Annotated in this window: 36 protein-coding genes (1 of these 36 running past the window's edge); 23 read left to right on the forward strand and 13 right to left on the reverse strand. The window is 73.2% G+C overall.

The genetic code is table 11. The features are described from left to right. Window positions 1-136: 136 nt before the first annotated feature. Window positions 137-922: an FHA domain-containing protein gene (locus tag HFV08_RS29430; protein ID WP_168543631.1), complete on the reverse strand. Its 786-nt coding sequence runs from the start codon at window positions 920-922 to the stop codon at window positions 137-139. Between the two features lie 345 nt (window positions 923-1,267). Between HFV08_RS29430 and HFV08_RS29435 the strand changes: the two genes are divergently transcribed. From HFV08_RS29435 to HFV08_RS29450, 4 genes are all read left to right on the forward strand, one after another. Further along, the gene (locus HFV08_RS29435; RefSeq protein WP_312885881.1) at window positions 1,268-3,166 is read left to right on the forward strand and encodes a serine/threonine-protein kinase; all 1,899 of its coding nucleotides are present in this window, start codon (window positions 1,268-1,270) and stop codon (window positions 3,164-3,166) included. Between the two features lie 100 nt (window positions 3,167-3,266). Further along, complete coding sequence (locus HFV08_RS29440; protein WP_168543633.1) at window positions 3,267-4,553, forward strand: low temperature requirement protein A; 1,287 nt, start codon at window positions 3,267-3,269, stop codon at window positions 4,551-4,553. 227 nt (window positions 4,554-4,780) lie between these two features. Then, window positions 4,781-7,042, forward strand: a complete 2,262-nt coding sequence (locus tag HFV08_RS29445) for an RICIN domain-containing protein (RefSeq protein WP_312885882.1) — start codon at window positions 4,781-4,783, stop codon at window positions 7,040-7,042. 222 nt (window positions 7,043-7,264) lie between these two features. Next, the gene (locus tag HFV08_RS29450; protein WP_168543635.1) at window positions 7,265-7,957 is read left to right on the forward strand and encodes a GntR family transcriptional regulator; all 693 of its coding nucleotides are present in this window, start codon (window positions 7,265-7,267) and stop codon (window positions 7,955-7,957) included. 43 nt (window positions 7,958-8,000) lie between these two features. On the opposite strand, the gene HFV08_RS29455 is transcribed toward HFV08_RS29450, so the two are convergent. Together HFV08_RS29455 and HFV08_RS29460 are read right to left on the reverse strand one after the other, a co-directional pair. After that, window positions 8,001-9,476 (reverse strand): aminopeptidase P family protein, encoded by a 1,476-nt coding sequence (locus tag HFV08_RS29455; RefSeq protein WP_312885883.1) that lies wholly within the window; start codon window positions 9,474-9,476, stop codon window positions 8,001-8,003. A gap of 215 nt (window positions 9,477-9,691) precedes the next feature. Then, entirely contained in the window at window positions 9,692-9,994 is a 303-nt protein-coding gene (locus HFV08_RS29460; protein ID WP_168543636.1) for a hypothetical protein, read from the reverse strand. Between the two features lie 327 nt (window positions 9,995-10,321). Here HFV08_RS29460 and HFV08_RS29465 point away from each other — a divergent pair, with 327 nt between their 5' ends. Continuing rightward, complete coding sequence (locus tag HFV08_RS29465) at window positions 10,322-10,876, forward strand: GH25 family lysozyme (protein WP_168543637.1); 555 nt, start codon at window positions 10,322-10,324, stop codon at window positions 10,874-10,876. A gap of 126 nt (window positions 10,877-11,002) precedes the next feature. On the opposite strand, the gene HFV08_RS29470 is transcribed toward HFV08_RS29465, so the two are convergent. The 7 genes from HFV08_RS29470 to HFV08_RS29500 all read right to left on the reverse strand — a co-directional run bounded on the left by HFV08_RS29470 (window position 11,003) and on the right by HFV08_RS29500 (window position 17,637). Next, entirely contained in the window at window positions 11,003-11,218 is a 216-nt protein-coding gene (locus HFV08_RS29470) for an EF-hand domain-containing protein (RefSeq protein ID WP_107071284.1), read from the reverse strand. 152 nt (window positions 11,219-11,370) lie between these two features. Then, the gene (locus HFV08_RS29475; RefSeq protein ID WP_168543638.1) at window positions 11,371-11,964 is read right to left on the reverse strand and encodes an ADP-ribosyltransferase; all 594 of its coding nucleotides are present in this window, start codon (window positions 11,962-11,964) and stop codon (window positions 11,371-11,373) included. A 183-nt stretch (window positions 11,965-12,147) separates the two neighbouring features. Further along, on the reverse strand, window positions 12,148-13,356 hold the full coding sequence (locus HFV08_RS29480; protein ID WP_168543639.1) for a YVTN family beta-propeller repeat protein: 1,209 nt from the start codon (window positions 13,354-13,356) through the stop codon (window positions 12,148-12,150). Continuing rightward, window positions 13,356-14,183 carry a polysaccharide deacetylase family protein gene (locus tag HFV08_RS29485; RefSeq protein ID WP_210430940.1) on the reverse strand — a complete coding sequence of 276 codons (828 nt, stop codon included), beginning with the start codon at window positions 14,181-14,183 and terminating at the stop codon, window positions 13,356-13,358. The genes HFV08_RS29480 and HFV08_RS29485 overlap by 1 nt, the downstream gene beginning before the upstream one ends. A gap of 397 nt (window positions 14,184-14,580) precedes the next feature. Next, the gene (locus tag HFV08_RS29490) at window positions 14,581-15,072 is read right to left on the reverse strand and encodes an ATP-binding protein (RefSeq protein ID WP_168543641.1); all 492 of its coding nucleotides are present in this window, start codon (window positions 15,070-15,072) and stop codon (window positions 14,581-14,583) included. Between the two features lie 348 nt (window positions 15,073-15,420). After that, entirely contained in the window at window positions 15,421-16,188 is a 768-nt protein-coding gene (locus tag HFV08_RS29495; RefSeq protein WP_168543642.1) for an enoyl-CoA hydratase/isomerase family protein, read from the reverse strand. Window positions 16,189-16,389: 201 nt separating this feature from the next. Beyond that, the gene (locus HFV08_RS29500) at window positions 16,390-17,637 is read right to left on the reverse strand and encodes a L,D-transpeptidase (protein WP_168543643.1); all 1,248 of its coding nucleotides are present in this window, start codon (window positions 17,635-17,637) and stop codon (window positions 16,390-16,392) included. 353 nt (window positions 17,638-17,990) lie between these two features. Between HFV08_RS29500 and glgX the strand changes: the two genes are divergently transcribed. From glgX to HFV08_RS29565, 12 genes are all read left to right on the forward strand, one after another. After that, window positions 17,991-20,261 carry a glycogen debranching protein GlgX gene (glgX, locus tag HFV08_RS29505; protein WP_168543644.1) on the forward strand — a complete coding sequence of 757 codons (2,271 nt, stop codon included), beginning with the start codon at window positions 17,991-17,993 and terminating at the stop codon, window positions 20,259-20,261. Between the two features lie 436 nt (window positions 20,262-20,697). Further along, on the forward strand, window positions 20,698-22,116 hold the full coding sequence (locus HFV08_RS29510) for an alpha/beta fold hydrolase (RefSeq protein ID WP_168543645.1): 1,419 nt from the start codon (window positions 20,698-20,700) through the stop codon (window positions 22,114-22,116). A gap of 338 nt (window positions 22,117-22,454) precedes the next feature. Beyond that, window positions 22,455-24,497, forward strand: a complete 2,043-nt coding sequence (locus HFV08_RS29515) for an ABC transporter ATP-binding protein (RefSeq protein WP_168543646.1) — start codon at window positions 22,455-22,457, stop codon at window positions 24,495-24,497. Continuing rightward, the gene (locus HFV08_RS29520; protein WP_246342179.1) at window positions 24,494-26,536 is read left to right on the forward strand and encodes an ABC transporter ATP-binding protein; all 2,043 of its coding nucleotides are present in this window, start codon (window positions 24,494-24,496) and stop codon (window positions 26,534-26,536) included. The genes HFV08_RS29515 and HFV08_RS29520 overlap by 4 nt, the downstream gene beginning before the upstream one ends. Before the next feature lie 278 nt (window positions 26,537-26,814). Beyond that, complete coding sequence (locus tag HFV08_RS29530) at window positions 26,815-27,543, forward strand: hypothetical protein (RefSeq protein ID WP_168543647.1); 729 nt, start codon at window positions 26,815-26,817, stop codon at window positions 27,541-27,543. Between the two features lie 113 nt (window positions 27,544-27,656). After that, window positions 27,657-28,403 (forward strand): GntR family transcriptional regulator, encoded by a 747-nt coding sequence (locus HFV08_RS29535; protein ID WP_168543648.1) that lies wholly within the window; start codon window positions 27,657-27,659, stop codon window positions 28,401-28,403. A 235-nt stretch (window positions 28,404-28,638) separates the two neighbouring features. Then, window positions 28,639-30,348 (forward strand): purine-cytosine permease family protein, encoded by a 1,710-nt coding sequence (locus tag HFV08_RS29540; RefSeq protein ID WP_168543649.1) that lies wholly within the window; start codon window positions 28,639-28,641, stop codon window positions 30,346-30,348. 137 nt (window positions 30,349-30,485) lie between these two features. Further along, window positions 30,486-34,082: an urea carboxylase gene (uca, locus tag HFV08_RS29545; RefSeq protein WP_168543650.1), complete on the forward strand. Its 3,597-nt coding sequence runs from the start codon at window positions 30,486-30,488 to the stop codon at window positions 34,080-34,082. After that, window positions 34,079-35,881: an allophanate hydrolase gene (gene atzF, locus HFV08_RS29550; protein WP_168543651.1), complete on the forward strand. Its 1,803-nt coding sequence runs from the start codon at window positions 34,079-34,081 to the stop codon at window positions 35,879-35,881. The genes uca and atzF overlap by 4 nt, the downstream gene beginning before the upstream one ends. Before the next feature lie 927 nt (window positions 35,882-36,808). Next, a complete protein-coding gene (locus tag HFV08_RS29555) occupies window positions 36,809-38,848 on the forward strand; it encodes a M4 family metallopeptidase (protein ID WP_168543652.1) in 2,040 nt (679 codons plus the stop codon). 296 nt (window positions 38,849-39,144) lie between these two features. Beyond that, window positions 39,145-40,743: a M4 family metallopeptidase gene (locus HFV08_RS29560; RefSeq protein WP_376770760.1), complete on the forward strand. Its 1,599-nt coding sequence runs from the start codon at window positions 39,145-39,147 to the stop codon at window positions 40,741-40,743. A gap of 219 nt (window positions 40,744-40,962) precedes the next feature. Then, window positions 40,963-41,628: a peptidoglycan recognition protein family protein gene (locus HFV08_RS29565; RefSeq protein ID WP_168543653.1), complete on the forward strand. Its 666-nt coding sequence runs from the start codon at window positions 40,963-40,965 to the stop codon at window positions 41,626-41,628. 122 nt (window positions 41,629-41,750) lie between these two features. Here HFV08_RS29565 and glgP read toward each other — a convergent pair whose 3' ends face one another. Beyond that, complete coding sequence (gene glgP / locus HFV08_RS29570) at window positions 41,751-44,381, reverse strand: alpha-glucan family phosphorylase (protein ID WP_168543654.1); 2,631 nt, start codon at window positions 44,379-44,381, stop codon at window positions 41,751-41,753. A 467-nt stretch (window positions 44,382-44,848) separates the two neighbouring features. Between glgP and HFV08_RS29575 the strand changes: the two genes are divergently transcribed. The 4 genes from HFV08_RS29575 to glgB all read left to right on the forward strand — a co-directional run bounded on the left by HFV08_RS29575 (window position 44,849) and on the right by glgB (window position 53,164). After that, window positions 44,849-46,900: an alpha-1,4-glucan--maltose-1-phosphate maltosyltransferase gene (locus HFV08_RS29575; protein ID WP_168543655.1), complete on the forward strand. Its 2,052-nt coding sequence runs from the start codon at window positions 44,849-44,851 to the stop codon at window positions 46,898-46,900. Next, on the forward strand, window positions 46,897-48,621 hold the full coding sequence (treS, locus tag HFV08_RS29580) for a maltose alpha-D-glucosyltransferase (RefSeq protein WP_168543656.1): 1,725 nt from the start codon (window positions 46,897-46,899) through the stop codon (window positions 48,619-48,621). The genes HFV08_RS29575 and treS overlap by 4 nt, the downstream gene beginning before the upstream one ends. A gap of 335 nt (window positions 48,622-48,956) precedes the next feature. Further along, window positions 48,957-50,483, forward strand: coding sequence for a maltokinase N-terminal cap-like domain-containing protein (locus tag HFV08_RS29585; protein ID WP_168543657.1), 1,527 nt, complete (start codon window positions 48,957-48,959; stop codon window positions 50,481-50,483). Window positions 50,484-50,512: 29 nt separating this feature from the next. Continuing rightward, complete coding sequence (gene glgB / locus HFV08_RS29590) at window positions 50,513-53,164, forward strand: 1,4-alpha-glucan branching enzyme (protein WP_312885884.1); 2,652 nt, start codon at window positions 50,513-50,515, stop codon at window positions 53,162-53,164. Between the two features lie 155 nt (window positions 53,165-53,319). Here glgB and HFV08_RS29595 read toward each other — a convergent pair whose 3' ends face one another. Then, window positions 53,320-53,967 (reverse strand): TetR/AcrR family transcriptional regulator, encoded by a 648-nt coding sequence (locus tag HFV08_RS29595; RefSeq protein ID WP_168543658.1) that lies wholly within the window; start codon window positions 53,965-53,967, stop codon window positions 53,320-53,322. Window positions 53,968-54,151: 184 nt separating this feature from the next. On the opposite strand from HFV08_RS29595, the gene HFV08_RS29600 reads away from it, so the two are divergent. Continuing rightward, window positions 54,152-55,549 (forward strand): MFS transporter, encoded by a 1,398-nt coding sequence (locus HFV08_RS29600; RefSeq protein ID WP_168543659.1) that lies wholly within the window; start codon window positions 54,152-54,154, stop codon window positions 55,547-55,549. Next, window positions 55,546-56,760 (forward strand): FAD-dependent monooxygenase, encoded by a 1,215-nt coding sequence (locus HFV08_RS29605; RefSeq protein WP_168543660.1) that lies wholly within the window; start codon window positions 55,546-55,548, stop codon window positions 56,758-56,760. Before HFV08_RS29600 ends, HFV08_RS29605 begins: the two co-directional genes overlap by 4 nt. Here HFV08_RS29605 and HFV08_RS29610 read toward each other — a convergent pair. Further along, window positions 56,744-57,671, reverse strand: partial view of a HelD family protein gene (locus tag HFV08_RS29610; RefSeq protein ID WP_168543665.1) — the 3' end only. The gene runs 1,328 nt beyond the window's last position; only the last 928 of its 2,256 coding nucleotides appear in the window; the start codon falls outside the window, past its right edge; it ends in the stop codon at window positions 56,744-56,746. The genes HFV08_RS29605 and HFV08_RS29610 overlap by 17 nt on opposite strands.

Genomic DNA, 57,671 nt, shown 5'->3' on the forward strand with positions numbered 1-57,671 from the left:
GCCACCCAGAGGTGGCAGATGCGGCTCCAGCAACGACCACTCACGGTTCGTCAGATCCCCCCGACCCATGCCCAAACCAACGAGCGACCGGTCAGAAGGTCACATGATCCGCCGGACACCCCCTAGGGGCCCGCGGTCAGTGCGTCTCCGGCCAGTCGAGGTCGTCGTCGAGGAGGTTCAGGTCCGGCGGCACCAGGGTGGTGGACTCCACCAGGCCCTTGAGCAGGTTGTGCAGGAGGCTGTTGTCGGAGGGGCGCTCCTCGGGCCGGTCGTGGATCAGGGGGTACTTGAAGCCGGTGCCGTGCAACCGGCGGCGGACGGCCTCCACCCGGTACTCGATCCGGCGGACGGTCCAGCCCGACTCCGGGCGCAGATAGGCGAGTTGCTCGACGGCGCGGCCGTAGGTCAGGGGCCGCGGGTCGGGCTCGTACTCCAGGTAGTGGCGGCCGAGGACGACGAGCAGGAGCCGCTCGTCCTCGCCCAGCGCCCAGCGCTGCGGCCGGACGGTCTCGGCGCGGCGGCTGGCCACCGGACCCCGGTCGTCGTGGTCGGCCACGTACAGCTCGACCAGGTGCTCCCGGTGGCCCGAGCCCTTCACGAACAGGGGGGTGTAGCCGGTGGGGAGCGGGATCGGCGCGGAGCTGCCGTGCATCATGCGCCCGCGCGGCAGCCGGACGAGCTGCTGCCCGGTGTTGCGCAGCCACCAGCTCCCGGCGCGGTACGTCAGTTCGCCGTGCTGCCGGCTCACCCACCGGTCGTCCACGCCGACGCCGAGGTCGGTGTCCGGTTTCTCACCGCGCCCGAAGCGGACGGTCCGCCCGGGGGTGGGCGGGGCGGTGAGATCACCGCTGAGCGTGCGGGCGTGCAGGGTGCCGGGCTCCCCCGGCGGGACCCCGCGCGCCAGGCTGTCCGAGCTGCTCATCGCCGTCTCCTCGCGCTCGTCGTACCGCCCGGGGGCGCTTTGGCCATGGTCGGGCCCGGGGCGCGTGACCCCTCCCGGAGGTCCGGGTGCAGGGGCCCGGGGATGCCGGTCTCGGGGCCGGGTCCGCCGGGTCCGGCGCAGGATCATGCCACCGGTTCCGGACAGGCTTCCCCACGATTTCGGCCAGGTACTCGGTGGATTGAGACGTTGTCCCGGGAGCCGCCGCCGAGCACGGCGGCAAATGGGCGGGATACGGGGAGTGCGCTCGGCGGTACGCAGTACATTCGGTCCGCGTTCCGGGGGTGCCGAGGCGGGTTCCGGTCTTTCGTCGAGGGGAGTGCGGCTGTGCGTCGGGGGGAGAGGGTCGGCAAGTACCGGCTCACCGGCGGGCCGGTCGAAGGCGGCCAGGGAGCCGTCTGGTTCGCCGTCGACACGGAGCTCGGCCGCCCCGTCGTCCTCAAGCGCGCCCGGGTGGGGGACACCGGCCCCGGCAGCTTCGACCAGGTGCTCGCCGAGGCCCGCGCACTGGCGAAGTTCAGCCATCCGCACGTGGTGACGCTCTACGACGCGGTACGCACCGGCAAGGACGAGCGGGCCGCGTTCTGGCTGGTCCTGGAGCATGTGCAGGGCGGCAGTCTGGACGTCCCGCTGAAGCTGACCCCGCAGCTCGCCGGGGGCGTCGGCGCGCAGATCGCGGGCGCGCTGGCCGCCCTGCACGCCAAGGGCCTGGTGCACTGCGACGTCAAGCCCGGCAACATCGTGATCACCGAGGACCGTACGGCGAAGCTGGCGGACTTCGGCGCCGCGCTCCGGGTGGACTCGCACACCACGATCACCCCCAACGGGCCGCTCAGCCTCACCCCCGCCTTCGCCGCCCCCGAGGCGATACGCGGCGCCCCGGAGCGCGCCTCCGACGTGTTCTCGCTCGGCGTCACCCTGTACCAGCTGGTCACCGGGACCCCGCCGCTGCGCGGCCCCGGGCACGCGGTGCGCCTGGAGACGCTCAGCCCCCGGCTCGGGCCGCTCACGGAGGTGCTCACCGCGATGTTGCAGCGCGACCCGGGGGCCCGGCCCTCCGCCGCCGCGGCACAGGGCTCGCTCACGGAGCTCACGGGCGGGCCCCGGGCGCTCGCCGAGGACCACAGGCGCGAGCTCGACACCCTCCAACTCGCCCCGGCCACAGGGCGGTTCACCGAGGCCTCGTTACCGGGCCCGGCCCGGCCGACCGTGGCCTGGGACCGGACCGCCCCCCTCCGGCGGCGGCCGCTCCTCGCCGCCGGTGCCGCCGTGGCCGCGGCGCTCGCCGTCGCCGTACCGCTGCTGCTGATGAACGGTGACGGCAAGGAGGCGAAGGAGGACGGGGCCGCCCCGGCCACCGGCAGGCCGCCCGGCGCCGCCGCCTTCCTCGGCGACCACCGGACGGCCGACCCCTGCGGACTGTTGGAAGTGCGGGGCTTCGACGCGTACGAGGAGGCTCTCCCGGACCGCGATCAGGGCAACTTCAACCGCTGCGACCTGCGGCTCCAGGCGGACGGGGAGGATGTCGTGGACGTCCGGGTGGAGTTCGACGAGGAGGGGCTGCCGGAGCAGGAGCGGCGGCGGACCGAGGGCGGGGTGACCGTGGTGGAACTCGCCGAGAAGAGCAGCGAGTGCGAGCGGGTCCTGCGGGTGACCGAGTCTCCCGAGGAGGGCAGCGTGCGGGTCACCGCGGTGGCGCGCGAGCCCGGCGAGCTCAGGCAGGAACTGTGCCAGACCGCCGGTATCGCCACCGCCTTCGCGGCCGGGGTGCTCGACGGCGGCGGGGTCCCGCGGCGGAAGGCGGACTTCGACGACCGCTCGCTGGCCTTGATGGACGCCTGCTCGCTGCTCGACCAGAAGGTGCTGGAGAAGGATCCCGGGGTCAGCGTCGGGGAGCCGGAGGCCGGGTTCGGGGACTGGGCCTGCCAGTGGAAGTCCACCAGCGACATGGAGGTGGACCTCCAGTTCGACCAGGGCAAGTCGCCGCGGGGCCCGGGCGTCGGCGAGGTCACGTACAGCGGCCACGGGGGCTTCGTGATGCCGGACCACGAGGGCCCCCGGTCCTGCCGGGTCGAGTTGGTCCACCGCACCTATCTGGGCGAGGGCCAGCGGCGCGGCACCGAGCGGGTGGCGTTCACCGTCCAGCGGGCCCCCGGGAAGGTCGACCCCTGCAAGGTCGGCAAGGACCTGGCCAAGTCGGCCGCCGAGTCGCTCTCCTCCGCCTGAAGCGGTCCGGGCGCGTTCCGCCTTCCGCTGTGCCCCGCCTGCCCGACAGGCCCCGCGCCGCCGGGCGGAGCCTCCGCTTCCATCCGGCATCATGCTCCGCATGAGCCATAGGGAACACGCCGGTGCCGGGCACCGGGGCAAGCTGTCACACCGGCTGGTGCCGATGACCGGGCGGGACCCGGACGAACCCGGGCGCTCCGCCTCGCCCCTGGAACTCCTCTTCGACCTGACCTTCGTGGTCGCGGTCGGCACCGCGGCCGCCCAGTTCGCGGATCTGGTGGCCGAGAAGCACACCGGGCAGGCGATCGCCGCCTTCGTGCTCGCCATGTTCGCGATCAGTGTGGCGTGGATCAGCTTCAGCTGGTTCTCCTCCGCCTTCGGCACCGACGACTGGCTCTACCGCGCCCTGACGATGCTGCAGATGATCGGCGTCGTCGTCTTCTCGCTCGGCATCCCGGCGATGTTCCACTCGGTGGCCGAGGGCGAACACCTGGAACTGCGGGCCATGGTGATCGGCTATGTGGTGATGCGGATCGCGATGGTGCTCCAGTGGTGGCGGGCCGCCCGGGAGTCGCCCGGCTTCCACGACGTGGGGATGGCCTCGATCCGCTGGACCGTGCTCGCCCAGGCAGGCTGGGTGGTGGTCGGCTTCGTGCACCTGCCCTGGGCCGCCGTCTTCGCCGCCGTCGGCGCGCTCGGGCTCCTGGAACTGGGGCTGCCGGTGCTCACCCAGGGCGGCGCGGGCGGGACGCCCTGGCATCCGCACCATGTCGCCGAGCGGTACGGCCTGTTCGCCCTCATCACCCTCGGCGAGGGCGTGGTCGGCACCGTCGCCTCCTCCGGCGATCTGCTCGGCGGCGGCGACGGGACGCACTGGACGCGGAACGCCGTCGCGGTCGTCGTCGCCGGGGTCGGGCTGACCTTCGGCATGTGGTGGGTGTACTTCAGCACCCCCTTCGGCGACATCCTGGTCCACCGCCGCGCCCGCGGCTACCTCTTCGGGTACGGGCACATCCCGCTGTTCATCGGAGTGGCCGGGGCCGGGGCGGGACTGCATGTGGCCGGCCTGTACCTGGAGCACCACACGGAGATCGGCGAGAGCGCGGTCGTCCTCGCGCTCGCCCTCCCGGTCGGCCTCTACCTGCTGATGATCTACCTCCTGCACACCCTGCTGCTCTCCGCGGCGGACCGCTACCACCTGCTGCTGATCTCGCTCACCCTCGCGGTCCTCGCCGCGGCGGTGCTCCTCGCCGCCGCCGGGGTGGCGCTCGCGGTCTGCCTGCTCGTGGTGATGCTCGCCCCGTTCGTCACCGTGATCGGCTACGAGACGGTCGGCCACCGGCACCAGCGGCAGATGCTCGACGACCTGGCCTCGGGCGCCCGCTGACGGCGACGGGACAGCTCCTCGTCCGCCCCCGCTTCCGCACCGCCCCGGCACTCCCGCGTCACCCAAAGTCCAAGTGTTGCCGCCGCTGCGTCCATGTCCGCGGCCGGGCGGCGGGTGCACGCTGCCGTAGAGATCCGGACAGCGGGCCGGGCCGGCCAGGACGGCCCGCGGCAGCCGCGGCGTGGGCCCCGAGGCCCCCGAAGCCCCCGATGACGAGGAGTCCCCCCGTGTCAGCTCCCCGAAGAAGATGGGCCGGCGTCCTCACCGCCGCGGCCCTCGCGGTGACCGCGGGCGGCGCCGCGGTGACGGCCCCGGCCGCCGCGGCGCCGCCCGCGCCCGCCGACCCCGCGGCCACCGCCCCCGCCGCGAAGGCCTCGTACACCGTGTCCGTCGGGGCGAAGGGCACCTGGACCCATCCCGACGACACCCCGGCCGGTACCTATATCGACAAGGACGGCACCTTCTACTACCAGCAGGCCCACGCGCTCTACTCGGCCTCGGACTCCCGCACCTGGGACTTCTTCACCGGCACCGACTTCGACAGCGCCACCCGCTCCGCCGCGATCAGCGACGCGGTGGACCCCGCCAACTCCGCGGACCGCAACAACGACACCACCTGGCGCTGCGACAACAGCCCGACCGGCAAGGAGTCCACCAAGGCCCCCGCCGGCTCGCACTACTCCCAGCGCAACTACTGCGACCTGGCCGGGGTGTGGGTGGACCCGGACACCGGTCACTGGTACGGCCTGGTGCACAACGAGTTCACCCCGCAGCCCTTCGGCGACGGACTCCACTACGACGCGATCGACTACGCCGTCTCGAAGGACCAGGGCAGGACCTGGAAGATCGAGGACCACGTGCTGACCTCGCCGTACAGCACCGAGCGCGGCGACGAGGCGGCCTTCCCCCAGCAGACCTACCACTACGGCGACGGCGACCCGCGGCTGTACGTGGACGCCGCCTCCGGCTACTTCTACGTCTACTACGGCTCCCGGATCGTGGAGAAGGGCGGCGGCTGGAAGGCCTTCCACGCCCATGTGGCCCGCGCCCCCCTCGCGCAGAAGATGCGGCCCGACTCCTGGCAGAAGTGGTACGACGGGGCCTGGCAGGAGCCCGGAACGGGCGGCCGGGAGAGCAATATGGTGCCGGTCGGCTCCGGGAGCAGGACCGGGTACACGCCCCCGTCCGGCGAGTGGGACCCGGCGACCGAGGGCACGGTCGACGAGCAGGTCGCGGCGGGCGAGATGCCGGGCACCTCTCCGCTGTTCGTCATGGACATCACGTACAACGCGCATCTGGGCCTGTACCTCGGTGAGCCGCAGGCCGTCGACCAGAGCGGCAAGGCGCCGCAGCAGCTCTACGCCACCCGGGACCTCGCCACCCAGAAGTGGGAGCTGATCGGCGACACCGGGAGCCACACCAACGCCTCCTGGTACCGGTGGTTCCTCGACGGGGCGAACCGGACGAGTTCCTCGATCGTCGGCCGGGACTTCCGCTCGTACTGCTCCTTCGGCTGCTCGGGCGACTCCTCCGGCGAGTACGTCAACCTGCGCGTCGACTCCGCGCGGACCGCCTCGCCGGTGGAGTCCGGCGGTACCTACCGCATCGCGGGCGCGGGCGGCCGCGTCCTCGCCCAGGAGTCCGGCGGGAGCGCCACCACCTCGCTGGCCGCGGCCGGCGGATCCGGCCTGGACGCCTGGGAGTTCACCGCCAACGGCGACGGCTCGTACCGCATCGCCAACTCCTCGACCGGGCAGCTGCTCGGCGTCGCCTCCTCCTCGCCGGGCACCCGGGCCTGGGGCACCAGACCCACCGCCACGGCGGCCGGGCCGGGCGGTCCCGCCGTCGGCCAGCAGTGGTTCGTGCTCCCCGGGACCTCCGCCGAGGGCGGCGGCACCGGGACGTACCGCCTGGTGAACCGCTACAGCGGGCTGGCCCTCGGCCTCTCCGGCAAGGCGGGACGGCTCGCCGAGACCACCCCGGTACGCACCTGGACCGACACCTCGGGCAGCGGCGTCGGCGGGGCGCGTACCGCCGCCGAGCAGACCCTTCGGCTCAGCCCGGTGCCGGGGTCCGGCTCGCTGAACGGCACCCGCACCCTGGCCGTCGGCGGCAAGGCCCTGGACGTCCCCGGGCACAGCAAGTCGCCCGGCACCCAGCTCACCACCTACGCGGCGGGCGGCGGCGAGAACCAGAAGTGGAAGTTCACCCGGCAGTCCGACGGCGCGTACACGCTCACCGGCGCCGAGTCCGGGCTCTGCGCCGATGTGGACGGCGGTTCCGCCGCCGCGGGCGCCAAGGTGATCCAGTGGACCTGCACCGGCGGCGCCAACCAGCGCTGGCGGGCCGCGCGCCAGGCGGACGGCGGCTACACGCTGACCTCGGTGCACAGCGGGCTGCTGCTCACCACGGCCTCCGGGGCGGACGGCGCCCTGGTGACCCAGCGCGCCGGCAGCGGCTCCGCACTCCAGCGGTGGAAGCTCGACTGAGCTGCTGAGCACGGGGGTTCATCGCAAGGGGCTCCTTCCTGATCCGGCTGAGCGCCGGGCCGCCGGAGGAGGTTCCGGGGGCCCGGCGCCTTCGCGGGGTGGGGCGGGACCGGGGCGTACCGGTCCCGCCCTGCTCCGGTCCACCGGCGGGACGGCCGGGCGCCGAAGACCGGGCGATATCCTGGGGCACCCGCGGACGGGCACGAAGGGAACGCCACGGCGATGGGCCACCTGAAGCAGCAGCACGACCTCGGCTCCGGCAGGGAGCGGCTGCGCGACCAGGTCGCCCATGTGCTCCGGGCCGCGCTGATCTCCGGCGAACTGCGGCCCGGCCAGGTGTACTCCGCGCCGGTGCTCGCCGAGGACTTCGGGATCTCCGCCACCCCGGTCCGCGAGGCCATGCTCGACCTGGCGCGCGAGGGCCTGGTCGAACCGGTGCGCAACAAGGGCTTCCGGGTCACCGAGGTCGACGAGCGCGACCTGGACCAGTACACCGAGATCCGCGCCCTGATCGAGATCCCCACGGTCTGCGCGATCGCCGCCTCCGCCACCCGCGAGCAGCTGGAGGCGCTGCGCCCGGTCGCCGAGGAGATCGTGGCGGCGGCCCGCGAGCACGACCTGATCCGGTACCTGGAGGCGGACCGCCGCTTCCACCTCTCGCTGCTCGCCCTCGGCGGCAACGACCGCCTGGTGGAGACCGTCGGCGAACTGCGCAAGCGCTCCCGCCTGTACGGGCTCCGCGTGCTCGACGAGCGCGGCGAACTGCTCCCCTCGGCCGAGGAGCACCGCGAACTCCTCGACCTGATGCTGGCCCGCGACCTCGACGGCACCCGGGAGTGCGTGACCCGCCACCTCGGCCATGTGCGCTCCCTGTGGGCGGACGAGCGGGGCCCCCGGGACCGGACGGGCGTCTGAGCCGCCGCCCCGGTGCCCCGACTCCCGCCGCGGGAAGGCCACTTCAGCCCCTCAGCGCCGCCATCCAGGCCTCGACCTCCGCGGCCCGGCGGGGCAGGGCGCCCGAGAGGTTCCGGTTGCCGTCCTCGGTGACCAGGATGTCGTCCTCGATACGGATCCCGATGCCCCGGTACTCCTCGGGCACCGTCAGGTCGTCCGCCTGGAAGTAGAGGCCGGGCTCCACGGTGAGCACCATGCCGGGCTCCAGGGTGCAGTCCACATAAGCCTCGGTCCGCGCCTCGGCGCAGTCGTGGACGTCGAGGCCGAGCATGTGACCGGTGCCGGCGAGCGTCCAGCGGCGCTGGAGCCCGAGCCGGTACACCCGCTCCACGGGGCCCTCGACGATCCCCCACTCCACCAGCTTCCCGGCGAGGAGGCGCTGGGCCGCCTCGTGGAAGTCGCGGTAGGCGGCACCGGGCCGCACGGCGTCGATACCGGCCTGCTGCGCCTCGTACACCGCCTCGTAGAGGGTGCGCTGGAGCGGGGTGAAGCGGCCGCCGACCGGGAGGGTGCGGGTGACGTCGGCGGTGTAGAGGGTGCGGGTCTCCACCCCGGCGTCGAGGAGCAGCAGCTCGCCCTCGCGGACCGGGCCGTCGTTGCGGACCCAGTGCATGATCGTGGCGTGCGGTCCTGCGGCGCAGATGGAGCCGTAGCCGACGTCGTTGCCCTCGACCCGGGCGCGCAGGAAGAAGGTGCCTTCGAGGTAGCGCTCCGAGGTGGCCTGCGCCTGGTCGAGCACCCGCACCACGTCCTCGAAGCCGCGGACGGTGGAGTCGCAGGCCTTCTGGAGTTCGCCGATCTCGAAGTCGTCCTTGACCAGGCGCAGTTCGGAGAGGAACTCCCGCAGCTCCTCGTCCCGTTCGGCGGTGGTCCGGCCGTCGAGGGCCGCCTCCACCCCGGCGTCGTGGCCGCGGACCACGCGCACCGGGCCCTCCCCGCGGGCGAGTTCCTCGCCGAGGGTGCCGACGTCCCGGCAGGGCAGGCCGTACAGCATCGCGGCCTCCGCCAGGCTGTGCCGGCGGCCGGTCCAGAGTTCGCCCCGGGCGGAGTCGAGCCAGAACTCGCCGTTCTCGCGGCTGGAGCGCGGCGGCAGATAGAGGTGGGCCCGGTGGCCGCCGTCCTCGGCGGGCTCCAGGACGAGGACGCCGTCGAAGGTCTGGTCGCCGGTCAGATGCACATACGCGGTGGCGGCCCGGAACGGGTAATCGCTGTCGTTGGAGCGGACCTTGAGGTTTCCGGCCGGGACGACGAGCCGCTCACCGGGGTAGCGGGCGGACAGCGCCGCGCGGCGGCGGGCGGTGTGCCCGGCCTGGGGCAGCGGGGCGAGATCGCGCAGTGCGGTGTCGGCCCAGCCGGAGGCCATCAGCTCGGCCAACTCCGGTGAGACCTGCGGGTAGAGCCGGTTCTTGCGGTTTCCGGCGACCGGCGCCCGGCCGGCCGCTGCACTCGCGGATCCGGCGGGGGTGCGCTCGTCCGTCACGTCATGCCTCCTCGGGGGCCGCCGCTCCCGGTGGGCGCGGCGCAACAGCGGTAACAGTGCAATGTCACATGCTATAGACCGCCGCCGAGACGGGACAGAGACGGGCGGCCTGGGGCCGATGAGCGCTGCTGCTCCTCGGCCCCAGGCCGCCCGCGGTCGTACGGGAGGGGTCGCCTTACGGCGCCTGACGCGGCCGGACCGGTCCCGGACGGGGCCTAGTGGTCGTCCCAGTGGCCGTCGTGGGCCGCGTGCCGGTGGCCGTCGTGCACATAGTCGACGTGGTCGCCGTGCGGGACCGCGACATGGCCGCAGCCCTCGCCGTGCGCGTGCTCGTGGCCGCGGTGCTCCTGGTGGGCGCCGCGCTTGCACTCGTCCACATGACCGTCGTGGCCGCGGTGCAGGTGCCCGTCGTGGGCGTAGTCGACATGGCCGTCGTGCGGCACGGCGACATGGCCGCAGCCCTCGCCGTGGGTGTGCTCGTGCCCGGGGTGGGTCGGGTGTTCCGCTGCTGTGGTCACCGTGGGTCAACTCCATGGGTCCGAAACTTCTGCTTTGTCACCTCTTGTCGAGGCTGGCACAGGCGGCCCGTACCGGCAAAGCAGGGCCCGGCCGCCGCGCCGGAGGGCGGCCGTACGGGCGCGGGGCAGCGGTCCGGGGACTGCGAAGTGTGTTCGGTATGTGACCGGAAGGCGTGCCCGCTCCCCCGGTCCGCCGTGGTCCGGGCGGGGTCCCGCGGGGCGCGGCGCCCCTGTGACGGCACGGTTACGGCTCGCCGGGGGTGGGCCCCCGCGTCACTGGGAACACCCCAAGTAACGGGGAAACAAGCCGAGTTCGCGGAGGGCCGGATGATCTACGGGGTCGATGTCAGCAGCCATCAGCCGACCGACTACAGCACCAAGGGACTCTCGTTCGTCTTCATCAAGTCGACCGAGGGCCGTTCCTACATCAATCCCAGGCTGGCCGGACAGACGAAGACCGCCCGGGACGCGGGCTGCCTCCTCGGCTTCTACCACTTCCTGTGGCCCGGCAACATCAAGGCGCAGGCCGAGTACTTCGTCGGCAAGACCCCGGAGAAGGCGGGGGACTTCCTCGCCTGCGACTGGGAGATGAACGGCAGCGGGACCTACGCGAGCAACGCGGAGAAGGACCAGTTCATCAAGGAGGTCCGCAGGCTGCGCCCGCACAACAAGGTGCTCCTGTACTGCAACCGGGAGTTCTGGCTCAACCGGGACACCACCTCGTACGCGGGCGACGGGCTGTGGATCGCCGACTACGTGACGGCGGGCAAGCCGCGGATCAAGGCCGACTGGGCCTTCCACCAGTACACGGACACCCCGCTCGACAAGAACGCCGGCGACTTCCGCAGCAAGGAGACGCTGCGGGAGTGGGCCCAGCGCTGAGCCGGGGCGTCCGGACGGGGCGCCGGGCCCGGGGGCGCTTGCCCGCCCGCCGGGCGCCGGACGCGGCCCCGGAACGCCGAGCGGCCCGGCACCCTCGCGGGGCCGGGCCACTGGGCGGACGGCGGGTCAGGCCTTGTTGAGGCTCGCCCAGAACTCGTCGAAGGACAGCACCTTGTCCCCGTTGGCGTCCTTGGAGGCGATGATGCTCTCCGCCACGGACTCGGTGACGCGGAAGTCCCCGAGCTGCGCCATGGCGCTCTTGTACTCGGCCGCGGTGATGTAGCCGTCGCCGTCCGCGTCGTAGCGCTCGAACGCCTTGCGTGCTTCCTCGATGCTCGTCACCGAATCCGCCCCTTCTTGCTGCATGGATGACGGGGTCAGATTATCCGTACGCGAACGGAGCCCGCCGGGCGCCCGTCGCGGCTGTGTCCCAAGTGGTACCCGGGGCGCGGCGGATGCCCGGCGGATTCACCGGATCCGCCGGCACACAGCGCTCAGCGCCAGGAGGCGTAGTGCGGGTTGCTGCGGCACTCGTCCATGATCTCGGTCTTGGTCTGCCGGTCGACCGGGCAGACACCGAGGATGTACTCGCGGGCGATGCCGCCGGGGAAGGCCACCTCGCGCTGGTTCGCCCAGCGGTGCGTGTCGCCGATGGTCTTGTTGACGTCGATGCCGCCGGGGGCGTCGATGTAGTAGTTGAAGCCGCTCTTCCACTGCTTGTACAGGTCGTGGTCGTAGGTCGTGGAGACGTACGGCGAGGGCTGGTTGACGAGGACGTACTTCTCGACGTCGTACTGGCCGTCCAGCGGCGCCTTGGGCTGGAAGCCCTCCTCGAAGACGGTCTCCGGGGCGCGGCCGTCGGCGCGGTAGAGGGTCTCGCAGCTGGTGCGCCAGGTGGGCTCCGGGGTGATGCGCCCGACGTCCACGCGGCGGTCGGCGGCCGGGGTCAGCGGGTCGTAGACCTGGGGGCAGGCCGGGGCGGCGGCGGCCGCGGGGGAGGTCGAGGTGGCGATCGCCGGTCCCGCGAGGAGCGCGGCGAAGGCGAGCGCGACGGCGGCTGCGCGCCGCCGGATACGAGGTGTGATCATGCCGGAAGGATCGGGGCGCCCGGGCGCCGGAGGCGGGACCTTCACCCTCCGGTCGGCGTGTCCCCGAGTTCCGCCCCCTGGACGCCCGTTGACGCCGGGGAGATGAGGAGATGAGACGACGAGCGGGCCCCCGCGCCCCGTTCCGGCCGCGGCAGGCCCGCCCGTGACCTCAGCTGCCGGCCGTCAGCGGAAGACGCCGGTGTGGCCGAGCGAGTAGCGCCCCGGCTGCGGGTAGACGGCGAGTCCGTGCGGGCCGCTGCCGACCGGGATGCGGGCGAGCTGCCTGCCGGTGCGGGTGTCGATCGCGTAGACCTCCTCGTCGTAGCGGCCGGAGAGCCAGAGGACCTTGCCGTCGGCCGAGACGCCGCCCATGTCGGGGCTGCCGCCGTCCGGCAGGCGCCACTTGGCGGCCACCTTGCCCTTGGCGAACTCGAAGACGGAGATGGTGCCCTCGCCGCGGTTGGAGACGTACATCTGCCGCGAGTCCCTGCTGACGTACAGCCCGTGCGCGCCCTTGCCGGTCTTGAGCAGCTCGGGCTGGCTGAACTTCGCGCCGTCGAGGACCCACACCCCGTCGGCCATCATGTCGGCGATGTAGAAGGTCGTGCCGTCCGGCGAGATCTTCACGTCCTGCGGCATGGCGCCCTCGAAGGGGAGCTTCTGCCGGGCGACCACCTTCATCCGGGCGGTGTCGACCTTGAGGAGTTCGCCGGAGAACTCGCAGGAGACGATGAAGTAGCGGCCGTCGCGGGAGAAGTCGGCGTGGTTGACGCCGTAGCAGCTGACCGGCTCGGTCCGCTTGCGCTCCATGGTGTGCGCGTCGCGGAAGACGAGTTCCCGGTCCAGCGAGGCCATCACGATCGCGTACTTGCCGTCCGGGGTGAAGTACAGGTTGTACGGGTCGTGCACGTCCACCGGCTTGCCCGCCTTGCCGGTGCGGGGGTCGATCGGGGTCAGGCTGTTGCCCTTGTCGTTGTTGACCCAGAGCGTCTTGAGGTCCCAGGAGGGCACCACGTGCTGGGGCTGCGCGCCGACCCGGATGGTCCTGATCACCTTGTACGTCTTCGGGTCGATCACGGAGACCGTGTCGGAGTTGGTGTTGGGCACGTACACCCGGGAGGGGAAGTCCTTGACCACCGGCGAGAGCCTGCCGGGGCGGTCGGCGGCGTACAGGTCGCGCGGATCGGTCACCGGCGGCATGCCGGGCAGCGCCCGCTCGGGCCGCGACTTAGCGGCCCGGGCGGCGCCGGGGCTGCCGGAGTCCTTCTTCGCGGGCTCACCGGCGCCGGAGCCGCCGCCGCATCCGGCGAGGACGGCGAGGGCGGCACAGGCGAGCAGGGCGCCGGTGCGCCGGGTCAGGGGGCGCCGGGTGGCGGCGGGGCGAGGGGGCATCAGCTCAGCAGCTCCGTGGTGGTCACGGCCTTGAGGCCGCGGCGGGCGAGTTCGTCGAGGAGGGCGGGCAGGGCGGCGACCGTGCCGGGGTAGCCGAAGTGCAGGCTCACCACCGCGCCGGGGGCCGCGCGGGCGGCGACGGTGCGGACCACCGCGGCCGGGCCCGGCGAGGTGTGGTCGAGCGAGTCCACGCCGTAGGACAGGACGTGCGGGTACCCCTCGGCGCGGGCGAGCGCGGCCACCAGGGGCGAGGCGCGGCGGGTGCGGGAGGGGCGGAACCAGGTGCCGGGTGCGCCGGTGAGCCGCCGCAGCCGCCGGGCACAGTCCGCGATCTCGGCGCGGGCCTCGTCCCGGGGCAGGGCGTTGATGTCGAGATGGCGCTGGGTGTGGTTGCCCAGCTCATGGCCGCCGTCGAGGACGCGGCGGGCGAGCGCGGGGTACTCGTCCAGCCAGGTCCCGACGGCCAGGACGGTGATCCGGGCGTCGGCGCGCTCGGCCTCGGCGAGCAGGGCGCGGGCCGTCGCGGGCGTCCCCCGCCCGTGGAAGGTGAGCGCGATCCGCGGACGCCCGGCGGGGCCGCGCTCGATCTGCTCGGGGAGCCCGGGGAAGCGGCGGGGCCCCGGCGCCGGGGCGTGGTGCCGGGCACGCGCGGAGGCACCGGGCGAGGGGGTCGCGGAGACGCCGCCGGTTCCGGGCGGGGCCGTACGGGCGGACGCGCCGGGGCCGTCCGCTTTGGTGCTCGCGCATCCGGCGGCGAGCGGGGCGAGGACACCCGCGGCGCTCATCCGCAGGGCGGTACGGCGATCGGTCGTGGTCACTCGCCCCATTTAAGGGGGGTTGGGCGCAGAAGCCGATGATTTGACCGGTCACCTGCCCGCCGGGTCGCCGCCGCCGACCCTTCCGAATCCGGAAGCGACACCTGTCAAAGCTCTGCGGAAGCTCAAATTCATCCACCCTATTGCAGGGCCGTGGCTCACATCACCATGGATTCACCTTCCGTATGCCGCATTAGTTGAACTATGTCGCTTTCGCGGCTTTGAATTGTGCGGCGACCCCTGCCATAGTCGTAGCCAACGACCCCCATTGACCCGGGCCAGGTCGTCGACAGCCGCCGGGGATCTCACCCCCCGAGGATCCCCGGCGCTCCGCAGAAGCCCCCGTGAGCCGATTCGCTCGGCACCGGGGGCCTCTGTGTTTCCGCTCCAGGGACGGGAAGTACGGAGTTCAGCGTTCGAGGACGCGGATCTCGAACCAGGTGGTCTTGCCGCGGGGCAGCAGATCGACACCCCAGCGGTCCGAGAGCCGGTCGACGAGGAAGAGGCCGCGGCCGGAGAGGTCGAGGCTCTGCACCGGCATCAGACAGGGCAGCCCGCGCGAGGGGTCGCGGACCTCGACGCGCAGCCAGCCCCGGCGGCGCACCATGCGCAGCCCGAAGCCGCGGGCGCCGGTGTGGCGGACGGCGTTGCCGACGAGTTCCGAGACGAGGTGCACGGTGTCCTCGGCATGCCGGGGGGTGAGCGCCCACTGCCGCAGGACGACGAGCTGGGCGAGGCGGCGGGCGACGGCGGCGGACTGCGGGCGCGAGGGCAGCAAGACCTCCGCCTCGGCCGGATTCCCGTAGGTTTCGAGGGCCTTCAGCGCGCGTTCGTCCTCGACGGCAGGCGACCATCGCGCCGCGGTCTCCCGCGGCTGCTCGACACCCTCCAGGCCCGCCATGGAGCCCATCATGGCCGCCGAATTGGCCGCCCGGAGGCGTTATCCGGTATTCACTCCGCCACCCTCCGCGATCGGCGGCTTTCCCTGAGTCATATGACTCTGGCACTAATCACCGGCGCACAACCCCTCTGAGCTGCACGGATGACCGGACGGGAAGTTGAACGGTAGTCAGGGACCAAGAACGTGAACCCTCCTCAAAGAGTTCAATCCGCCCCCAGGGGGGAACTCCCGCGAGCGCATCGAACGAGCCGCGCGAGGGCGCTTTCCGGCCCCTCGCGCCGACCCGGTATCCCCGCCCGGGAAGCCCGGCCGCCGTCCGATGGCGGCGGCGGCCGAACCCCCGCCGCCTCAGCGGAACTTGGCCTTGCCGGGGCCCTCCTCGACAAAGCTGCGCATGCCGCGCTCGCGGTCCTCGGTGGCGAACAGACCGGCGAACCAGGTGCGTTCGACGGCGAGCCCGGTGTCGATGTCGCTCTCCAGGCCGACGTCCACGGACTCCTTCGCGGCCCGCAGCGCCAGCGCCGGACCCTGGGCGAGCCGGGCGGCCCAGGCGTGCGCCTGCTCGTAGACCTCGGTGTCCGGGACGACGCGGTCGACGAGGCCGAGGGTGAGGGCCTCCTCGGCCTTCACCTGGCGGCCGGTGAAGATCAGGTCCTTGGCCCTGGAGGGGCCGATCAGGCGGGAGAGCCGCTGGGTGCCGCCCGCGCCGGGGATGAGGCCGAGCAGGATCTCGGGCTGGCCGAGCTTGGCCCGCTCCCCCGCGATGCGGTAGTCGGCGCAGAGGGCCAGCTCGCAGCCGCCGCCCAGCGCGTATCCGGTGACCGCGGCGACGACCGGCTTGGGGATGCGCGCGACGGCGGTGAAGGAGTCCTGCAGGGCACGGGAGCGCTCGACCATGGCCGGGTGGTCCATGTTCTGCATCTCCTTGATGTCCGCGCCCGCCGCGAACACCTTCTCCCCGCCGTAGAGGACCACCGCGCGCACGTCGTCGCGCCCGGTGGCCTCCTCGGCCAGTTCCTTGAGCCGGTCCTGGGTGGCGATGTCCAGCGCGTTCATCGGCGGACGGTCCAGACGGATGGTGCCGACGCCCTCGGCAACCTCAAGATGCACAGTCATACGGGGCACGTTACTGCCCGGCCCCGACCGGTGGACCGGCGGAGCCTTGGCACTGCCGGTCCCTGGACTCGCGGGTCCCCGGGACCACGTATCCGGGGATCACCGGTCCCAGGGATCACGAGTCCGGGGGATCACCGATCCCTGGGACCACCGCTCCCGGCGCCCGGGCACCCGGCACCCCGGACGCCCGGCGCGACCCGGTCAGGCCTTCCACTTCTCCCAGGACATGTTCCAGCCGTTGAGGCCGTTGTCCGGCTGGATCTGCTTGTCCTTGGAGTTCTTCACCACGACCACGTCACCGAGGAGGGAGTTGTCGAAGAACCAGGCGGCGGGCTGCTTCTTGTCGCCCGCGCCGCGGACGTCCTTCAGGCCGACGCAGCCGTGGCTGACGTTCTCGTTGCCCGGGGCGTTCGGCGCCCAGTAGTTGCCGTGGATGAAGGTGCCCGAGGTGGACAGGCGCATGGCGTGCGGCACGTCCTTGATGTCGTACTCGCCGCCGAAGCCGACCGTGTCGCCGTTCATCCGGGTCACCTTGAGCTTCTCGCTGATGACCATCTGCCCGTTGTACGTGGTGGTGGCCGGGGCGCCGGCGGTGATCGGGATGGTCCGGATCAGCTTGCCGTCCCGCTCGACCTTCATCTTGTGGGTCTTGGCGTCGACGACCGAGACCTGGCTGCGGCCGATCTCGAAGTTGACCGTCTTGACCTGCTCGCCGTAGACGCCCGGGCGGCCCTCGACGCCGTCGAGGTTGAGCTTCACGCTGACCTTGGTGCCGGCCTTCCAGTACTTCTCCGGCCGGAAGTCGAGGCGGTCGTTGCCGAACCAGTGGCCCTCCACGGGCACTTCGGGCTCGGTCTTGATCTCGATGGCCTTCTCCACGGCCGCCGGATCGGTGATGCCCCGGGTGAAGTGCACCGAGAAGGGCATGCCGACGCCGACCTTCGAGCCGTCCTCGGGGGTGAAGATGCCGACGAAGGTGTTCTCGGGGCTGAGCGTGGTGAAGGTGGCCTCCTTCGCGGACTCGCGGCCCGAGGAGTCCTTGGCGACGGCGTGCACCCGGTACTTGGTCGAGGCCGCGAGATGCCGTACGGGCGTCCAGTTGGCCCCGTCCGCGGCGATCCTGCCCTCGACCTCGTTGCCCTTGCCGTCCTCGACCACGACCTCGGTCAGCTTGCCCTGCTCGGCACCGACCTTGAGGGCGCCGTCCGTGGCCACGTCCCCGGCGCCGTCCTTCGGCGATATGGTCACCACCGCCTGCGAGGGCGCGTTGTCCGCCTTGTCGGATCCGCCGCCCTTGCCGTCGCCGCTGCCGTCCGAGTCGCCTCCGCCGCAGGCCGTCACGAGAACCAGCGCGGCTCCCGCGAACAGGGCCCCGAGCGCCTTCGTACGCCGCCCTCGCGCGCGCCCCCGCGCAACCGGAGCACCGACCGCTGCCGTTGTGGCTTCCACGATGCCACCCTCCCCTCGCCGGCGGCCTGGCCGGACCGCCTCTATCCGGCGCGTTCCCCGCCGCGCCGGTGTTAATTAACCACAGCCCGGATCCCGAGAACTCCCCGCGTTTGTCACCGTTCCGTCCCAACCTCCACGGGATGCCGCGCAGGTCGGGAGGAAGCTGCCCCTTTGCCGCCGGAGCCGCCAGGCCCCGGGGTTCCCCGTACGTGAGCGGAGGCCTCGCGCGGGGCAGAACTGTGGGGAGGAAGAGGGCCTTTCGCCGCGATCCGCGGCGGGACGGGCCCCTGGGCGCCGGGCGGGCCGGGTCACCCGCCCGGCGCCGCGCGCACCGACTCGCGGGAGGCCGGCCAGTGTCGAGCGCAGCAGAGCAGGAGACGGCGGGCGCCTTCCGGCGGGTCACGCGCCCCGAGCCGGGGGCCGCCCCGGGCCGCCGCGAGCGCATCGCCCCGCCCCCGGTGTGGCCGGGCGCGCCCAACCCGCTCGGCGCCCGCTTCCGTACCGGCCCCGACGGGCGGCCCGGCACCAACTTCGCGCTGTGGGCGGGCGGCGCCGAGGCCGTCGAGCTGTGCCTCTTCGAGGAGGACGGCACCGAGACCCGCTGCCCGCTGACCGAGCAGACCCACGAGATCTGGCACGGCTTCCTGCCCGGGGTGCTGCCGGGCCGCCGCTACGGCTACCGGGTGCACGGCCGCTGGGACCCCTGGACCGGGGCCCGCTGGAACCCGGCGAAGCTGCTGCTCGACCCCTACGCGCGGGCGGTGGACGGCGACTTCGCCGACTTCGGGCGGCCCCCCGAGGTCTACGGGCACGTCCGCGACTGGCCGCAGCAGCAGGTCGCCGACACCGTGCGCGACGACCGGGACTCGGCCCCGTACGTCCCCAAGGGCGTGGTGGTGCACGACGAGGCGGGCACCGCCGAGCACGACGAGTGGCTGGACGACCGCCGCCCCAAGACGCCCTGGGCGGACACCGTCCTGTACGAGCTGCACGTGCGCGGCTTCACCAAGCGGCACCCGGGGGTGCCCGCGGAGCTGCGCGGCACCTACGCCGGTCTCGCCCACCCGGCCGCCCTGGACCATCTGCGGCGGCTCGGGGTGACGGCGGTGGAGCTGCTGCCGGTGCACCAGTTCGCGCACGAGGACCATCTGCTGCGGCGCGGGCTGCGCAACCACTGGGGCTACAACTCGATCGGCTATTTCGCCCCGCACGCGGGCTACGCGGCCACCGGCACCGCGGGCCAGCAGGTCGGCGAGTTCCGGCGGATGGTGCACGCGCTGCACGAGGCGGGCATCGAGGTGATCCTCGACGTGGTCTACAACCACACCGCGGAGGCGGGCGAGTTCGGCCCGACGCTCTCCCTCAAGGGCATCGACAACCGCGGCTACTACCGCCTGGAGGGCGACCCGCGCCGCTACACCGACTACACCGGCTGCGGCAACACCCTGCACGTGGTCCAGCCGCAGGTGCTGCGGCTGCTCACCGACTCGCTGCGCTACTGGGTCACCGAGATGGGCGTGGACGGCTTCCGCTTCGACCTCGCCGCGGCGCTCGCCCGCTCCTTCCACGACGTCGACATGCTCTCGCCCTTCCTCGCGGTGATCGCCCAGGACCCGGTGCTGCGCCGGGTCAAGCTCATCGCCGAGCCCTGGGACATCGGCGCGGGCGGCTACCAGGTCGGCGCCTTCCCGCCGCTGTGGACCGAGTGGAACGACCGGTACCGGGACGCGGTGCGCGACTTCTGGCGGGGCGCGCTGCCGGACGTACGGGACCTCGGCTACCGGCTCTCCGGCTCCAGCGACCTCTACGCCTGGAGCGGGCGGCGCCCGCAGGCCTCGGTCAACTTCGTCACCGCGCACGACGGTTTCACCCTGCGCGACCTGGTCTCCTACGAGTCGAAGCACAACGAGGCCAACGGCGAGGGCAACCGCGACGGCACCGACGACAACCGCTCCTGGAACTGCGGCGCCGAGGGCGAGAGCGCGGACCCGGAGATCACCGCCCTGCGCCGGCGCCAGCTGCGCAATCTGCTGACCACCCTGCTGCTGTCCACCGGGGTGCCGATGCTGGTCGCGGGCGACGAGATGGGCCGCACCCAGCACGGCAACAACAACGCCTACTGCCAGGACAACGAGACCGGCTGGGTCGACTGGTCCGTCCTGGAGGATCCGCACTGGCGCGAGCTGTTCGCGCTCACCGCCCGCCTGATCGCGCTGCGCCACCGGCATCCGGTGCTGCGCCGCCGCGCCTTCTTCTCCGGACGCGCCCAGGACGCGGACGGGCTGCGCGACCTGGCCTGGTTCACCGCCCGCGGCACCGAGATGACCGAACAGGACTGGTACGCCCCGACCGGCAGCCTCGGCATGTACCTCTCCGGCGGCGAGATCCCCGGCCGCGACGAGCGCGGCGAGCGGGTCACCGACGAGAGCTTCCTGGTCGTCCTGCACGCGGGCGCGGACCCCCTCGACTTCGTGCTGCCCGGGGCGCCCTGGGCCCGGCGCTACGAGGTGGTGGTGGACACCTCCCGCGAGGAGCAGTCGGCGGCGCCGGGCACCGTACACAAGGGGAACGCGATGGTGACGGTGCGGCCCCGGTCCGTACTCCTCCTGAAGGTGGCGTCCTGAGGGCTGCTCAGAGCTGCTCAGAGCTGCTGATCGAGGGTGGCCGTCCGCGGGCTGCTGAGGGAGGCGGCCGTCCGCGGGTCCTCGGCTGACGGGCGGCACCGGTAGGCGCGGGGCCGCCGTGTCCCTCGCCGGCGCCCCGCGGCCGGGCGGCCCCGCCCGCGCCCGCTAACCGGCCAACTCCGGTGCCGACCGCGGGAGTCGGCGTACCGCCTCCTGGATCCCAGGCACCCCATCCGCGGTATTGCGTGTATTCACGCCTCCATAACTGGCATGTGACATCTGAAGGGCCGCTGTCCGGTTTCCGCTGCCCCCTCCCTTCACGAGGTGGAATCGACCGCCGGGACGGGGTACCGCAAAGGTGACGAGGGTCACAGCTCTCTCGTCTGCCTCGCGGTGGGCCAACTCCCCCCGTACCCGCGTGATTCGGAGGATCCCGATGGGCGGATTCCGGCGCAGTCTTCGCACCCTGCTCGCCGTCGCCGTGGGCGGCACCCTGCTGGTGGCCTTCACCGGCAACGCCGCGACCGGGGCCGCCGATCCGGGCGAGGACCTCCGCTCGGAGACCGGCACACTGCCGGACGGGGCCGCGTACCTGATGGAGGTCCCGGCCGGGTGGAACGGCACCGTGCTGCTCTTCAGCCATGGACTCGTGGTCGTGGAGCCGGGCGGCCAGGGGCCCAACCCGGCCCGGAACGCTCCCGGTTGGGGACACACCCGGGAGCGGCTGCTCGCCGAGGGCTACGCACTGATCGGCTCCTCGTACGTCTCGCCCGGCTGGGTGGTCGACACCGCGGTCGGCGACCAGGCGGCGACGCTGCGGCTGTTCCAGGAGCGCTTCGGCCCCGCCCGCCGCGCGCTGGCCTGGGGCGAGTCGCTCGGCGGCATGGTCACCACCAAGCTCGCCGAGACGCACGGCGCGCTCATCGACGGCTCGCTGTCCCTGTGCGGGACGCAGGCGGGCGGGGTCGGCCGCTGGAACAACCAGCTCGACCTCTCCTTCACGCTGCGCACCCTGCTCACCCCGGGCAGCGGCACCCGGCTGACCGGTTTCCCGGACCGCGCCGCCGCGGACGCCTCCGCCGCCGCCCTGGGCACGGCGACCCGGGAGGCCCAGCGCACCCCCTCCGGCCGCGCGCGGATCGCGCTGGCGGCGGCGCTCACCGGGGTCGCCGCCTACAACGCCGCCGACCAGGAGCGTCCTGGCCCGCGGGACTGGGAGCTGGCCGAGGCCAACCAGTTCGAGGCGATCTCGGGCACCCTGCTCGCCTCGACCACCCAGTGGCGGCAGAACGCCGAGTCCCACGCGGGCGGTTCCATGTCCTGGAACACCGGTGTCGACTACGCGGCGCTGCTGGCCCGTTCGCCGTACGCGGCCCAGGCGAAGGCGCTGTACAAGGCGGCCGGGCTCTCGCTCGGCGCCGACCTCGACGCCCTCGCCGGTGCGGACCGCGTCCCGGCGAAGGCCCCGGCCGTCCGCTTCATGGCCGAGACCGCCTCCTTCTCCGGATCCCTGAGCAGACCGCAGCTGAACGTGCACAACGTCCACGACGGACTGGTGCCCGTCCAGAACGAGCAGGCCTACCGGGAGACCGTCCGCGCCGCCGGGACCTCCGCGCTGCTGCGGCAGACGTACGTGGACCGGGCCGGGCACTGCAACTTCACCGAGGACGAGGCGCTCACCGCGGTACGGACCCTCGACTCCCGGGTGGCCACCGGGAGTTGGGGCGACACCAGCGCCCGCGGCATGAACCGGGCGGGCCAGGAGCACGGCGCCACCACCGACCTCCGCTACACCGAGCACCGGCCCGCCGCCTTCCCGCGCCCGTACGACCTGACCGGAACCGGCGGGCGCTGAACGGCCAGGGCCCCAGCGGGAGTTCAACGCCTGATACGGGCGCGCATGGCGAGCACCGCGAGGGCGGGCGTCGACGGTCTCCTCACTCACCTCCCCCGACGATCCCCGGAGATCCTCATACGGCCCCTCTTCTGCGGCGCTCCTCCGGCCCCGTGCCACGCCCTCGTCCGGACCGCCGCCCAGGGTGGCAGCCCGGGCCGGACGCTGTCCGCCGGTCCGGTCCGGCCTGTGGACAAGTCGCTCGCCGAGAGAGAGCGGAGGCAGATGATCCGACCGCGAGAGCTGCCGGTGGAAAAGCCGGTGAGGGATGTCAGTCGTCAAACGTAGTCTCGCCACTGATGTCTGAGACGAGTGCGGGAACCAAGGAACTCCAGGCACGGCCGACCGGCGGGGACCGGTCCGCCGTGCGGACGCTGCTGCGCCTGTGGCCCTGGGTGCGGCCGGTGCGCGTACGACTGTTCAGCGCCGCCTGCGTGGCGATCGTCGCCTCCTGTGTGGGCCTGGTGATCCCGCTCGTCCTCAAGTGGATCGTGGACGGACCGGTCGCCGAGGGCGACTCGGGCGGGGTGTGGCTGGGCGCCCTGTACCTGCTGCTGCTCGGCATCGGCGAGGCGGCGCTCTTCGGCTTCCGGCGCTGGCTGGTGGCCCGGCCGCTGGCGAGCGTGGAGGCGGCGATGCGGGCCGACCTCTTCGGCCGGCTGCAACGCCTGCCGATGGCCTTCCACGACCGCTGGCCCTCGGGCCAGTTGCTCTCCCGGGCGACCACCGACCTGATGCTGCTGCGGATGTTCCTGGCCTTCCCGCTCACCTTCCTCCTGGTCAACGGCGTCACCATCCTCGTCGGCATGGTCATCCTGCTCCTCCAGGAGTGGACCCTCGGCCTGGTGCTCCTCGTCCCCGCGGTGCCGGTGATGGCGGTGTGCTGGCTCTTCGAGACCAGATACGCGGCGGTGGCGCGCACCGCCCAGGACCAGGTGGGCGATCTGACGACCGTGGTCGAGGAGAGCGTCCTCGGCATCCGCATCATCAAGGGCTTCGGCCGCCACCGGCGCCAGGCCGAGGTCTTCCGCGACCTCGCCCTGCGGCTGCGCGGCACCGAACTCGCCAAGGCGAGGCTGCTCGCGGCCATCTGGGGCGTCATCGTCACCCTGCCCGAGCTGGCGATCGGCGCCGCCCTGGTGCTCGGCACCGTGCAGGTCTCCGAGGGCGATCTCTCCGCGGGCGCCCTGGTCGCCTTCCTCTCCACGGCCCTCGCCCTGCGCTGGCCCATCGACTCCATCGGCTTCCTGCTCGCCATGAGCCAGGAGGCGGCCACCGCCACCCAGCGCTACTTCGAGGTCATGGACACCGCCCCGGAGCAGGAGACCGTCCCGGAGCGGGAGTCCGTGGGTGGGCCACCGGTCCGCGCCGAGGACCGCGACCGCCCCGGCGACAGAGGCGGCACCGACCGCTCCCGCGGTGGGCTGTGCTTCGAGAACGTGGTCTTCCGCTACCCGGACGCCCCCGAGGACTCCCGCCCCGTACTCGACGGCGTCGACCTGCACATCCGCCCCGGCGAGACGATGGCCCTGGTCGGCGGCACCGGCAGCGGGAAGACCACCCTCACCGCCCTGGTGCCCCGGCTGCACGAACCGACCGCGGGCCGCATCACCGTGGACGGCCGCGACATCACCGCACTGCCCCGCGCGGAGTTGCGCACCCTGGTCTCGGTCGCCTTCGAGGAGCCGACCCTCTTCTCCGCGAGCGTCGGCGAGAACGTCCTGATGGGCGCCCGCCCCGGCGCGGCCCCGCCCGAGAACACGACCGAAAAGGCGGCTGCGGACACGGCCGAAGAGGCGGCCGGGGCGGAAGAGGCGGCCGGGGCCGAAGACGGGCACGACGACGAGGAGGCCCTGCGGCGGGCCCTCGCCGTCGCCCAGGCCGAGTTCGTGCACCGGCTCCCCCAGGGCGCCGGGACCCAGGTCGGCGAACAGGGACTGAGCCTGTCCGGCGGCCAGCGCCAGCGCCTCGCCCTGGCCCGGGCGGTGGTCGGCCGCCCCCGCTATCTGGTCCTGGACGACCCGCTCTCCGCCCTGGACGTGCACACCGAGGCACTGGTCGAGGCCGCCCTGCGCCGGGTGCTCGCCGAGACCACCGCCCTCGTCGTCGCCCACCGCCCCTCCACGGTGCTGCTCGCGGACCGGGTGGCCCTGCTCTCCGAGGGCAGGATCACCGCGGTCGGCACCCACCAGGAACTCCTGCGGGAGAGCGCCGAGTACGCCTGGCTGATGTCCGGCACCACGCCCCCGGCGGGAGCGGAGCCCGCGGGGAAGGCCGCCGCGGGCAGCTCCTCCGCCGCCGCCCCGCATCCCCACAGCACCCAGGGCGGAGGCCCCCGTTGAGCACCGAGACCAGCACCGGAACCGCCTCCCCCGAACCGAAGCCGGAGGCGGGGGAGACGGCACCGGGCACGGAGGAACGTCAACCGGGCGCCGCCCCGGCCGCGCCCCGGCCCCCGGCTGATCGCCCCCACGCGGACCACTCCACGGCAGCGCCCCCCGAAGAAGCGCCTCTCCCCGGCACCCGCCCCGAAGAGGCACCGGCTCCGGACACCCACCCTGAGACCGAGGCCGAGACCGAGACCGAGAACGACGCCTTCGACCTCGACGCGCTGCCCGCCCCCGCGAACGCCCGCGGTCTGCTGCTGCGTTCGCTGCTCACGCCGCTGCGCGGCCGGGTCGCCTGGACCGCCTTCCTGCTGCTGCTCCAGCAGGCCGCCGTCCAGGCCGGTCCGCTGCTCGTCGCCTATGCCATCGACCGCGCCGTGCCCGCACTGCGCGAGGGCGAGCACGGCCCGCTCTACGCGGTCGGCGCGGGCTACCTGCTGTGCGCGCTCGCCTCCGGGGTGCTCCAGTACGGCTTCATCGACGCCGCGGCCCACGTCAACCAGAACGTCCTGCTCGACCTGCGCGGCCGCATCTTCCGCCACGCGCAGGAGCTGAGCATCGACTTCCACGAGCGCTACACCTCCGGCCGGCTGATCTCCCGGGCGACCACCGATGTGGAGTCGCTGCGCGAACTGCTCGACGAGGGCCTCCAGGAACTCGTCACCGTCGTCCTGTCCTTCGTCTACATCTCGGCGATGCTGCTCTGGCTGGACCTCGGGCTCGGCTCGGTGGCGGTGGCCTCCTTCGTCCCGCTGTACCTCCTCGTGCGCCGCTACCGGCGGCGGGCCGACCAGGTCTTCGCGCGGCGCTCGACCGCGATCGCCTCGGTCATCGTGAAGTTCGCCGAGACCATGAACGGCATCCGCCCGGTCCGCGCCTTCCGCCGCGAGCACGCCAACGACCAGGACTTCCAGGGGCTCAACCACCGCCACGAGCGCAGCAACGGCGACGCCCTCCTGGAGATGGCCCGCTATGTGGTCGGCTCCCGGCTCGTCGCCAACACCGCGGTGGCGGGCATCGTCCTGTGGGGCGCCTACCGGGTCGCCGAGGGGGGCCTCGCCCTCGGGGTGCTCGCCGCCTCGGTGCTGTATCTGCGGCGGCTGTACGACCCGATCGACCGGCTCGGCATGTTCCTGAACTCCTACCAGTCCGCCGCCGCCTCCCTGGAGAAGCTGGCCGGGCTCCTCGCCCAGGTCCCTTCCGTACCCGAGACCACCGATCCGAAGCCGCTGCCCGAGCGCCGTGCGGGACGGCCGGGCCGCGAGGTCGTCTTCGACGGGGTGCGCTTCGCCTACCGCACCGGCGGCGAGGTCCTGCCCCGCTTCGCACTCACCCTGCCCGCCGGGCGGACCGTCGCCGTGGTCGGCTCCACCGGCGCGGGCAAGTCCACCCTCGCCAAGCTCCTGGCCCGCTTCTACGACCCCACCGAGGGCCGGGTCCTCCTCGACGGCACGGATCTGCGCGAGCTGTCGGTACCGGAGCTGCGGCGCGGAGTGGTGATGGTCACCCAGGAGTCCTTCCTCTTCTCCGGGACCGTCGCCGAGAACATCGCCCTCGGCCGCCCGGACGCGAGCCGCGAGGAGATCGAGCACGCCGCCAAGACCATCGGGGCGCACGACTTCATCACCGCCCTGCCCGACGGCTACGACACCGACGTACGCAAACGCGGCGGCCGTATCTCCGCCGGGCAGCGCCAGTTGGTGGCCTTCGCCCGGGCGCTGCTCGCCGACCCGGCGGTCCTCATCCTCGACGAGGCCACCAGCTCCCTGGACATCCCCGGCGAACGCGCCGTCCAGCACGCCATGCACACCGTCCTGCACGGCCGCACCGCCGTGGTCATCGCCCACCGCCTCTCCACCGTGGAGATCGCCGACCGCGTCCTGGTGATGCACCACGGCCGCATCATCGAGGACGGCACCCCGGCCGAACTGATCGCCGCCGAGGGCGCGTTCGGCGACCTGCACCGTGCTTGGCGGGAGAGCCTGGCGGGGTGAGCCCGAGGAACGACACCGCGGAAAGCCACGGACAACAGGCGCGAACGGCGGGCCCGGACGACGAGCGGGGCCCGAGCACCGCCACAAGGGGTACGAGGGCCGCCTGCGCGAGCATGTGTACCTCGGCGGTCGGCACCAGGACCTCGTCATGATGGGCTTGCCGGCAAGGGAGTTCGCGGTGACCGATGCGGCGGGCGGCGCCTGAGCAGCCCCCGAGCAGGGCGCGGCGCGACGGGGGCGGAAGGCCGGAGAGCGGAAGGCTGGAAGGGGAGGCAGTGATGGGGACGCGCGGTTCTGGTGGGCGGGCCGAGCCGCCGGTGGCGGTCGTCGGGTGGGCGGAGGCCTGGGAGTTCCGGCTCGACACCGAGGAGCGGCCCGCCCGTGGTCGCCGGAAGAAGGCAGTGCACGGGCCGCTCGCCTTCCGGGTCCCCGGCGGCTGGGGTGAGCAACGTGTCCTCGCGCCCTGTGCCTTCCCCGCCGGGGAGGACAGCAGCCTGGGCCGCTTCACCGGTCTGCGCGTCTGCACGGACCCCGCCGGGGTCACCCTGCTGTGCAGTGTGGGCGCCGCCGAGGACGAGGCGGGGATGCGCGCGTTCCCGGTGCGCGACGCGGCGGGCGCCGAGATCGGACGGGTCCGTACCGCCGCTCCGCTGCGCAAGGTGCTCAATCCGGAGTGGTTCCTCGACCAGCCCGGCCGGCCCGAGGTCGTCAGCCGGCACGACTGGGCGCGGGGCTCGGCGAGCGAAGTCGTCCTGCGCGGCGCCGGGAAGGCCACCCTCAGCGTGCTGGGCAGCATGCTGTCCCCCGGCGAGGGCGGCGACCGGCCCTCGGCGCGCAGAGCCCGCGAGTGGCGCGCGGACGGCGAGCTGGTGATGACCTCCGACGCGAACCGCGCCTTCCTGCTCCGGGCGGACTGGCTCGACCGGCGCCTCGTCTTCGCCTACGCCCTGCTGCGCACCCGCGTCTCCCGCAAGCACCCCGCGCTGGCGCTGCTGCCGGAGTCCTGAGCGGCCGGTGAGCGGAGCCCGTAACCCGGAGGCAAGCTCGCGCCGCTCGGAGAAACCCCCGCTTCACACACGGACACTCCCCGGGAAACACCGCCCTCCTACCGTCCTGGGACATGGACACAGGGCTGTATACGCAGGTGGACACGGACCGGGATCCCCCGGGACCCGCACCCCGGGAGCCGTTGCTGCCGCACCGTGACCGGGTCTACGCGCTGCTGCGCGAGGAGTTGCTCGGCGGGCGGATCGGGCCCCGGGAGCGGCTCGGGGAGGTGCGGCTCGCGGGGCGGTACGGGGTGTCCCGTACGCCGGTGCGCGAAGCCCTCGCCTGGTTGCGCGCGGACGGTCTGATCGAACGCGGCGACGGGGGCTACTTCCCGGTCGTACCGAATCTGGCGCAGCTGCGTGACCTGTACGAACTGCGGGTGACCCTGGAGCTGCGCGGGGTGGCCCGCGCGCTCGAGGACCCCTCGGTGCGGCACGACCCCGTGCTGCTCGGGGCGGAGCTGGAGCGCTGGTACGCGCTGCGGGCCGCCCCGCCGCGGCCCGATCCGCAGTTCGTCGTCCTGGACGAGGAGTTCCACACCGCGCTCTCCCGGGCCTCGGGGAATCCGGCGCTGACCGAGGCGCTGACCGCGGTGAACCGGAAGATCCGCCGGGTGAGGATGTACGACTTCCTGACCCAGGAGCGGGTGGACACCACCATCACCGAACACATCGAGATCATGGAACTCGTCCGCGGGGGACGCCTCGACGAGGGCCACCGCGCCCTGCACGAGCACGTCGGCGCCTCGATGGACGTGGTCCTGGAGCACGCCCGCCGGGCCCTGACCCAGATGGCCCTGCACACCGGCCAGGCCTGAGCACCCTCTCCGCCCCTCCCCCATGCGCCCTCGCCACGTGGCGCTCCCCCTCTTCCACCCGCCCGACGCGGTCACCCCCGCCCCCGGGCACCCCCGGCCCCTCCATCCGCTCCCCGGGCCACCCGCGCACCCGCATCCGCATCCGTACTCCCGCAGCGCCGAGGACGTCGCACCGGGACACGGCCCCGTGCCGTGAGTGAGCCCCTGCACTCCCCCAGCAGCAAGGAGGCGTGGCATGAGCGTCGAGCCACGACTGAAGGATTCCGCCGGACCGGCCGCCCCGCCGGAGCCCGCGGACCCCGGCACCGCACCGCGGGCCACCGAGGAGACGGCGGCCGGCCAGGCGGTGCGGGAGACCCTGGAGGACTACACCCTCCGCTTCGCGCCGCGCGGTTACCGCCGCTGGTCGCCGATGGTGGTGGCCACCACGGCGCTCGGCGGCATCGCCTATATGGCCGACTTCTCCATCGGCGCGGGCATCGCCTTCTCGCACGGCACCGGCAACGCGCTGTACGCGATCGCGCTCGCCGCCGTCGTCATCTTCGTGACCGGCTTCCCGCTCGCCTACTACGCGGCGCGCTACAACATCGACCTGGACCTGATCACCCGCGGCTCCGGCTTCGGCTACTACGGCTCGGTCCTGACCAGCGTGATCTTCGCCAGCTTCACCTTCATCTTCTTCGCGCTCGAAGGCTCGATCATGGCGCAGGGCCTCAAGCTGGGCCTCGATCTGCCGCTGTGGCTGGGCTATCTGCTCTCCACCTGCCTGGTGATCCCGCTGGTGATCTACGGGATGAAGGCGCTGAGCACGCTCCAGGTGTGGACCACGCCGATCTGGCTGCTGCTCATGGTCGGCCCGCTGGTCTATCTGATCGCCGAGGACCCGGGGACCGTGGACCGCTTCCTCGGCTACCCGGGCACCGGCGCGGACGGCGGCGGGATCAGCACCGCCTCGGTGCTGCTCGGCGCGGGCGTCTGCCTCTCGCTGATCGCGCAGATCGGCGAGCAGATCGACTATCTGCGCTTCATGCCGCCGAAGACCGAGGAGAACAGGCGGAGTTGGTGGGCGGCCGTGGTGATGGCCGGCCCCGGCTGGGTGGTGCTCGGCGCGCTCAAGCAGGCCATCGGGGTCTTCCTGGCGGTGTACGTACTGGCCGAGGTGGGCCCGGCGGCGGCGACCGAACCGATCCAGCAGTTCAAGGGCGCCTTCGACACCATGATGCCGTCCTGGCTGGTGCTGCCGCTCGCGGTGGTCCTGGTGGTGATCAGCCAGATCAAGATCAATGTCACCAACGCCTACTCCGGCTCGCTGGCCTGGACCAACTCCTTCACCCGGGTGACCAGGCGCTACCCGGGACGTCTGGTGTTCGTCCTGGTCAACCTGGGCATCGCGCTCACGCTGATGGAGGCGGACATGTTCAGCTTCCTCAACGACATCCTCAGCTTCTACGCGAACTGCGCGATCGCCTGGGTGGTCACCGTGGCCACCGACATCATGGTCAACAAGTACCTGCTGAAGCTGTCCCCGCTCGCCCCCGAGTTCCGCCGGGGCATGCTCTACGCGGTCAACCCGGTGGGCGTGGTCGCCTTCACCGCGGCCTCGGGCCTGTCCATCGCGATGTACTTCCATCTGCTCGGCGACGCGCTCCAGCCGTACTCGCCGGTGGCCGCCGTCGTCCTGGCCTTCGTGCTCACCCCCGTCATGGCCCTTGCCACCAAGGGGCGTTACTACCTGCGGCGCACCACGGACGGCATCGAGGAACCGCTGCTCGACGCGGAGGGCAACCCGAGCGGCACCCCGTACACCTGCCATGTCTGCCGGCAGGAATACGAGCGCCCCGACCTCACGGCCTGCCAGGCGCACCAGGACGTCGTCTGCTCGCTGTGCCTGAGCACCGACCGCACCGGCGCCCACGTACTGCCGCCCGCGCCCGCCCCCGCGTAGCTCCTCGCGCCCGGCGTGCGCCGCGCGCGCCGGGCGCCCCCACCTCGTACCGCACCCGCCCGTGCGTCCGCGACGCACCAGCCGACAGCACGCCCCCGCACCCCCGCTTCCCGTAGCGCTCCCGGAGGAGATGCCCCGTGTTCGACACCCTGCTCGTCGCCAACCGCGGTGAGATTGCCTGCCGGATCATCCGCAGCGCGCGGATGCTGGGCCTCGCCACCGTCGCGGTGTACTCCGACGCCGACAGTGCCGCCCCCCATGTACGGATGGCGGACGAGGCGGTACGGCTCGGTCCGGCGCCGCCCGCCGAGAGCTATCTGCGCGCCGAGGCCGTGCTCGCGGCGGCCCTCGACACCGGCGCCGGGGCCGTCCACCCGGGGTACGGATTCCTGTCCGAGAACGCGGAGTTCGCCGCCGCGGTGGAGGCGGCGGGCCTGGTCTTCGCCGGGCCGACCCCGCGCCAGCTGGAGGTCTTCGGCGCCAAGCACACCGCCCGCGCCGCCGCCGAGCGGGCCGGGGTGCCGCTGCTCGCCGGCACCGGACTGCTCGGCGGACAGGGGGAGGCCCTGGAGCGGGCCGCGGAGATCGGCTATCCGGTGATGCTCAAGTCGACCGGCGGAGGCGGCGGCATCGGCATGCAGCCCTGCGCCTCGCCCGGGGAACTGGCCGCCGCCTTCCCGCGGGTGACCCGGCTCGCGCAGAGCGGCTTCGGCGACGCCGGGGTCTTCCTGGAGCGGTACGTGCCCCGGGCCCGCCATGTCGAGGTGCAGGTCTTCGGCGACGGCGGCGGCCGGGTGGTCAGCCTCGGCGACCGCGACTGCAGCCTCCAGCGCCGCAACCAGAAGGTGGTCGAGGAGGCCCCGGCGCCCGCGCTGCCCCCGGCGGTGCGCGAACAACTGCACCGCAGCGCACGGGAGTTGTGCGCCTCGGTGGACTACCGCTCCGCGGGCACCGTGGAGTTCGTCTACGACCCGGACCGCGCGGAGGCCGCCTTCCTGGAGGTCAACACCCGGCTCCAGGTGGAGCATCCGGTGACCGAGGAGATCACCGGCGTCGACCTGGTCGGCTGGATGCTGCGGCTGGCCCGCGGCGAGCGGGACCTCCTCGACCAGGTGCCCGAGGACGGACCGCCGCGCACCGGGCACGCGGTCGAGGCCCGGGTCTACGCCGAGGACCCGGAGCAGGAGTACCGGCCGAGCTCCGGGCTGCTCACCCGGGTCGCCCTGCCGGAGGGGGTCCGGGTGGACGGCTGGGCGGAGACCGGCCAGGAGATCTCCCCGGTCTACGATCCGCTGCTGGCCAAGATCGTCGCCACCGGCGCCGACCGCGCCGAGGCCTTCGCCCGGCTCGCGGACGCCCTGGAGCGGACCCGCTTCGACGGGGTGGAGACCAACCTCGGCCTGCTCGCGGCGAGTTGCCGCGAGCCGGAGGTGCTGCGCGCCGCCCACACCACCGGCACCCTGGCCCGGCTCGGCGACCCCCGGCCCCGGATCGACGTGGTGCGCGGCGGCACCCTGACCACCGTGCAGGACTGGCCGGGCCGTACCGGCTACTGGGAGGTGGGCGTCCCGCCGAGCGGGCCGATGGACGACCTCTCCTTCCGGCTCGGCAACACCGCGCTCGGCAATCCGGCGGGCGCCCCGGGCCTGGAGTGCACCCTGGAGGGCCCGGCCCTGCGCTTCAGGCTGCCCACCACGGTCTGCGTCACCGGCGCCCCGGCCGAGGTCACCGTGGACGGCCGCCGGGTCCGCCAGTGGGAGCCGGTGGAGGTGCCCGCCGGTGCCGTGCTGGACGTGGGCACGCCCGAGGGTCCCGGGATGCGCACCTACGTCCTGGTCCGCGGCGGCCTCGACCTGCCCGGCTACCTCGGCAGCACCGCGACCTTCACCCTCGGCCGCTTCGGCGGGCACGGCGGGCGGGCGCTGCGCACCGGCGATGTGCTCCGCCCGGCCGCAGTGCCCGCCGACGCCCCCGCGCCCGCGCCGGTCCCCGCGGCCGAGCGGCCCCGCTTCACCGCGCACTGGCGGATCGCGGTCGCCGAAGGACCGCACCCGGCACCGGACTTCCTCACCCGAGCCGGACTCGACACGGTCCTCGCCGCCGAGTGGAAGGTCTCCGCGCAGTCCGCGCGCACCGGCGTACGGCTGATCGGGCCGAAGCCCGAGTGGGCCCGCCCGGACGGCGGCGAGGCCGGGCTGCACCCCTCCAATGTGCACGACACCGCCTACTCGGTCGGCGCGGTCAACTTCACCGGGGACACCCCCGCGATCCTCGGCCCGGACGGCCCGAGCCTCGGCGGCTTCGCCTGTCCGGTCACCATCGTCAGCGCCGAGCGCTGGAAGACCGGGCAGCTGCGGCCGGGCGACACGGTGCGCCTCGTCCCGGTCCCCGAGGCGCACGCGGACGCGCTGCGGCAGGCGCCCGCCCTGCTCAGCAGCGCCGGGGAGCAGGGCGCCCGGGACGGCGACGACGGGGTGCTCGCCCGCCGCCCCGCCACCGGCGGCGACCCGGAGGTGGTCTACCGGCGCGGCGCCGACGACAACATCCTGGTCGAGTACGGGCCGATGGCGCTCGACCTCGGCCTGCGGATGCGGGTGCACGCCCTGGCCGCGCACCTGTCCACGCACCGCCCCGCGGGACTGGTCGACATGACCCCGGGGGTGCGCTCCCTGCATCTGCACACCGACCCGGACGTCCTGCCGCTGCGCACCCTGCTCGGACTGCTGCGCGAGGCGGAGGAGGCGCTGCCCGCGACCGGTGAACTGACCGTGCCCAGCAGGGAGGTCCATCTGCCGCTCGCCTGGGACGACCCGACGGTGGACGAGGCGATCGCGCGCTACGAGGCCTCGGTGCGCTCCGGGGCGCCCTGGAATCCGTCCAATATCGAGTTCATCCGCCGCGTCAACGGACTGGAGAGTGTCGAGGCGGTGCGCCGGACGGTCTTCGACGCCCGCTACCTCGTCCTCGGGCTCGGCGACGTCTACCTCGGCGCGCCCGCCGCCACCCCGCTCGACCCGCGGCACCGCCTGGTCACCACCAAGTACAACCCGGCACGCACCTGGACCGCCGAGGCGGGCGTCGGCATCGGCGGCTCGTATCTGTGCGTCTACGGGATGGAGAGCCCCGGCGGCTACCAGCTGATCGGGCGGACGGTGCCGATCTGGGGCGGGCTGCGCCCGGGCCGCTCCTTCCAGGACGGGGTGCCCTGGCTGCTGCGCTTCTTCGACCGGATCGTCTGGCACCCGGTCGAACCGGCCGAACTCCTCGATCGGCGGGCCGACTTGGCGGCCGGGCGCAGCGAGGTGGACATCCGCCCCGGGGAGTTCTCGCTCGCCGCGCACGAGCGCTTCCTCGCCGCGCACGCCGCGGACATCGCCGCCTTCCGCCAGCGCCAGTCGGCCGCCTTCGAGGCCGAGCGGCAGGCCTGGGAGGCCGCGGGCGAGTTCGCCACCGAGGAGGTGCCCGCCGCCGCCCCGGCCGCGCCCGCGTACCAGGTGCAGCCCGGGGGAACGCTGGTGGACGCGCCGCTGAGTTCGAGCGTCTGGAAGGTGGCGGCGCCCGCGGGCACCCGGGTGGCGGCCGGTGCCCCGCTGGTCGTCCTCGAAGCCATGAAGATGGAGGTGGTGGTGCGGGCGCCCGCCGACGGTGTCGTCGCCGAGGTGCTCGTCACCCCGGGCCAGCAGATCGACGCCGGGACCCCGCTGACCGTCCTCGCACGGGAGGAAGCCGCATGAAGCCCTCGTCCCCCGCCCCCCACCCCACCGTCGAGGCGCGCGTCGAGGCCGCCTACCGCCGGATCGAGGAGGCCGCGCGCCCCGAGGTCTGGATCACCCTGCGCCCCCAGGAGGGGGTGCGGGCCGAGGCGCGGACCCTGGACGCCCGGCTCGCCGCCGGGGAGCAACTCCCGCTCGCCGGGCTGCTCATGGCGGTCAAGGACAACATCGACGTGGTCGGCCTGCCCACCACGGCGGCCTGTCCCTCCTACGCCTACCGGCCGAGCGCCTCCGCGACGGCCGTGCAGCGGCTGACGGACGCGGGCGCCCTGGTGCTCGGCAAGACCAATATGGACCAGTTCGCCACCGGGCTCGTCGGCACCCGCAGCCCCTACGGCGCGGTGCGCGGGGCCGCCGACCCGGAACTGATCTCCGGCGGCTCCAGTTCGGGTTCGGCGGTGGCGGTCGCCCTCGGCATCGCGGACTTCGCCCTGGGCACCGACACCGCGGGCTCCGGGCGGGTGCCCGCCGCGCTCGGCGGTCTGGTCGGGATCAAGCCCACCCTGGGCCTGGTCCCCGCCACCGGGGTGGTCCCGGCGGCCCGGCCCTACGACTGCGTCACCGTCTTCGCCGCCACGCTGACCACCGCGCAGCGCGCCCTCACCGTGATGACCGGCCCGGACGAGGGGGACCCGCGCAGCCGCGACTGGCCCGCCGGGGTACGGCTCGCCGCGCCGGCGCGCCCGCGCCTCGCGGTCCCCCGGGCGGCCGACCTCGCCCCGCTCAGCCCCGGCGCCCGCGCCGCCTTCGCCACCGCGCTCGACCGGCTGGCGGCCGCCGGGGCGCGGACCGAGGTCCTCGACGTGAGCCCGCTCCTGGAGGCCGCGCGGCTGCTCTACGAAGGGGCGCTGGTGGCCGAACGGTACGCCGCCGTGGGCGAGTTCCTCGAAGGGCGCCCCGCGGACGCGGACCCCACGGTGGCGAAGATCGTGCTGGCCGCGGCCTCGATCCCCGCCGCGGCGCTCGCCGCCGACCAGGAGCGGCTCGACATCTTCCGGGCGCGGGCCGGGCGCCTCCTGGACGGCTTCGACGCGCTGGTGCTGCCGACCACGACCGGGCACCCCAGCCTGGCCGAGGTCGCGGCGGACCCGGTGGGCGTCAACTCCCGCCTGGGCACCTACACCAACTTCGTGAACCTCCTGGACATGGCGGCCGTCGCCGTCCCCGCGGGCGAGGCCGACGGGACCCCCTTCGGGGTGAGCGTGATCAGCCGCGCCTTCGAGGACCAGGCCGCCCTGGACATCGCCGCCCTGCTCACCGGGGAGCGGTCCGCGCCGCCCTACCCGGGCACCGGCACCGACCTCGCGGTCTTCGGCGCGCATCTGCGCGGGCAGCCCCTGAATCCCCAACTCACCGCGCTGGGCGCCCGGTTCGCGGGCGAGCTGCGCACCGCGCCGGACTACCGCCTGTTCGCCCTCGGTACCGTGCCGCCGAAACCGGGCCTGGTCCGGGTGGCCCCCGGGAAGGGCGCCGCGCTCACCGGGGAGCGCTGGACCCTCTCGCCCGCCGCCCTCGGCCGCTTCCTCGCCGAGCTGCCCCCGCCCATGGCGCTGGGCCGGATCCGGCTCGACGACGGCAGCTGGGTGCTCGGCTTCCAGTGCGATCCGCACTCCGCGGCCGCCGGGCACGACATCACCGCGTACGGGGGGTGGCTCGCGTATCTGGCGGCCGGGGCGGCGGACGGGAAGCGTCCGACGGGCCCGGAGGACGCCCCGGCCGGGGAGGCGCCCGGTTCCGCGCCGGAGACGGCCGCCCGGTAGCAACCGCCGGGTTTGCTAAGGCGAGCCGCCCTGGCGAGGTGAACGGGCGGGCGGCGGGGCCCGGTTGAGGCGCGGCGGGCGGGTGCGGGCGGGGGCCCGCGCCCGCCCGCCCGCCGCTGTGCGGCCCGGGTCCGGCGCGGGGCTCAAGGCACCGCGAGGCACTCGGCGTACCGCTTCCGGGCCGCAACACCCGTCCCGGGAGGGCGACTTCGCGCCGTACCTCCGGACACCGGATGACAACGCACGGCAAGTACCCGTTCATGCCCTGAATCCAGGACGCACAGGCAGAAATGCCGACTGTTCGTGTGCGTCCGCGAAGACTTCGCGCTCCGGTCGGGTCACAAGCGGAATGGATCCCACCGCCTCAACTCCTCCACATCTCCCCCGTGTTCGCACCGGCCGGTGAAGCGGCCGGAAGCGCTCACCTCGCCACCCGGGGCGCACGGCCGACTGGCCGAATAGGCATGTACACGCGATCCCTCAACAGGCTGGCGTGATAACGGATTTCATGGCGCGGCCATCGGAAGCTCACGGGAAAAGCCCAGTACAGAGGGCTGGTGACCGATCAACATTGCGGCGGTGTGAACGGCCGCCCGTCACACCGGATCCGCATTGCGAACACCGCCCACCGGGCAACGAACTTTTTCCGGCCAACCTCTTGAGGGGATCCTGACAGCGGCCCCGGATTCCTGTCACTCTTCCCTCGGCCATCACAAGCCGCCCCGAGCTTCACCAACCGGTCACGTGAAGGTCCCACTTGTGTGCTTCCCGCACGGGTCCACGAGTGGTGCTTGCTCCAGATTTCCGGATCTCCTGGATCCACTGGATTTTCTGCGTTCTGCGTTCTCGTTCCATCGCTGTGCCCCGGACGGCAACCCACCCTCCGGGTCTCCCGGCCGCCACCCCGCGGCCACGCAGAAGGAGTCAGTGTTGAGCACCTCCCACAGACGCACCTCCCACACCCAGCGCAAAGCCGCGGCCGGCGCCCTGGTCGCCGTGGCGGCCCTGCTCTCCGTCGCCGTCCAGTCCGGTGCCGCCACCGCCGAGGACAGCGCGAGCGCCAAGCCCGCCCTCGGCAAGGTCGACAAGGGCTCGCTGATCACCAACCTCAGCCCGGCCCAGCGCGCCGAGCTGATACGCGAGGCCTCCGCCGGCACCGCGGACACCGCCCGCTCCCTCGGCCTCGGCGCCAAGGAGAAGCTGGTCGTCCGCGACGTGGTCAAGGACCGCGACGGCACCCTGCACACCCGCTACGAGCGCACCTACGACGGGCTGCCGGTGCTCGGCGGCGACCTCGTCGTCAAGACCGCGAAGTCGGGTGCCACCGAGGGCGTGACGCGGGCCGTCAAGGCGGAGCTGAAGGGCATCGCCACCAAGGCCGCGGTCAAGCCAGCCGCCGCCGAGAAGCAGGCGCTCGGTGCCGCGAAGGCCGCGGGCTCCAAGGCGAGCGACTCCTCCCGCGCCCCGCGCAAGGTGGTCTGGAGCGCCGACGGCAAGCCCGTCCTCGCCTACGAGACCGTGGTCGGCGGCCTCCAGGAGGACGGGACCCCGAACGAGCTGCACGTGGTGACGGACGCCGCCACCGGCAAGAAGCTCTACGAGTGGCAGGGCATCGAGAACGGCACCGGCAACACCCAGCACAGCGGCCAGGTGACCATCGGCTCGACCCAGTCGGGCTCCACCTACAACCTGACCGACGGGGCCCGGGGCGGCCACAAGACGTACAACCTGAACCACGGCACCTCCGGCACCGGGACCCTCTTCTCCGGTCCGGACGACGTCTGGGGCAACGGCAACCCGAGCAACGCCGAGACCGCGGGCGCGGACGCGGCCTACGGCGCCCAGCTCACCTGGGACTACTACAAGAACGTCTACGGCCGCAGCGGCATCCGCGGTGACGGGGTCGGCGCGTACTCCCGCGTCCACTACGGCAACAACTACGTCAACGCCTTCTGGTCGGACAGCTGCTTCTGCATGACCTACGGCGACGGTTCGGGCAACAGCAGCCCGCTCACCGCGATCGACGTGGCGGGCCACGAGATGACGCACGGCGTCACCTCCAACACCGCGGGCCTGATCTACAGCGGCGAGTCCGGCGGCCTCAACGAGGCCACCTCGGACATCTTCGGCACCGCCGTGGAGTTCTACGCCAACAACTCCAACGACGTCGGCGACTACCTCATCGGCGAGAAGATCGACATCAACGGCGACGGCACCCCGCTGCGCTACATGGACAAGCCGAGCAAGGACGGCGCCTCCAAGGACTCCTGGTACTCGGGCATCGGCAATGTCGACGTCCACTACTCCTCGGGCCCGGCGAACCACTTCTTCTACCTGCTCTCCGAGGGCAGCGGGCAGAAGGTCATCAACGGCGTCACCTACAACTCGCCCACCGCGGACGGCCAGCCCGTGACCGGAATCGGTCGTGACAAGGCCGCCCTCATCTGGTACAAGGCGCTCACCACCAAGTTCACCTCCACCACCAACTACGCGGCTGCCCGTACCGGCACCCTCGCGGTGGCCGGTGAGCTGTACGGCACCACCAGCGCCGAGTACAAGGCCGTGCAGGACGCCTGGGCCGGTGTCGCGGTCGGCAGCCGGGGCGGCACGCCCGGCGGCAAGACCTTCGAGAACAACACCGCGGTCGCCATCCCGGACGCCGGGGCGGCGGTGACCTCCTCGGTCAGCGTCACCGGCATCACCGGCCGCGCCCCGGCCAACCTCCAGGTGGCGGTGGACATCACCCACACCTACCGCGGTGACCTGGTCATCGACCTGGTGGCCCCGGACGGTTCGGCCTACCGCCTGAAGAACTCCAGCTCCTCCGACTCGGCCGACAACGTCAAGGAGACGTACTCGGTCAACGCCTCCTCGGAGGAGGCCAACGGCACCTGGAAGCTCAAGGTCCAGGACGTCGCGCGGCAGGACACCGGCAAGATCAACAGCGTCAAGGTGACCTTCCCGTAAGCCCGCGGACGGCCCGGCAGGACCGGGCCGCGCGGTGCACCGACAGGCGCCGTCCCGGTGGTCGACACCGGGGCGGCGCCGCCGTGTGCGCCCCGTTCCTCCCGAACGCACCGCGTGGGCGGGGCTGTTCACATTGCGGTCGTACGCGTGCAGTGGACGGACAAGTTCTGGTCAAGAACCGTCCACACTCCTGACATGTTCGCGCCCCGCATGGCACTGTTCCCTCTCAAGAACCACCCGCACCGCACCTTTCGGACAGCGACCCTTGCTGTCCGAACCCCACGAAGGAGCTTTGCGTGACCCCCCACATGTCACAGAGCAAGGGCTACATAGCCACCCACAAGCGCTCCACGCTGGCCATCGCCACGGCACTGGCCGCCGGCTCCGCGCTTCTGGCCACCGGCCTCGCCGGCGGCGCCACCGCCGCCCCGGCCCCGGCCAAGTCCGAGAAGGGCGCCTCCGTCTCGGCCGCCCAGGCGGCGCGCGTCTCCATGATCAAGGCGGCGGAGAAGAAGACCGCCGCGGTCGCGAAGGAGCTGAAGCTCGGCTCCCAGGAGAAGCTGGTCGTCAAGGACGTCATCAAGGACAGCAAGGGCACCGTCCACACCCGCTACGAGCGCACCTTCGCGGGCATGCCGGTCCTCGGCGGCGACCTGATCGTCCACAAGACCAAGGCTGGCAAGACCGAGACCACCAAGGCGACCGAGAAGAAGATCGCGGTCTCCGCCAAGGCGCTCTCCGCGGCCAAGGCCCCCAAGGACGCCCGCAAGGTCGTCTGGGCCGCCACCGGCACCCCGACCCTCGCCTTCGAGACGGTCAAGACCGGCAAGGCCAAGGACGGCACGCCCACCAAGCTGCACATCGTCACCGACGCCGAGAGCGGCAAGAAGCTCTCGCAGTGGGACGACATCCACACCGGCACCGGTGAGACCACCTACAGCGGCAGCGTGGAGATCGGCTCCAAGGAGGGCTCCGGCGGCTTCGAGCTGACCGACGACTCCCGCGGCGGCCACTCGACCTTCACCCTCGACAACGGCGAGGGCGAGGGCGTCCTCGCCACCGACGACGACGACAAGTGGGGCGACGGCACCCCGGCGGACAAGAACACCGCCGCCGCCGACGCCGCCTACGGCGCCCAGGTCACCTGGGACTACTACAAGAGCGTCCACGGCCGCGAGGGCATCAAGGGCGACGGCCAGGGTGCCACCTCCCGCGTCCACTACGGCGACAACTACGTCAACGCCTTCTGGGACGACAGCTGCTTCTGCATGACCTACGGCGACGGTGAGGGCAACGAGCACCCGCTGACCTCGATCGACGTGGCCGCGCACGAGATGAGCCACGGCGTCACCTCGGCCACCGCCAACCTGAACTACTCGGGTGAGTCCGGCGGTCTGAACGAGGCCACCTCGGACATCTTCGGCACGGCGGTGGAGTTCAGCGCCGAGAACGCCGAGGACAAGGGCGACTACCTCATCGGTGAAGAGATCGACATCAACGGTGACGGCAGCCCGCTGCGCTACATGGACGAGCCGAGCAAGGACGGCGCCTCGCTGGACTACTGGAGCTCCGACGCCGGCAACGTCGACGTCCACTACTCCTCGGGCATCGCCAACCACTTCTTCTACATCCTGTCCGAGGGCAGCGGTGAGAAGGAGATCGACGGCGTGACGTACAACTCGCCCACCAAGGACGGCTCCAAGGTCGAGGGCATCGGCCGGGACAAGGCCGAGAAGATCTGGTTCAAGGCCCTGACCGAGTACATGACCTCCACCACCGACTACGCGGGTGCCCGCGAGGCGACCGTCAAGGCCGCCACCGACCTCTACGGCGCCGACGGCGCCGAGGTCAAGGGCGTCGAGGCCGCGTGGACCGGCGTGGACGTCACGGGCTGACACCCTCCGGCCCGGACCTGAGGTCCGGCACCGGCGTTTGACCGGGCGGCGCCACGGGGATCACGAATCCCCGGGCGCCGCCCGCACCATGTCCAGCCGGGGACCCGTACCACCGGCGCCCGGGACCCGCCCGCGCGGCACGCTCCCCGCGTACGCCGGGCCGCACTGCCGGGCCGGGCAACTGCCAAGCCCTGGAACCACGGTGAACGGGAGAAGTCCATGGCAACTCCGCTGTCCGCGGACAAGATGATCGCCGCCCTCAAGGCCGAGGGCGTCGCCCCGGTCGAGCGCGAGGGCTGGCGCACCCACAACCGCAACGAGGCCGGGCCCTGGGGCGGGGTGAACGGCGTCCTCATCCACCACACCGCCGGGCGCGACAGCCTCGACCTGGTCTGGGACGGGCGCTCCGACCTGCCGGGCCCGCTCGCCCACACCCATCTGGCCAAGAACGGCACCGCCACGATGACCGGCAACGGCCGCGCCAACCACGCCGGCCGGGCCGCCCGCAACGCCTTCGACGCGGTGGTCGCCGAGTCCTCCACCCACCCCGCGCCCTCCGCGGCCAGCGGGACGGTCGACGGCAACCAGCACTTCTACGGCATCGAGATCGAGAACCTCGGCGACGGCGACGACCCGTACCCGGGCGCCCAGTACGACAAGGCGGTGCGCTGGGCCGCCGCCATCTGCCGGGCGCACGGCTGGACCCAGCACTCCGTCGTCGGCCACAAGGAGACCTCGGTCGAGGGGAAGATCGACCCCTCGTTCAGCATGAACAACTTCCGTGCCAAGGTCGCCGACCGCCTCTCCCACGACGCGGGCTGGGACCCGGTCGCACCCGCCGCGGACGAGGGCGCCGAGGACGGGACCGGGGTCCTCGACGGATGACGCGGCTCCGGGGCCGCGCGGGATGACGCGGCCCCGCCGCCGGGGCGCGCCCCGGCCGGTGAGCGCCCCTCGGCTGTGAGCGCCCCTGAGCGCAGGAGGACCACTCACCGCAGGAGCACCCCTCAGCGCAGGAGCACCCCGGACTCCCCCGCGCCCTCCGAGGGCCAGGCCACCAGGCCGAGTTCGGCCGCGCCGCCGAGCAGCCGGTGGGCGGGCAGGACCCGGACCGTGTAGCCGATCGGCCCGGTGCGGTCCAGGGTGAGCGGGCCCTCGTAGCGCAGGCGGCCGTCCAGGTCGGGGCCGCCCAGCGGTTTCAGGGCGACGGTGGTGGGCGAGGAGATGCGGTCGGCGGAGTCGACGCGCCCGGTGAGGGCCTGCACCTGGACGTCGTCGGGGCCGAGTTCGCCGAGCCGGACCCCGACCCGCAGCGCGAGGGTGCTGCCGACCTCGGCACTCGCGGAGGTGGCCGAGGCCTCCACGTGCTCGACCGCCACCTGCGGCCAGGCGGCGCGCAACCGCCCCTTGAACCAGGCGAGTTCGCGGGAGGCATCCTCGTCCATGGCACGCGCGGCCCGGGCGGCCGGGGCGTAGAGCCGGGTCACGTACTCGCGGACCATGCGCCCGGCGAGCACCTTCGGTCCCAGCTGCGTCAGGGTGCGGCGGACCATCTCGATCCAGCGGTCGGGCAGGCCCTCGGGGCCGCGCTCGTAGAAGCGCGGGGCCACCCGGCGCTCCAGGAGTTCGTACAGGGCGCGGGCCTCCAGGTCGTCGCGCCGGTCCTCGTCGGCCGCGTCGCCGTCCGCGGTGGGCACCGCCCAGCCGAAGTCGGGTTCGTACCACTCGTCCCACCAGCCGTCCAGGACCGAGAGGTTGAGGCAGCCGTTGAGGGCGGCCTTCATCCCGGAGGTGCCGCAGGCCTCCAGCGGGCGCAGCGGGTTGTTCAGCCAGACGTCGCAGCCCGGGTAGAGCTTCTCGGCCATCGCCATGCCGTAGTCGGGCAGGAAGACGATGCGCTCGCGCACCCGCGGGTCGTCGGTGAAGCGCACCAGCGCCTGCACCAGCCGCTTGCCGCCGTCGTCCGCGGGGTGCGCCTTGCCCGCGACCACGATCTGCACCGGCCGCTCGGGGTGCAGCAGCAGCGCCCGCAGCCGGTCCGGGTCGCGCAGCATCAGCGTCAGCCGCTTGTACGAGGGCACCCGGCGGGCGAAGCCGACGGTGAGGATCCCGGGGTCGAAGACCCGCTCGATCCAGCCGAGTTCGGCCGCCGAGGCACCGCGCTCGCGCCAGGAGTCCCAGAGCCGCCGGCGGACCTCGCCGACGAGCTGGGTGCGCAGGGTGCGGCGCAGCTCCCAGAGTTCCGCGCCGGGGACGGCGCCGACCGCCGCCGCGCGCTCGGGGCCGCCGAGGGCCACGGCCTCCTCGACGCGCTCCGCGCCGATCCCCCGGGCGCCGAGGGCGCGGACCTCGGGGGCGGTCCAGGTGGGGGCGTGCACCCCGTTGGTGATCGAGGTGATCGGCACCTCCTCGGCGTCGAATCCCGGCCAGAGTCCGGCGAACATCTCCCGGCTGACCCGGCCGTGCAGCTGCGAGACGCCGTTGGCGCGGCGGGCGAGCCTCAGGCCCATCACCGCCATGTTGAAGACCCCGGGATCGGCGCCCTCGCCGGTCTCGGTGCCGAGGGCGAGGACGTGCCCGGTCTCGATGCCGGGCAGTTCGGCCTCGGGTCCGAAGTGCCGTGCCACCAGGGCCGTCTCGAAGCGGTCGATGCCCGCGGGGACGGGGGTGTGGGTGGTGAAGACGGTCCCGGCGGCGACCCGCTCCAGGGCCGAGCCGAAGTCGGCGCCCGGCCGCCCGTCGCGGGCTTGCGTGTACTCGTGCAGGCGCTCCAGGCCGAGGAAGCCGGCGTGGCCCTCGTTGGTGTGGAAGACCTCGGGCGCCGGGTGGCCGGTCAGCCGGCAGTAGGCACGCACCGCGCGGACCCCGCCGATGCCGAGCAGCATCTCCTGGAGCAGCCGGTGCTCGCTGCCGCCGCCGTAGAGCCGGTCGGTGACCTCGCGGGCCGCGCGGTCGTTCTCCTCGACCGCGGAGTCGAGCAGCAGCAGGGGCACCCGGCCCACCTGCGCCTGCCAGATCCGGGCGCGCAGCAGGCGGCCGCCGGGCAGGGCGAGGACGGTCAGGGCGGGGCTCCCGTCGCTCTCGCGGAGCAGGTGGAGCGGCAGCTCGTGGGGGTCGAGGACGGGGTAGTGCTCCTGCTGCCAGCCCTCGCGGGAGAGCGACTGGCGGAAGTAGCCGTGCCGGTAGAGCAGCCCGACCCCGATCAGCGGGACGCCGAGGTCGCTGGCCGATTTCAGATGGTCCCCGGCGAGGATGCCGAGGCCGCCCGAGTACTGCGGAAGCGCCGCGGTGATCCCGAACTCCGGTGAGAAGTAGGCGATCGCGGCGGGCTGTCCCGCGCCCTGCTCCTGGTACCAGCGGGCGCCCTCCAGATAGCCGCGGAGGTCCTGGTGCGCCTCGGCGAGGCGGGCGAGAAAGCCGTCCTCGGCGGCCAGTTCCGCGAGGCGCGCGGGCGGTACGCAGCCGAGCAGCCGCAGCGGGTCGCCGCCGGTCTCCTCGAAGCGGCCCGGGTCGACGGAGCGGAAGAGCTCGCGGGTGGGCGGATGCCAGGACCAGCGCAGATTGCGGGCGAGTTCGTTCAGGGGGGCGAGGGGTCCGGGGAGGACGGGACGGACGGTGAACCGACGGATTGCCTTCACGTTTCCACCTTCGCGGGCGAAGCGGGCGGCGACGGGGAGATGGCCCGGTGCGTCGCCTTGTGGTGCTGCCGAACCGTAGCGAGCGGGCGGCGGGCGCGGGCAGGGCGCGCCGGGGGCGGGCGGGTCGCGCGTGTCGCGTTACGCGTGAGTAGTTAACAAAGAGGCGGATTGCCCACCCGCGTAGCGGGGGAAGGCTCCTGCGGTACGGCCCGCGAAGCCAACCCGGGGCAGCTTTCTCCCGATCTTTCCGGCACGTACCCGAAGACCTCGCGGCCGCCCGCTCGACCCGGACACGGGGCGCACCCTCACTCGTACGGGGGCCGCGCACCGGGCTCCGAAGGGGTGAATCCGCGGGCGGCTCGGGCCCTGGTGGTCCTGCCGGTGAGTCGTGGAACGCCCCTGTCAGCGCTAGAAAGGGCGCAAGCCCCGCCGTCAACCGCCCGCCGCGCACACCCTCAGGTGATCACATGATCGGCCGCATCCCGGTCCTTGACGTACACCCCGTCATCGAGTGCGGGCAGCGCCCCGCGAAGTCGGTGGCGGGCGAGGAGTTCGAGGTCAGCGCCACCGTCTTCCGCGAGGGCCATGAGGCGGTCGCGGCCGAGGTCGTGCTGCGCGATCCCGAGGGGCGCCCGGGCCCCCCGGTGCCGATGCGCGAGCTGGCCCCGGGCACCGACCGCTTCGGCGCCCGGGTCGCGCCCGCCGAGGAGGGCCGCTGGACCTTCGAGGTGCAGGCCTGGAGCGACCCGCTGAACACCTGGCGGCACACCGCGGGGATCAAGGTCCCGGCGGGCATCGACACCGAACTGGTCCTCGCGGAGGGCGCGCTGCTGCACGAGCGCGCCGCCGAGGGCGTGCCGAAGAGCGAGGGCCGCCGCGAGCTGGTGCTGACCGCCGCCGACGCCCTGCGCGACAGGGCCGCCACCCCCGCCGCGCGCCTGGAGGCGGCCCTCGCGCCCCAGGTCACCGAGGTGCTCGACCGGCATCCGCTGCGCGAACTGCTCAGCTCCTCCGGCGAGTACCCGCTGCGGGTCGAGCGGCGGCGGGCGCTCTTCGGCTCCTGGTACGAGTTCTTCCCGCGCTCCGAGGGCGCCCGCGTCGAGGAGGGCAGGCCGCCGGTCAGCGGGACCTTCCGGACCGCGGCCGAGCGGCTGCCCGCGATCGCCGCGATGGGCTTCGACGTGGTGTACCTGCCGCCGGTCCACCCGATCGGCACCACCTTCCGCAAGGGCCCGGACAACGCCCTGACCGCGGGCCCGCACGACGTGGGCGTGCCCTGGGCGATCGGCTCCCCGGCGGGCGGCCACGACGCGGTCCACCCGGACCTCGGCACCCTCGACGACTTCGACGCCTTCGTCCGCCGGGCCCGGGACCTGCGCCTGGAGGTCGCCCTCGACTTCGCGCTGCAGTGCTCCCCGGACCATCCCTGGGTGAGCGAGCACCCCGAGTGGTTCCGGCACCGCCCGGACGGCACCATCGCCTACGCCGAGAACCCGCCGAAGAAGTACCAGGACATCTACCCCCTGGACTTCGACACCGACATGCCCGGGCTGGTCCGCGAGACGGTGCGGCTGCTGCGCTTCTGGATGGACCGCGGGGTGCGCATCTTCCGGGTCGACAATCCGCACACCAAGCCGGTGGTCTTCTGGGAGCGGGTGATCGCCGAGATCAACTCCGCCGACCCGGACGTGCTCTTCCTCGCCGAGGCCTTCACCCGGCCCGCGATGATGCGCACCCTCGGCACCATCGGCTTCCAGCAGTCGTACACCTACTTCACCTGGCGCAACTCTAAGCGGGAACTGACCGACTACCTCACCGAGCTGAGCGGCGAGAGCGCCGCGGTGATGCGGCCGAACCTCTTCGTGAACACCCCCGACATCCTGCACGCCTACCTCCAGGACGGCGGCCGCCCCGCCTTCGAGGTCCGCGCGGTGCTCGCCGCGACCCTCTCCCCCACCTGGGGCGTCTACAGCGGCTACGAGCTGTGCGAGAACCAGCCGCTGCGGCCGGGCAGCGAGGAGTACCTGCACTCCGAGAAGTACGAGCTGCGCCCGCGCGACTGGGAGGCGGCCGAGCGGGAGGGCCGCAGCATCGCGGGGCTGATCACCGCGCTGAACCGGATCCGGCGCCACCATCCGGCCCTGCAGCAGCTGCGCGACCTGCACTTCCACGAGACGGACCAGGAGGCGGTGCTCGCCTACTCCAAGCGCAGCGGCTCCAGCACCGTGCTGGTGGTGGTCAACCTCGATCCGCATCACGTCCGGGAGGCGACCGTCACGCTCGACCTCCCCCGGCTCGGCCTCGACTGGGACGAGCCGCTCGCCGTGCGCGACGAACTCACCGGCGAGAGCTACCAGTGGGGCCGCGCCAACTACGTACGCCTCGATCCCGGCACCGCGCCCGCGCATGTCCTCGTCTGCCGCCCGGCCGGGCAGCAGGCGGCCGAGAACGGGACGCCGTCCGCTGGGCGGCGCGCTCCCGCGTCCTCGCAGACCAGGTCAGGAGGGTCACCCGCATGATCGTCAACGAGCCCGTACCGGACAAGTTCGAGGACACACCGGCCCGGGACCGCGACCCGGACTGGTTCAAACGCGCCGTCTTCTACGAGGTCCTGGTCCGCTCCTTCCAGGACAGCAACGGCGACGGCATCGGCGACCTCAAGGGCATCACCGCCAAGCTGGACTACCTCCAGTGGCTCGGCGTGGACTGCCTGTGGCTGCCGCCCTTCTTCAAGTCCCCGCTGCGGGACGGCGGTTACGACGTCGCGGACTACACCGCGGTGCTCCCGGAGTTCGGCGACCTCGCGGACTTCGTGGAGTTCGTGGACGGCGCCCACCAGCGGGGCATGCGCGTGATCATCGACTTCGTCATGAACCACACCAGCGACCAGCACCACTGGTTCCAGGAGTCCCGCCGCGACCCGGACGGCCCGTACGGCGACTACTACGTCTGGGCCGACGACGACAAGCAGTACCAGGACGCGCGGATCATCTTCGTCGACACCGAGGCCTCGAACTGGACCTTCGACCCGGTCCGCCAGCAGTACTACTGGCACCGCTTCTTCTCCCACCAGCCGGACCTCAACTACGAGAACCCGGCCGTCCAGGAGGAGATCCTCGCCGCCCTGAAGTTCTGGCTCGACCTCGGCATCGACGGCTTCCGCCTGGACGCGGTGCCCTACCTCTACGCCGAGGAGGGCACCAACTGCGAGAACCTGCCCGCCACCCACGAGATGCTGCGCAAGGTGCGCGCCGAGATCGACGAGCACTACCCGGACGTGGTGCTGCTCGCCGAGGCCAACCAGTGGCCCGAGGACGTCGTCGACTACTTCGGCGACTTCTCCAAGGGCGGCGACGAGTGCCATATGGCCTTCCACTTCCCGGTGATGCCCCGCATCTTCATGGCGGTGCGCCGCGAGTCGCGCTACCCGGTCTCGGAGATCCTCGCCAAGACCCCCGCGATCCCCTCCGGCTGCCAGTGGGGCATCTTCCTGCGCAACCACGACGAGCTGACCCTGGAGATGGTCACCGACGAGGAGCGCGACTACATGTACGCGGAGTACGCCAAGGACCCGCGGATGCGGGCCAATATCGGCATCCGCCGGCGCCTCGCCCCGCTCCTGGACAACGACCGCAACCAGATCGAGCTGTTCACCGCCCTGCTGCTCTCGCTGCCCGGCTCGCCGATCCTCTACTACGGGGACGAGATCGGGATGGGCGACAACATCTGGCTGGGCGACCGGGACGCGGTGCGCACCCCGATGCAGTGGACCCCGGACCGCAACGCGGGCTTCTCCTCCAGCGATCCCGGCCGCCTCTTCCTGCCGACGATCATGGACCCGGTCTACGGCTACCAGGTCACCAATGTCGAGGCCTCGATGTCCTCGCCGTCCTCGCTGCTGCACTGGACGCGCCGGATGATCGAGATCCGCAAGCAGAACCCGGCCTTCGGCCTCGGCAGCTACACCGAGCTGTCCTCCTCCAACCCGGCGGTGCTCGCCTTCCTGCGGGAGGCGCCCTCCTCGGACGGCGAGGACGACGACCTGGTGCTCTGCGTGCACAACTTCTCCCGCTTCCCGCAGCCGACCGAGCTGGACCTGCGCGAGTTCAACGGCCGCCATCCGGTCGAGCTGATCGGCGGGGTGCGCTTTCCGGCCATCGGTGAACTGCCGTATCTGCTCACCCTGGCCGGGCACGGCTTCTACTGGTTCCGGCTGCGCCGGGAGACCCTCGCTGCGTAAGGGAGCGGCCGGGGGCCCCGCGCGGGCCCCCGGCGCCCGCCCCGCCGCACCGGACCAAGGTCCGTTACGGGGCGGGAAGTACACGCTTGTCCGCTCCGGCACCGGGCACTTTCTCCCCTGTCGGTCCGCCGGGGCCGTATCCGGAAAATCCCACCCGCCCCGCGGGCGGACCACGAGATCTCCCGGTCGCGGTCCCGGCCCGTCCCCGCGCGACCCGCGGACTCCGTCCGGGGGTACCCCCACCGCGTCGGCAGGTACTTCTCCGCCCCTTCCGCGAGACTGAGGGGGATTTGCCCAGATAGTCCTATGGTGTGCCCGGGGAAAGGACGCGAGCCATGCCGGAAGCCGTAGCCCGTCCAGGAACGGTCCCCCTCGCACGCCGCCGGCTGCTCGACTCGCTCGGCCCCCTGCTGCGCGAATGGCTGCCCCGGCAGCGCTGGTTCGCGGGCAAGGGCCGCCCGATCACCGGCTTCGAGCTGGTCTCCGCCACCGATCTGCTGCCGCCCGGATCCCCGCAGGGCCTGATCCACCTCCTGGTCCGCGTCAAGCAGCCGCCCGCCTCCGCGGAGCCGCCCGCCCCGCGCTCCTCGGACTGCTACCAGCTCCTGATCGGCGTCCACCAGGCCCTGCCCCGCCACCTCGCCCCCGCCCTGATCGGCCACGCCCGCACCGGCCCGCTGAGCGGCCAGACCCTCTACGAGGCGCTGCACGACCCCCGGCTCGCGGACGTGCTCCTGGAGGCGCTGCGCTCCCGGGCCCGGATCGGCAGCCTCTGCTTCGAGCACGACAGCGAGACCGAGCTCCCGGCGAAGCTGCCGCCCCGGGTGCTCGGCGCCGAGCAGTCCAACTCCTCGCTGATCTACGGCGAGTCCTACATCCTCAAGCTGCTGCGCCGGGTGGTCGAGGGCGTCAACCCGGACCTGGAACTGCCCCTGGTCCTCGCCCGGGACGGCTGCCGCCAGGTGCCCGCCCCCGCCGCCTGGTTCCTCGCCGACGGGTCCGCGGGCCGGGGCCATGCCACCGAGACCTCGGTGCTCGGCGTCATGACGCCCTTCCTCAGCGGCGCCGAGGGCGCCTGGGAGCTGGCCCTCGACGCGCTCGCCGCCCGCCGCCCCTTCACCGAGGAGGCGCACGGCCTCGGCCGGGCCACCGGCGCCGTGCACGCCTCGCTCGGCCGGGCGCTGCCCACCGTCACCCTCGGCCGCGCCCAGCTCGCGGTGCTCGCCCGCGCCATGACCGACCGGCTCGACGGCGCCGCCGAAGTGGTGCCCGCCCTGCGGGAGTTCGCGCCCCGGCTGCGCACCGCCTTCACCGAGCTCGGCGCCCTCGACCCCGCCGAGCTGGCCTGGAGCGCCCAGCGGGTCCACGGCGACCTGCACCTCGGCCAGTGCCTGCGCCAGCGCTCCGGCGAGTGGTCGGTGATCGACTTCGAGGGCGAACCGGCCCGCCCGCTCGCCGAACGCCGGCTGCCACAGCCCCCGGTGCGCGATGTCGCCGGGATGCTGCGCTCCTTCGACTACGCCGCCCGCACCCTGCCGCGCACCGCCGCCCAGGAGCACGCCGCGGGGCCCGGCGGCTCCGTCTCCGACATGGGCTCCGGCTCGGCGGGCGAGGACCCCGCGGCGGCCGGGCCCGACTCCTCCTGGTACGCCGAGTGGGCCGAGGACTGCCGGGCCGCCTACTGCGCCGGGTACGCCGAGGTGGCGGGCCGCGACCCGCGCGCCGACCCGGTGCTCCTGCGCGCCTACGAGACCGACAAGGCCGTCTACGAAGTCGTCTACGAATCCCGCAACCGCCCCGACTGGGTCTCCGTGCCCATGGCCGCCGTCCGCCGCCTCGCCGCCGCGGCCGGGCCCCGCTGACCTGCCCCGCCCCGAGGAAGGCACCTCCCGTGACCCCGAGCCCGTCCCCCGGCCGCCGCGCCCGCCCCGCCGAGCAGCCCGGCTCCCCGCCCCCGGCCGCCCCGCGGCGCGGCGCCCGCAAGCTGGGCACCCTCGCCTACACCGACCCCGCCCCCGGCGAGTCGGCCGCCCCGGGCACCGCCCCGGCCGCGGCCACCGGCGGCCCCGAGCGGCGCGCCCCCGCCGAGCACGGCGAGGCGGCCGAGAAGCACGGCCGCCGCCCGTCCCCGGCCGAGCCCGCCCGCCCCCGGGCGAAGACGGCGAAGCCCGGCCGCCCGGCGAAGTCCCCGGCACCCACCGCTCCGGCCGGGGACGCGGCACCGCCCGCCGCCACGGGGGACGCGGCACCGCCCGCCGAGACCCCCGGTGCGGCCTCGCCGCCCACGCCCGCATCGCCCGCCCCCGATCCGGCCGCACCGCCCGCCCCCGAGCCCGGTCCCGCCGCCCTCTCCGCCGAGGACCGGCGGCGCCTGCTCGACGGGACGCACCACGAGCCGCACGCCGTGCTCGGGGCGCACCCGGTCGCCGAGGGCCTCTGCTTCCGGGCGCTGCGGCCCTTCGCGCGCGCGGTCACCGTACTCACCGAGGGCGCCGCGGGCACCCCGGGCGCCGCGTACCCCTTGGACGACGACGGTGAGGGCTTCTTCTCCGGGCTGCTGCCGCTGCGTTCGGTACCCGGGTACCGTCTGCGGATCGACTATCCGGACGGCGTGCACGAGGTCCACGACGCCTACGGATTCCTGCCCGCGCTCGGCGAGTTCGACCTGCATCTGATCGGCGAGGGCCGCCACGAGGAGCTGTGGAAGGCGCTCGGCGCCGAGCCGATGGTGCATCAGCGGGTGGCCGGGACCCGGTTCACCGTCTGGGCGCCCCACGCGCGCGGGATCCGGGTCACCGGCTCCTTCAACTACTGGGACGGCACCGGCTTTCCGATGCGTTCGCTGGGCTCGACCGGGGTGTGGGAGCTGTTCGTGCCGGGGGTGCGCGAGGGCGAGCTGTACAAGTTCGAGATCACCCGCCCGGACGGCTCGAAGACGCTGCGCGCCGACCCGATGGCCCGCCGCACCGAGGTGCCGCCCGCCACCGCCTCGATCGTCGACGTCTCCCGCCACGAGTGGCAGGACGCGGACTGGCTCGGCAGGCGCGGCACCATCCCGGTCCACGAGGCGCCGTTCTCCGTCTACGAGCTTCATCTCGCCTCCTGGCGACCGGGCCTGACGTACCGTCAGCTCGCCGAGCAGCTGCCCGCGTACGTGAAGGACCTCGGCTTCACGCATGTGGAGCTGATGCCGGTCGCCGAGCACCCCTTCGGCGGCTCCTGGGGCTACCAGGTCACCGGCTTCTACGCGCCGACCTCCCGGATGGGCACCCCGGACGACTTCAAGTACCTGGTGGACGCGCTGCACCGGGCCGGTATCGGGGTCCTGATGGACTGGGTCCCGGCGCACTTCCCGCGCGACGACTGGGCCCTCGCCGAATTCGACGGCCGCCCGCTGTACGAGCACGAGGACCCGGCCCGGGCCGCCCATCCGGACTGGGGCACCCTGGAGTTCGACTACGGCCGCAAGGAGGTGCGCAACTTCCTGGTCGCCAACGCGGTCTACTGGTGCCAGGAGTTCCACATCGACGGCCTGCGGGTCGACGCGGTGGCCTCGATGCTCTACCTCGACTACTCCCGCGAGGAGGGCGAGTGGAGCCCGAACGAGCACGGCGGCCGGGAGAACCTGGACGCGGTCGCCTTCCTCCAGGAGATGAACGCGACCGTCTACCGCCGGGTGCCCGGAGTGGTCACCGTCGCCGAGGAGTCCACCGCCTGGGACGGCGTCACCCGCGCCACCCACCACACCGGACCCGGCGGCTTCGGCGGCCTCGGCTTCGGCCTGAAGTGGAACATGGGCTGGATGCACGACTCGCTCGGCTACATGCAACACGAGCCCGTGCACCGCAAGTTCCACCATCACGAGATGACCTTCTCGATGGTGTACGCGTACAGCGAGAACTACGTCCTGCCGATCTCGCACGACGAGGTGGTGCACGGCAAGCGCGCCCTGGTCTCCAAGATGCCCGGCGACTGGTGGCAGCAGCGGGCGGGCGACCGCGCCTACCTGGGCTTCATGTGGGCACACCCGGGCAAGCAACTCCTGTTCATGGGCCAGGAGTTCGCCCAGGGCGCCGAGTGGTCGGAGGGGCACGGACCGGACTGGTGGCTGCTCGACCCGGCCTACGGCGCGGAGCCCGATCACCGGGGCGTACGCGATCTGGTGCGCGAGCTGAACACCGTCTACCGGCGTGAACTCCCGCTGTGGCAGCGGGACACCGACCCCGCCGGGTTCTCCTGGGTCGCCGGGGACGCGGCGGAGGACAATGTCTTCGCCTTCCTCCGGCACGACGCCGCCGGCTCCCCGCTCCTCGCGGTGTCCAACTTCTCGCCGGTGGTGCGCGAGGACTACCGCCTCGGCGTCCCCGAGGAGATCCCGGCCTGGCAGGAGATCCTCAACACCGACGAGGAGCGCTTCGGCGGCAGCGGCATCCCCAGCACCCGGGGCCCGGCGAAGCCCGAACCCCACCCGGCCCACGGCCGCCAGGCGAGCATCGGCCTCACCCTGCCGCCGCTGGCCACGGTGTGGCTGCGCCCGGCCTGAGGGACCCCCGGGGAGCCTGGTCCTGAGGTTCCCGGAGCACAGCCGCGTGGCCCGGACGGAGGCAACTCCCGTCCGGGCCACGGTGTTTCCGGGCGCGCGACCCCGCGTACCGCACAGCCCTCGCGTACCGCCCGGACCCCGCGTACCGCCCGGTCCTACGTGGTCCGGTAGGCCCGCAGGAAGGTCCGCACCCCCTCGGTGACGAGCGGCCGGACGCGGGGGTCCTCCACGGCGTTCGCGGAACCGAGCCGGTCCAGGGGGACGCCGAAGGCCAGCGCGATGAACTGGTCGGCCGCGAGCCGGGGGTCGGGGACGTGGAGCAGCCCGGCCTCGGCGAGGGCGGCGAACCGCTCGGCCAGCGCCTCGTCGGGGGTGTCGGCCATGGAGTTGTAGCCCCGGTGCGGCAGATGGCCGGACTCGGCGCGGACCAGCCGCTGCAGGGTGGCGTACTCCGCCGAGCCGAGCATGTCGGTCGCGATCCGCATCGAGAAGGTGATCAGGGCGTCCTCCAGGCCGGCGGCCCCGGGCAGCGCGGTCAGGGTGTCGTCCAGGGTGCGCCGGACGGTGGTGATCAGCGACTGGCCGACGCCGTCGACGACCGCCTGGAGCAGCGTCCGCTTGTCGCCGAAGTAGTCGTAGACCGTCCGCTTGGACACCTTCGCCCGGGCGGCGACGGCGTCGACGCTGGACCGGTCGAACCCCTCGGCGAGGAACAGCTCCCGGGCCGCCGCGAGGATCGCGGCCCGCTTCTGGGCGGACCCCTCGCGCAGCGTCTTCTCACCCGGTGTCTTCGTGGTCGGCATGGGCTCATCCTAACGGTTCTACACTGCACGGTGTAGTGTAGTTCTGGAGCCGGGGCGCGGACCGTACGAGTCCACCCGCCCCGGCCGGCACGGCCGCGCGGGCGGCGGGTACTTCCGCCTACACCCGCCCCGCGCGCCTCTCCCGCCCTCCGACTCACCCGGCCACGACGGAAGAAGGACGTCCATGACCGCAACTCTGGCTGCCCCGGCCCGTATCGGGAGGTCCGCTGTCGGGGCCCTCGGGCTGCTGGCGCTCGCCACCGGCGCCCTGGAGTCGGTGGTGACGCCGACCCTCCCGCTGCTCCAGCGCGAGCTGGGCATGACCCCCGCCGAAGGGGCGCTGCTCAGCATCGTGCTGCTCATCACCGGGGCGCTGGTCACCCCGGTCGCGGGCAGGTTCGGCGACCGCTACGGCGGAAAGAAGGTCCTGATCCGGCTGATGGCGGTGGTCTCGGCAGGGGGTCTGGTCTCCGCCCTGGCGCCGAATCTGCCCGTGCTGTTACTCGGCCAGATACTGCAGGGGGCGATGGTGGGCGCGCTGCCCCTGTCGTTCATCCTGGTGCGCGCGCACCTGCCCGCCGGAGAGTCCAAGGTCGCCATCGGGGTGGTGAGCGGCCTGTTCGTCGGCGGCGGGATGGCGGGCACGCTGTCCGCCGGGCCGGTGGCCGAAGGGCTGTCCCGGCACTGGATGTTCGCGCTGCCGACCCTCGCGGTCATCGGGGCCGCCCTCCTGGTCAACAGCCTGATGCCCGAGGACCCGCCGGGCCGCTCGGACCGGGCCGGGGTGGACTGGCCGGGCCTGGTCCTGCTGAGCGGGACCCTGGTCACGCTGATGCTGGTCCTCGCGCTCGCCCCCGAGGCCGCCGCGCAACCGCTCGCGCTCGGCGCACTCCTCGTGGTCCTGGCCGCCTTCACGACCGGCTGGATCGCCGTGGAGCGCCGCGCCCTCGCGCCGATGGTCGATCTGCGCCTGCTCGCCCGGCCCGCGGTGTGGAAGTCCTGCGCCCTGACTTTCGTGATCTGCCTGGGCACCTCGGTGGCCGTCTACCTCGTCCCGCAGCTGCTCGCGGTCTCCGAGCAGGAGTACGGCTTCGGGGCGGGCGCCACCGAGATCGGCTTCATCCTGCTGCCCGGCGCCCTGACCGCCGCCCTCGCCGGACCGCTCAGCGGGATCGGCGCCCGGCGCTTCGGCTCCCGCGCCGTGGTCACCACCGGCACCCTCCTGATGATCGCCGCCCTGCTCGCGCTGACCGCCGCGCACACCGAGATCTGGCACCTGGTCACCGGCAAGGCCCTGATCGCGCTCGCCAACGGCCTCTGCGTCACGGCCCTGGTGACCCGCACCGCCACCGGTGTCGAGCAGCACGAGACCGGCATCGCCACCAGCCTGGTCCTGGTGACCCGGGTGCTCGGCTACGCGGTCGGCGCGCAGCTCAGCGGCGCGCTCCTCACCGCCCGGACCCCCTCCGGCTCGGACGTCCCGGCCGAATCGGCCTTCGCCACCGGCTTCTTCCTCGCCGGCGCCGTCACCGCACTGTCCCTGCTCGTCGTCCGCACCCTCGGCAAAGGAGCACAGGAATGACCCGCACCCCGAGGCAGAGTCGTACGAACCCGCCGCGCACGGTCCTGATCTCCGGGGCCGGAATCGCGGGCCCCGCCCTCGCCTTCTGGCTGAACCGCCGCGGATGCGCGGTCACGGTGGTCGAGAAGGCGGCCGCCCCGCGCAGCGGCGGCTACCCGATCGATGTGCGCGGCACCGCCCTGGAGGTCGTCCGGCGGATGGGCGTCCTGCCGCGGCTGCGGGAGGCCCATGTCGACCTGCGGCGGCTGACCTTCCTGGACGGCGACGGCGGCGAGGTGGCCTCGGTCGCCCCGCACGCCGTCACCGGCGGGGTCGGGGGACAGGACCTGGAGGTGCGGCGCGGGGATCTGACCGGCGTGCTGCACGCGGCGGTCCGGGACGACGTGGAGTTCCTCTTCGACGACTCCGTGGCCGCCCTCGACGACTCCGGCCACGGGGTCGAGGTCACCTTCCGCAGCGGCCGGAGCCGTACCGTCGACCTGGTCGTCGGCGCGGACGGGATGCACTCGCGCACCCGGGAGTCCGTCTTCGGCCCCGAGGAGCGGTTCCACCGGTATCTCGGCCACTGCTTCGCCGGGTTCACCGTGCCGGACACCTTCGGGCTCCGCCACGAGGCGGTGCTGTGGAACACCCCGGGCCGGGCCGCGGCCCTCTACGCCACCGGGGACGGCGAGGCGGTGCACGCCTTCCTGACCTTCGCCCACCCGGACCCGCCGTTCCACGCCTTCCGGGATCCGGGGGCCCAACGCGCCCTGGTCTCCCGGGTGTTCGCCGACGCGGGCTGGGAGGTCCCGGGCCTGCTCGCCGCCCTGCACGAGGCGGACGACCTCTTCTTCGACACGGTCAGCCAGATCCGGATGCCCCGCTGGTCCCGCGGCCGGGTCGCGCTGGTGGGCGACGCCGCGTACGCGCCCTCCTTCCTCACCGGACAGGGCACCAGCCTCGCCCTGGTCGGCGCGTACATGCTCGCCGGTTCGCTCGCCGGGCGGGACCACGCCGCCGGCCTCGCCGCCTACGAGCGGAGCACCCGCCCCTTCGTGACCGCCAACCAGGACCTGGCCGGCGAGGGCGGTGCCGCGCTCTTCCCGGCCACCGCCCGCGCCCTGGAGCAGCGCAACGCGATGCTGCGCGGGCTCAGCTCGCTGCCCGCCGCGGAAGGCCGGCCGGCCCATTCGGCCCTCGTCCTGCCCGAGTTCACGGCTGCGGGGTGAACTCCGGGAGCGCCGACCGCAGCGCCCGGGGCAGCTCCCCGGTGTGCACCAGGCCCAGCGACCACGTGGCCCGGGTCAGCGCCACGTACAGGTCGCCGGCCGGGTACTGCTGCGGTTCGACCACGATCACCCGGTCGAACTCCAGGCCCTTGGCGGCCCGCGGGTCGAGCAGGACCAGGTGCCGGGTGAGGTCCGGCTCCTCGCCCGCCCGGATGCCGGGCAGGACCGCGGCGAGTCCGGGGTGCAGGGCGCGCGGGGCGATCACCGCGAGGCGGCCCTCCTCGGGGGTCTCGGCGGCGGCCGCCTCGGCGACGGCGGCGGGCAGGTCCGCCACCGAGCGCGCCCAGGGCCGGGTGCCGGTGGCCCGCACCGAGCGCGGGGCCTCGGCGTCGGGGTTCGCGGCGTGCAGGACCGCGGTGGCGAGGTCCATGATCTCGGCGGGGGTGCGGTAGTTGACGCTCAGCCGGGTGTGCTCCCAGCGGTCGCCGACGTAGGGCGCGAGGATCTGCTCCCAGGAGCCGGTGGCCGCCTCCTGGGAGGTCTGCGCCGGGTCGCCGACCAGGGTCATCGAGCGGGTCGGGCAGCGGCGCATCAGCAACCGCCAGGCCATCGGGGTGAGTTCCTGCGCCTCGTCGACGATGATGTGGCCGAAGGCCCAGGTGCGGTCGGCGGCGGCGCGCTCCGCGGCGCTGCGGTGGTCGGCCTCCTCGTGCCGCTCGGCCATCCGCTCCGCGTCGATGATGTCGTGCGCGGACAGCACCTCGGACTCCTCGTCCTCGAACTCGAAGGTCTCCGAGCCGCGGGAGAGTTCGAGCACGCCCTGCGCGTAGGCGACGCGCTCCTGCTCCTCGGCCCTGGCCGCCGCCCGCTCGGCGGTGTCGTCGTGGCCGAGCAGTTCGGCGGCCTCGTCG

Origin of the sequence: Streptomyces physcomitrii (assembly GCF_012273655.1) — a bacterium.
Classification (GTDB): Bacteria; Actinomycetota; Actinomycetes; order Streptomycetales; family Streptomycetaceae; genus Streptomyces; species Streptomyces physcomitrii.

What these genes read in the sequence shown, in the direction of transcription:
- HFV08_RS29430 (WP_168543631.1), bottom strand. Translation starts at nt 922, where the DNA reads ATGAGCAGCTCGGACAGCCTGGCGCGCGGGGTCCCGCCGGGGGAGCCC.
- HFV08_RS29440 (WP_168543633.1), top strand. Translation starts at nt 3,267, where the DNA reads ATGAGCCATAGGGAACACGCCGGTGCCGGGCACCGGGGCAAGCTGTCA.
- HFV08_RS29450 (WP_168543635.1), top strand. Translation starts at nt 7,265, where the DNA reads ATGGGCCACCTGAAGCAGCAGCACGACCTCGGCTCCGGCAGGGAGCGG.
- HFV08_RS29465 (WP_168543637.1), top strand. Translation starts at nt 10,322, where the DNA reads ATGATCTACGGGGTCGATGTCAGCAGCCATCAGCCGACCGACTACAGC.
- HFV08_RS29475 (WP_168543638.1), bottom strand. Translation starts at nt 11,964, where the DNA reads ATGATCACACCTCGTATCCGGCGGCGCGCAGCCGCCGTCGCGCTCGCC.
- HFV08_RS29480 (WP_168543639.1), bottom strand. Translation starts at nt 13,356, where the DNA reads ATGCCCCCTCGCCCCGCCGCCACCCGGCGCCCCCTGACCCGGCGCACC.
- HFV08_RS29485 (WP_210430940.1), bottom strand. Translation starts at nt 14,183, where the DNA reads ATGGGGCGAGTGACCACGACCGATCGCCGTACCGCCCTGCGGATGAGC.
- HFV08_RS29490 (WP_168543641.1), bottom strand. Translation starts at nt 15,072, where the DNA reads ATGGCGGGCCTGGAGGGTGTCGAGCAGCCGCGGGAGACCGCGGCGCGA.
- HFV08_RS29495 (WP_168543642.1), bottom strand. Translation starts at nt 16,188, where the DNA reads ATGACTGTGCATCTTGAGGTTGCCGAGGGCGTCGGCACCATCCGTCTG.
- HFV08_RS29510 (WP_168543645.1), top strand. Translation starts at nt 20,698, where the DNA reads ATGGGCGGATTCCGGCGCAGTCTTCGCACCCTGCTCGCCGTCGCCGTG.
- HFV08_RS29515 (WP_168543646.1), top strand. Translation starts at nt 22,455, where the DNA reads ATGTCTGAGACGAGTGCGGGAACCAAGGAACTCCAGGCACGGCCGACC.
- HFV08_RS29530 (WP_168543647.1), top strand. Translation starts at nt 26,815, where the DNA reads ATGGGGACGCGCGGTTCTGGTGGGCGGGCCGAGCCGCCGGTGGCGGTC.
- HFV08_RS29535 (WP_168543648.1), top strand. Translation starts at nt 27,657, where the DNA reads ATGGACACAGGGCTGTATACGCAGGTGGACACGGACCGGGATCCCCCG.
- HFV08_RS29540 (WP_168543649.1), top strand. Translation starts at nt 28,639, where the DNA reads ATGAGCGTCGAGCCACGACTGAAGGATTCCGCCGGACCGGCCGCCCCG.
- atzF (WP_168543651.1), top strand. Translation starts at nt 34,079, where the DNA reads ATGAAGCCCTCGTCCCCCGCCCCCCACCCCACCGTCGAGGCGCGCGTC.
- HFV08_RS29565 (WP_168543653.1), top strand. Translation starts at nt 40,963, where the DNA reads ATGGCAACTCCGCTGTCCGCGGACAAGATGATCGCCGCCCTCAAGGCC.
- HFV08_RS29575 (WP_168543655.1), top strand. Translation starts at nt 44,849, where the DNA reads ATGATCGGCCGCATCCCGGTCCTTGACGTACACCCCGTCATCGAGTGC.
- treS (WP_168543656.1), top strand. Translation starts at nt 46,897, where the DNA reads ATGATCGTCAACGAGCCCGTACCGGACAAGTTCGAGGACACACCGGCC.
- HFV08_RS29585 (WP_168543657.1), top strand. Translation starts at nt 48,957, where the DNA reads ATGCCGGAAGCCGTAGCCCGTCCAGGAACGGTCCCCCTCGCACGCCGC.
- HFV08_RS29595 (WP_168543658.1), bottom strand. Translation starts at nt 53,967, where the DNA reads ATGCCGACCACGAAGACACCGGGTGAGAAGACGCTGCGCGAGGGGTCC.
- HFV08_RS29600 (WP_168543659.1), top strand. Translation starts at nt 54,152, where the DNA reads ATGACCGCAACTCTGGCTGCCCCGGCCCGTATCGGGAGGTCCGCTGTC.
- HFV08_RS29605 (WP_168543660.1), top strand. Translation starts at nt 55,546, where the DNA reads ATGACCCGCACCCCGAGGCAGAGTCGTACGAACCCGCCGCGCACGGTC.